This is a genomic window from Paenibacillus yanchengensis (genome assembly GCF_042684845.1).
GTDB classification, from domain to species: domain Bacteria; phylum Bacillota; class Bacilli; order Paenibacillales; family Paenibacillaceae; genus Pristimantibacillus; species Pristimantibacillus yanchengensis.
Map to the genome: position 1 here is coordinate 115,343 of NZ_JBHUMH010000063.1, position 57,671 is coordinate 173,013.

Sequence of the window (57,671 nt, forward strand, 5' to 3'; positions counted from 1 at the left end):
TGATAGATGAGGCGGTGACTATGTCGCCCATAGATAGAACGGCGACATCCGTCGTTCCGCCTCCAATATCAATAACCATATTACCGCTCGGCTGAAAAATATCCATACCAGCCCCGATTGCAGCAGCCTTTGGTTCATCTTCTAAAAACACATCTTTAGCACCACTTTTTTCCGCTGCTTCCCGAATTGACTTCTGTTCAACAGAAGTGATATTCGCAGGTGTACATATTAAAATACGCGGTCTGCTAAATAGCTTCCGACCTTCGATACGATTAATAAATGCCTTTAACATCAGCTCCGTAATCTCGAAATCAGCAATAACACCATCGCGAAGCGGACGAATCACCACAATATTGCCTGGTGTTCTACCAACCATGCGATGGGCATCTTCACCAACAGCTAATACACTTTTGCTATCGCTATCAATAGCTACTACAGATGGCTCATCTAGTACAATCCCTTTACCCTTCACATGAATCGACACATTAGCTGTTCCCAAATCAATTCCAATATCCTTACTTAGCATATGGTTTAAATCCCCCAACGAGTAATAGTTCATACTATTATTCGCCGAAAAAGGTGAAAAACCTGCATAGTTTCCGCTTTTTTTTACAGATAAGTGCAATTACTTTTTATTTGCCGTCATAACTTCTCGTTCTTCATGATCTTTATTCTCATTTGATTTCTTATATTTGATTTTGGTTGCCTCTCCTCCCCTCAAATGACGGATTGACTTGTGATATTCGAGAATGTGCTTCACCTGATCTGCCAACTCAGGATTAATTTCTGGCAGTCTTTCAGTCAAATCTTTATGCACCGTGCTTTTGGACACGCCAAATTCCTTGGCTATCGTTCGTACCGTCTGCCTAGTCTCCACGATACAACGTCCTATTTTCGTCGTTCTCTCCTTGATGTAATCATGCACGTTCCCGCCTCCCCACTCGAGATAGTTTGGTACATTATATGAGTGGGTCGAGTATATATTCGTTGTGTCCAAGCTTGACAAGTTATTTTGTGTAACAATTTTCTAAAAACATCAAAAAAAGCAGAGAAAACTTCTCTGCTTTCCTGCTTTTTTTTGATTACAACATTTTTAAGCATTTTAATTAACTTTTAATATAAGCACTCGGATTAATGTTATCTCCATTCAAACGAGCTTCGAAGTGTAGGTGAACGCCCAAGTCGCTTTCTAGCTCATTGCGTCCTGCTTTGGCAATAATCGTCCCTTGCTTCACTTCAGTTCCTTCCGCTACTTGAACATCGCTCAAGCTTTGATAAACAGTCACCAAGCCGTTACCATGATCAATTTCGATAATAGAACCATTCGTAGGGTGTGCGTTAACATAAGTTACATTGCCCGACATTGCCGCTACTACTTCAAACGTTTCACCACTTGGGTGTGCAAGATCGATACCCATATGCGGTAAATAAGTACTACCCACTTGCATTAAAGCAGCTTCTTTCTCAGATGCACTAGCTTCAACATCATAAAAAGGAGTATCTACCTGTAACGCCATCATATCTTGGACTGGCCACTGCATCATTTCACCTTCTACCATCAAATCTTCTGGTGCCGGTGCTGTGTCTTCCCCTACTACTGGTTGTTCTTCCGCCACTTCACCTTCTTGCGTCACTTCAGTTACATCGGACGGCACAGATGCTTCTTTGGATGGGTCCGTTCCCTGATAGATCCACATTAAGGTTACTATAATTGCTGCCGCTGCCATAAATAGTGCTGGGGATATCCAGCGCTTGGCAAATAGTTTCTTCCATCCACTGCTAGAGTTTACGGCAGATGTAGCTCCATCTCGATTTTTTGGAGCTTCCTCTGGTCTTTGGTTTGACTTATTCTTGTTTTGCTCATTCATTATCTATCACCTCACTAGCCATTGTTACCATTTCTAGCAGCTTTATACGTGAGGTTATACTTTTTTAATAGCTATTATTTTTTGCAAGCTTCGAAACTTGTTCGATGGATGTATCTTTATAGTAGTATGCGATTATTTCCGCTGCTGTATACCCTTCTTTCGCCATACCATTAGCGCCCCACTGGCTCATTCCAACGCCATGACCGAAGCCATACGTAGTTAATGTAATCTCTCGCTTGCTCACATCCCAGTCAAAATGAGAGGATCGTAGCTCTAGCTTCTCTCGCACTTCCTTACCACTAAACGGTATACTATTAATCGTCATCGTTTTAATTCTCTTTCCTGCTGTCCATTCTGTTACTTTTAACTTAGGCTTTTTACTAGCTTGTTTTCCAGATAATCCAAGACGTTCATAAAACTGATGCAATGATAATGTAACTTGATCTTTATAACGTGGCGACAATTGTTTATCCCATGGACTAGCTACACTTTGCAAATAAGGATAATCGCTTCCCCAATAGTCAGCGGCTTTTTCGGTATGCCCATTACTTGTAGAAAAATAACTCGCTTCAATCGGCGTTCCTTCATAAGTAACAATCTGCCCGGTCGTCTCCTCCACTGCTTGTTGCAGCTTACTACTATATTGTGCTTGTTTAGCTGCTGGCCAATACGACTGTAGTTTATCTTTCGATATATATACTTGATGACGAGTCGTATTAGAAACATCCGCTCCACGCTCCGTTAATCGCTCATCTGCTCCTTGCTCCAGCTTTCGAACAATATACGTACGTGCTGCTATCGCTTGCGCTTTGAGCGCTTCTAGCTCGAATTCTGCCGGCATCTCTCCTGCAACGACTCCTAATATGTATTCTTCCAAATTAACTTCTTCTAATTTATCCTCTTCTTGCAGATAAACGGCAACGACAGGTTCATAGTTTGGCCTATTAGCCTTAGCCGTGTCGGCAGGTACGTTTTGTTTCTTGTGCGTCTCTTGTTTCTCCACAACTATCGCTGGCTCGTCTATTAGTTCCTTTTCATTTGCTATAGTAACCGACTCCGACGATTCATTAGTTTGTAGTACTGTCGCTACATAGCTAGGTTCGTAAAATACGATAAACAATAGTAATCCTCCTACAAAGCCAAAAGAAAACCAATACCACCATGACCGACGAACATGAATGCGATAGCGATTCTTTCGATTATGAGCGTGTCTTGTTTTAGAATATTGCTGCATACTATCTCCTTTCATCTCGTTCCTACTTACTTTTATGCTATGAACGAAAATGATAGGATAGAACAGCTGTCAGAAGATTTGTAATTATTGTCGATATTTCAAACGAAAAAAGAGCAGTCAGCAATTTAGCGACTCCTCTTCTTTCTTTTACTATATTATGCCCAGGTTGGTTGTACTTTCAGCACCACTGCATCGTTATCACGCTTTGCCGCAAAATCTGCTTCAACCGCTTCTTCTTGTAGTTCGGTAAGTACTACTCCATCGGGCACTTGCTTGTTACCTGTATCCGTAATAATGACGTGATCTGCTTCAACTGTTACTCGACTTGCTACTACATCTTCTGCAATAGCTGGACTATCTGCCAGTTGTTCTGCTTCTGCACTAACGCGCTTAATATCCGCACCAAGTGCCGCCAATTTACTCGTAATATTAACATAGCCACGATCAACATGATGTAATCCGGTTACTTCCGTTTCTCCATCAGCAATCAGCCCTGCACAAATTAGTGCCGCACCAGCACGTAAGTCGGTAGCGGTAACTTTAGCTCCAGACAATGGCACACCACCAGTAACGATAGCGGAACGTCCTTCGACTTTAATTTGAGCACTCATCTTTTTAAATTCTTCCACATGCATAAACCGGTTTTCGAAGACAGTTTCTGTCACGACACTCGTACCTTCAGATGCTAGCAATAAAGCCATCATTTGTGATTGCATGTCTGTAGGAAATCCAGGGTGAGGCAATGTTTTCACATCGACCGCTTTTAGCTTTGATGAAGCCCGAACACGTAAGCCATTATCGTTTTCTTCGATCTCTACTCCCATTTCTTCCATTTTGGAAATAATGGGTGCCAAATGGTCAGCAATCGCCCCTTCTACAAACACATCTCCACCTGTAATAGCAGCAGCTATCATATAAGTACCAGCTTCGACTCGATCAGGAATGACGTTATGATTCGCTCCATGAAGTCTTTCGACTCCTTCGATTCGAATAGTGCCTGTCCCTGCACCGCGAACTTTGCCACCCATCGCATTAATGTAGTTAGCAAGATCGACAATTTCTGGTTCTCGAGCTGCATTTTCAATCGTTGTTGTTCCGTCTGCCAAAGCAGCAGCCATCATAATATTTTCAGTAGCTCCTACGCTCGCTACGTCCAAATATACTTTAGCTCCTTTTAATTTACCATCTGACTTTGCAGCTACGAACCCTTGTCCAAACGTAATTGTTGCTCCCATCGCTTCAAAACCTTTTAAATGCTGATCGATTGGTCTTGTACCAATGGCACAGCCACCAGGCAATGAGATACGAACATGACCAATTCGTGCAAGTAGAGGTCCCATTACGAGAAACGAAGCACGCATTTTGCGTACTAATTCGTAAGGTGCTTCATAATTAGAAATAATCGGAACTGCGATTTTCATTTTTTCATCTTCATAAGTAACTTGTGCACCCAAAGAAGCCAATACATTTTTGATCGTCATAACATCGTCGAGGAGGGGAACGTCATGGATAACGCTTGATCCTTCCGTCGCCAATAATGAGGCAGCTAATATAGGAAGAACTGCGTTTTTTGCACCACTAACACGTACTGTCCCCTCTAGTCGCTGACCTCCGCGGACGATAATTTTTGCCATCTTTCTATTCCCTCCGCGCAAACATTTTATTATTCCAAAGGCACTGTTCGCTTCTACATCTCAAAAATTAAAAACGACAGCGCTGCTTTTTTACCATAGATTACATAGTAAGCCCACATAACATATTAACATTCACTGGTATGAATCGACAAGCTAAAACTGTTGCTTTCGTTCATAATGTGTCTTAAGGAGGATATGTCCCAAAAGTAAATAGTGCTCCACATACTCTCGACATAGTTTTGCCTATTTTAACAAATTTCAACCCTATTCTATACTTTCATACTTCCCCAAATATTCGATTATTGTAAAAAACCCTTTAACATACTCGTATAATCCCAATATTGCAAAATAAATTGTGAAAAGAGATGTCCGATAATGACAGCTGCCACTACTTGAAACATTCTCGATTTCACTCCACGTGGACGATGAAATATTCGATCCCATTTGAAGTCTTGCAGAAGTACCCAGATGAATACGATACTAAGCAAGTTGACGGTAATCGCAAACAACCCTGCTACTGCGCTACCATGTTCCATGACTAGTTCACTCGTTCCTCTCCCGCTTAGCATTATAACTAGTGTGTGCAATTATGTATGAATCATGCATGTTTCATGTAATTACACAATTACTTTTCTACTACATAACGGTATAACAATACAGCGAAATCAGCTCTGCTCGCTTTTCCTTTCGGTCGATATTGATTGGATGCGTCGCCCTCAATCTTCTTAGCACCTTTCATCGTATGCAAGACAGGTGCGTACCAGTCTGAGATAGCAACATCGCTAAAAGGCTTAAAGTAAGGGGTAAACAACTGCAACTTCTCTGCACGTGCAATCAACGCCGCCATCTCTGCTCGCGTAATCGGCTGATCCGGTCGAAACGTACCATTCGGAAATCCATCGATCCACTCTTGCGCTACCGCCCTTGCTATCGACTGACTTGCCCAATGCTGCTGTGTGACATCTGTAAATTTTCGCTTTGCTGCCGAAGTAGCAATCGGCTTATATGCTTTGACGATCATCGATACTGCTTCTGCTCGTGTAATCGAATGATCAGGTGCAAAACGATAATTCCCCATACCTTGAATAATTTTTCGATTAGTTAACGCAACAATTTCTTTTTTCGCCCAATGATTACTAACATCACGATAACCAGCAACGAGATGTTCATAGCTCCAATTCAATCGATAAAATTGATGATCAAAAGACTGGTCTGACACAAGCTTAACATAATATACACCTGACTGCATCACCCGTGCCTCGGTATTTAACGTTCCTTGCTTATTGGAATAGGTAGTTTGCAGTTTTGTCATTTTTTTATTAAATAATTCCAGCTTTACGCTGACTGACTCTGGTATTCCAGTTATGTTAATTTGAGATGTGCTATCTTTGTCTAAACGGAAAGTAAACCAATCACTATCTCCACTACTTGCAAACACACCTAAATGTTCTACGCCCCGTTTCAACGTCGTAGCATCTTGGGAACGGTTGTTAGGTTCATTTGGATCAGAGTAGGTTCGATTGTACTCCATATTCAACTTATATTCGCCATTTGTAGCACTCGCTTCCGAAGACACTGCATTATATACACGAATATAATATCTACCCGGAGCAACATCGATAACCGGCGTATACTCGGTTTTTCCGTCCCCTTGCTTATCATAAACCGTCAGTTTTCCTGTTGAACGTTGGACAGCGATACTAGGATCTATCCGCACCGTGTCGGTACTAAGCGAAATTGTCAGTTCGCCATGATGTTTGAATTCCACAACATACCAATCTCGATCTGCTTGCTTATGAAAATTTCCTACCACTTGCTGCGTTCTCGGCGGCAACACATACGCTTGGCTCATTTTATCATTTGGCTCATACCGATCTGCTTTCATCCGAAATTGATTGGTCAATACGTAAGCTTGCTTCGTAGCAGATTTAGGATTAGCAAAGGCTATTTTAAAGTGATGCTTTCCTTCATTTACGGCAAATGTAATCGACTTTCCATTCGTTTTTACCGTTTCACTTTGGCGTACTTTACCATTTACTAGCTGCGTCACTACGACCGGATCAAAAGACTTTCCTTTCGGTAATATAGCTTCATACTTAAGCACCACCTCGCCGCTATAAGGCGCCTCGACGTAGTACCAATCTTGATCAACGGAATTACTTAACTCCGCTTGCTCTTTTGCTTGCAATGGTAGCTTACTCGCAGATTTCTCACTGTTGTTCGGTTCTCGATGATCAAGCTTCGTCTTCGCTTTCACTGCTAGATCCACCTGTAACAAACCATAACCTGATAGATTATCATGTCCTTTGCTACCGATATCACGTGCCGTTTGTTTTAGTAATGTACGAACTTCGTAAGGCTTCATCTGACGATCTTGTCCCCATACTAGCGCCGCAGCAGCAGCTACTTGCGGAGCTGCTAATGATGTACCTTCATCGTAATGATATCCCCCTCCAAGCTTCGTCGTATATACTTTCCACGGTGCAATTAAGTCTAGCTCTGGACCACTATTTGTACGTAAATCTGCTTTGTTATCAGTTGTCGCTCCCCCTACCGCCAAAACGGTCGGATATGCCGCCGGATACTTCACAGCAATTCGTCCACCTAATTGCTGACCATCATTGCCAGCTGCTGCAATTAACAAAACACCTTGTCCTTCGGCATAATTGGCGATATCTTCCATATAAGGAGAATGCTCATACAGGCCAACAGATAATACTACGATATCTGCCCCACCACGAACTGCTTGTAAAATACCTTCTCCCAAATCACGCTCCGTACCATCACCGTTTTGATCCAGTGCTTTCACTGGCATCAATTTTGCATTCCATAATATCCCTGCTATACCAATGCCATTATTGCCGGCTGCCGCTATTACACCAGCTACACCAGTACCATGACCATTATCATCTTGCGGTAATTTATTCGGTGCTAATACGTTGTAACCAGCAATCAAATTAGCGCTAAGATCAGCATGGTTCAAATCAATACCCGTATCAACAACTGCAATTTTCAGTTCCGTTTGCTCTCGCACCGTTTTCCAAGCTTCGAATGCACCGATCTGACGCAAATAAGTTTGCTTCTCTAGATGAGGATCATTGGGACGAGTAGTAGGAGCTGCTACAGCAGCGACTTTCGCTTGTTTTTCAAGCTGCTGCTCTATATCCTGCTGTAATACATGTACAGGTAAGTTCGGATGAATATATGTAATATCAGATTGCTCCGCCAACTGTGATAGCCAGTAAGTAATATCTACCCCAGGATCAGATGGTACCACTTCCTGTACAGCTGTTTCCTTCTGTTCCTTACGAATAGTAACACCAGGCAGCTCGCGCATATCTTCTGCACTATGCCATTTGATCATCCAGCTGTCCGTCTGTTCTAGCATTTCCTCAGAAACTGATTGTAGCTTATCATTTCGCTTTGTCTCCGCTACATCAGCAGCTGAAACTAGCATTGGCTTATCGTACAGCAAACTAGCAACGGCTATTACGATCACTAACAATATTATTTTATAAAACTTTATTTGTTTCTCATTTTGTTTCATTACCATAGTTTACGCTGCCTTTTCTATCAATTTGTCGTCATTTCGACAATAACTTCATGATTGCTGCATATAAAATTGCGTTTCATGTCTACTTTTGCAAAACAAAGTCTACTTAACTTAATAATTCTGCTTCCCTAGTATAGAAACCTTCTTTTCACGACAAAAATATGTCTTTTGTGCTATGTAATTATTGGATATAGGAAAAACAAAAGGCCGATTCTATACCTGAAAGGGATAGATCAGCCTATGTTATATTGTATGATTGCACATTCCATATTTCCAAGCTGACCATCAATCGATCCAATAACGACGCATTTGTTCTTTCGTCTGTTCTGTTTCGGTCGCTTCTTCCGCATGTAATGTATGATTCGGCAGTACTGCATCTGTTTTATCCCAGCAAGCCTGGCATATATCTTCCGTAGGACAATGTTCTGCATCCGGGCAATTATAGCAATAGTGTAATAATCCATATGTCGCATTTCGTTCTGTCATGATCATCTCTCCCTTGCTTTTGTCTACCTTTATCATACAAGAGATTTTAAGAGAACGAAGTGATATTTCACACGATAGTAATTTTTCATTTTGTGATTAAAATAACAGCCCCGGATATACAGCTAATAACAAAGTCAATGCAACAGTAAGCCACAAGGCAACTTGAGCAGCTACAGGAATCGCTATACTTCCATTAGCATCCGATTTTTCAATCTCTGCTATCGAATTCGTCAGCTCCGATTGTTTACTTCGTTGCCACTGCTGTTTATTTGTATATCCAATCGCTCCGCCACTACGCATAAACATTTGTTTGAAAAATGAAAAATACGTACGAAACGACAACAATACTGCCACAAGACTAACCGCAATTAACCAATACGCTTCTGCTTGCGTCATCGCCATAATGACAAATAATCTTCCCCAAAAAAGTGGTGTAATCGGTAGACCAGCAAGTGACAATAACAACAACGTTACAGCAACTAACACGGCAGGTGCTCGATAATATAATCCAGCAAACCCTCGCAAATCAGTGTGACCCGCAGTTTTTTGTATATGATAAGCTACTATCCACATTCCTATTAATGCTAAAATTAGAGCTACCATATAGTAAAGAATCACTTTCCAAAACCCATCTGTTAAGGACGCAGCCCCTACTGAAATAGCAGCTAACAAAAAGCCAACATGAATCAATGCAGCTGACGCTAGCAGCTTCCAAATGTTTCGTTGTCGCCACTGCATCCAACATCCTCCCAGCAATACAATTACCGCAAGAAAAGCTATCGACTGCATGATTGTTAACTGGCTCGCTATACTAACGTAATGCATCAGCGTCACCCCCAACGACATCCCACATCAAATGCTCGATATACACTCCGATGCTTTGATCCAATTTCCCCGTTAATATATCCGGAAATACACCAAGTAGAACAACGAAAGCGATCATTATCATCATCGGGAATGCTTCAATAAGCCGAGCATCCTTAATCGTCTGCCACTGTAACTGCCGTTCGCCAAAAATAAAAGTAATTACCGCTCTAATGAAAGCAACAGCATATAAAAACACGCCGGCTATCGTCAATCCAGCAAGTAATGGCGATGTCGCAAATATACCAGATAACGAAAGCAACTGCCCAGTAAAGATAGCAAACCCCGGCATCCCAACGATAGCGAGAACAGCGACCAACATAATGCCACAAATAAACGGAATACTTCGAGCCAATCCATGTAGTGCTGCGAGCTGCAAAGTGGACGTTCGCTCATAAATGACACCTGCAAGAAATAATAATAACGTCATTAAACTACTATAACCAATCGTCTGCATCACAGCACCATACAAGCCCAGTTCGTTAGAAGTAGCGAGCCCTAACACCACGATCCCGCTCTGCACGATTGACAAATACGCAAGTAATCGAGTAAAGTGCCGCTGCCGGAAGGCAAACCACGCACCATATAATAACTGTACTAATCCAATGATAATAATAATCCAGCGGTAACGTTCCATCTGTTGAGGAAATAACAATATAACGAATCGAATAAAACTAAATACTGCAAAATTAGAAACAATAGCTACATACATCATCGTTACTGGCTGAGCTGCTTGTTCAAATAAACGAATAAACCAGCGGTGTAACGGCATCGTCGGCATAATAAGGAGACATGCTATAATTAGCAGTATAAAGACGACATCCAACACGCTATGATCTGGGCGTTCGCTTATAATATAGCGAATAATATCGATATATTGACTGCTATATACCGTTGATACTGTACTTCCCTCTTCTATTTGATTGCCGCCAGTCATCATCACTAGCAAAATAATGGCGGACGAGATTAATAAATAAACTAAAGCATGGATAGTTATAAACTGCGTTGCCGTTTTTTCACGATTCATTTTCCCCCAAATGCCAATTAAAAAATAAAAAGCAAGGAGCAATACTCCCAAAAAGAGTAGCAAAAGCAATAAATCATCAGCCATGAATAAACCAATCGCCCCATACTGGACAATAAAGAACCAAGCAAAAAAGCTTTTGCGCCGTTTTTTTATTTGTACAGCTGCCAAACTGGATATTGCCGCCACTAATGTCACCACGACTAACATAGGTAACGATAAGCCGTCTATCGCCAAGGCGAATTGCAACATATAACTCACTGCTGCGCCCTCTCCAGACGGCAATGGAACAACTGCCCATACATACGATTCATTGTAGGCTTGAAATCCAAAATTTTGATCAAAATCTACATATAACCATAGCATCAAAATTAATGGCACAAAAGAACCGCTAATTGCTATATATCGTAACCACTTGCCTTGCTGAGCTATTAACAGCAACACCAGCGCAAACAATGGTGCAAACAAAATGATTGATAATATCGGAACATGCTGTAATTCCATCATTACAATAGCCCCTTTCCATACCAGAGCACAAGAAGTAGGGTAATTGTTATAAGTAACCAACCCAACTTTTGATAGGGCCATACCAACAAGTAATATAAAATATCTTTCGTATAGAACTGTCGCTCTACTACCACCTCTACTAGGTTCGACTCCTGTGCCGCTTGCGTTTGTCGTTTCCAGCTAAAGCCTACTACACAAGCTAGCACTGTAGCCACCAAGTTAATCCAGACGACTGGCTGTTGCCATGGAGAAACAAACCACTCTTGCCACTGATACTGAAATACTTCCAACCACGCGCCCACTTTTTGCAGTCCAAACATTTCCATCATTGTCCAAGCCGCAATAACTAGTATAGTTACTAGCGAGATGACTTGAACAGTAGCAGTTACCGGCTCCTGACGTCGTTCTAACGCTTCAGTATCCGATGTAGGAGGTGCAACGATATGTCGTACTAATCGAACTAGGGCGATAAATGTCAAACTACTAGCTACTATCGCTAACATCGCTAGCGATGGTTTCTCTTCCCACAACTGCTGTAAAATAATACTTTTCGTCCAAAATGGAGCAATTGGCGGAATAGCCATATACGATAACGCTGCTGCAACAAACGCAATTTTCGTCCAACGACTGTTATAACGGTAAGTCAAATACAATATAGTTTGTACAAAAACGAATAAACTGCTATACAGCACCGTCGCTTGTACAGCACCAGTAATCGCTCCAAGTAATAAAAAGCTGATTTGATTCATCGCTAAATATATCAAAGTATGACTAGCCCTTTTCGTACCTAAAGCTAACAATGCACTGAGCAGCATCGTCACTATAGCAAACCAGATAGCAATCGATGATAGACTAGCAGCTACTTCCATCACTGGTAACATTCGAATTACCAAAAAAATAGCTGGCAATGCCATCATCCCACCAAACACTAGTGCATAAACAGGTAGTGGTGCCGCTGCAATAGCAGGAGTTGATATATAGAATGGAAATTGGAACGTACGACTAGCGATAGCAACAATGATGAGCAACGTCGCTGTTATAGCTACTTTCATAGTTACTACGCTTCCTGATCCGTGAAATACATTTTGTATCATCGTAAAGTTCACAGAATGGTCTGGCATGTAAAACAACAGAACAACCACCGCCAACAACAAACACACATCGCCTAACTTGATCAACATAAATGTTGGTGTAGCTAAACGATGATGCGACAGCGGTCGATCGACCCAAAACGTAATAAGCAACCAAGCAGCTATACCAGCAATATCCCACAATACATAAAACATAAACAAATTATCAGCAATTGTTAAACCTAACAAAGCAAACATGAGCAGTGATAAGTAGCCAAACAAAACAGTGGCACGCTCATCGTTGCTCAAATAATCAGCAGCATATATATATACGAGTAAGCCAATGGCACTAATTACAACGAGCAAAAAAGCAATCGTGTTGGTAATTTCAAAACCGATCTGCAGAGCATAGGGCCCAACGGTTAACCACGTGAAGTGATGATTATATTCGGTCGCATTAGCATCCAATCGCTCCGTTAACACTAGAGTCGAAAGGACTAGCGTCAGAAACAATGAAGATATACCGATCAGCTTTCCCGCCAGTTGATTACCTTTGCCAAGCGCTATTAGAAATAAAAATGAAATAAATGGTAATAGAGGAATTAGCCACGCGGATTGTGAATACAGGTGTGTCATTGCCGCTGCCTCCTTAAATTATAGCGAACGATTAACATATAGGTCATACGACTCTATTGTTAATACTATAATTACAGCAGTTTGTTGCGTTTTTGACCAAATTAATTATTGGTACTTACCGACAATGGGTCATCATCTTCTATATCATTCGTTTGATTATCATCATTTTGACCTGCTTTGGATTGCTGTTCGTGCTTCGTTTCTCGTTTGCGAAATAAAGTAGCCAATATAAGTAAAATTAACGGTATAACAATCCCTTGAATAACACTATATGTCGACCAAGTATTTATCGAAAACTGGCGCATATGTTCAACGTTTCGATACATGGTCATACATAAAGGGACGATAATCATAATATACGGAATAATTACTGGACGATAAGTGGATAGCTTAAATAAATGGGATGTTAACAAACAAATAACATAGAGCACGATGGCCATCTTCATAAAGGAAGATCCAATCCAAATAACGGCAACCAATACTTCTACACGCACTAAAATTTCCTCAATGTTAATATTTTTCGCCATATCAAAAATAGCAAACCGACTTCTACTCGTTTCATATACTCCTAGTACACCTTGCAATAGTAAGACGAGAGTAAAACCAACAATCCCAACTGTTATAACAGCCCACAACAACTTCTTAGGTAACTGTTTCCGTTCATCCGTTTTTACCATCGGTAAAATCATAGTTATAAAAACGCATTCCGCAATGGGAAACCCCATTAGTAAATGCATCCCTCGAAAAACGGTAGACCACCCATTATATAAAATTGGCTCCATGTGATGGATGTTGAATTTATTTAGTAAAGCAATAACTACAATAAAAATAACAACAACTATCGCCGCAGACATTACATCGCCTAATCTAGCTAACGTTTCAATACCGAGAAACACACCATACAAAACTACTACCATAAAAGAAATACTAATAAACCATGGTGGTGTATTAGGCAGGACAGATAAGTTAAGAAAATCACTAATGTTATGTAAAACCAAAGCGGCCAACGTTATAAAATAAATTAAAAACATAACTAAAATAACTTTACCAATCCACTTGCCAGTTATTTTTTCTACATAATCAGCAAATGTAATCGTCGGAAACCGTTTAGCTAATCCCAAATAAATCAACAATACACCGTAATGGATTGGTATAATCAGTAGCATTACCAACCAAGCATCTTGTTTGGCCAAAATAGTAACCAACGTTGGAATAGTTAAAACTGCTGTCCCCAATGAAAACAAAAATAGTAACTTGGCTATTTGACCTGCTGTTATTTGTGTATTGTTAACATCCGTTTGTTTACCCATCATGATCAACCTCCCAACAACATATGAAAAAGCCGATCAAACGGCTTCATAACTACCTCGATACCTAGTAGCGGGTTAGGTACTGGCCACTTCATCAGCATGCCAATATACATCCAAGCACCAAGGAGCAACAACAGTAATGAAACACTCAATTCTTTGAATTGGCGTTTGCGGGACAAGTAAACAATATAGAAATACATCAACAATACAGATACTATGCCTGCTATTACAACACTAAACATCGCTATTCTCACTCCGTAACTGCGCCATCTCGTACACCCGTTCCTCTAATTACTGTTTTACAAATGATTTCGTATTTGATTTGCGGAAACTTTTCCTGCCACTGCTCGTGAATTTTTTTCCATACTTTTGGCTGATGGCGATAGACTTGTTCTCCCCAGCCTAACGCATCAGCTTTTAATTTTTTTTGCAAAGTAGCTATCGTTTGTTCCATTTCAGCTTTAATATGCTCACTGGTCAACTCACCAATCTGATTTAGTACACTTTCTTCTGAAATATTTAAGTTTTCACACATTATTTCTCGCACGCTACCTGTTGTCTCTACTTCAATTTGAAAAAACGGTTCATCTTCCGCCACTCTTCTTGTTTTAATAGTTGTTTTTGTATCCAGAACTTCAACCATTAAACTATTTGTGGAACTAAAACAAGGCAATTTAATAACGGTTGAAGCAACATTACTAGCTAACCAATTTAGCCCTCTAGCCTCCATTGGCGATAAGTATCCTACCAATTTCCCTTGTTTGAATACACCTACTCCTACGACATTAGGGTACGCTTGTGCTGGCATAGTTGCGATATTTTGCTCACTATTACTTTTATTTTTATTACCTACTATTTTAATCGCCGCCGCGACTGCTTCATGACTACCAATATCTGCAGAGCGAACAATATCTTGTACTGTCGTTTTTCTACTAGTACCATAAATTCGTTCATTCATGGACACCATTTCATATAGCTGATTGGCAGGTACTGTTTCTTGCTGTGTAGTCATCTCTAGCATCTGTTTCGCCGTAACACCTTTCGCAATAATAACGACGATATCACCACGAATATCAGGATTACGTTCAATAATATCAATAATTGGATAAACCCCTTTTTTAGCGATACCTTCACTAACTACGAGTATTTGTGTATGGGAGAAAAAAAGTCTTCTTGACGTTTTTGATGTCATCTTCCGAATAGCTTCGAACATCGTGTCACCAGTTTCGGTAAAAGTAGTTACCGGAGGACCATTAGAAATTACTTTTGTATTTGGGGTAGTATTTTGTGTTAATACGGTCTGAACTGTTAACTGTAGCCGCCCCTTCTCCGTAGGGTCCTCATCAACACCTAATGCCATTACTACACCTAACTTATCCAAATACTTCAAATCCCAACAACCACTCAACAGCAGCATAGAGCAAAATAGTAATAGACATTGCTGTATCCTTTTATGTTTGCCCACCGGAATGTTCCTCCTTTGGCATTTGTACATCTTCTCTTTGACTGTTTTCTTCTGCCAGCATTTGTGGACGCTTTTGCATCTTCCATAGCGGCGCTCGGACGAAAGTATCTTTCATATCACTGCTGAAAAATGGTGCGAATGGTTTTAAGTAAGGCATTCCGATCGAACGCAAATGTGCCAAATGGAGTAGAAGCAATATAATGACCATACTAATCCCATAGAAACCTAAAGTAGATGAAGCTAGCAACAAAATAAATCTAATTAACCGAGCAGCTATACCTAAGTTATAAGCCGGAGAAACAAAGCTCGCAATAGCTGTAAAAGATACGACAATTACGACCGCCGGAGATACAATCCCTGCTTCAACGATCGATTGCCCTATAACTAAACCGCCTACAATCGAAACGGTATTCCCAGCAGCTATCGGCATTCTCAATACTGCTTCTCGCAAAATTTCAAATACGAATTCCATCAAAAATGCTTCCAAATAAGCAGGAAACGGAACTCCTTCTCGCTGCGCCGCTAGTTTTAGTAACAGCTGAGTTGGTATCATTTCTTGGTGATAACCAATAATCGCTACATAGAGAGAAGGCATTAGCAATGCTATCGAAAAAGAAACAAAGCGTAATACTCGCAAGAAAGTAGCGATATCATACCGCTGATAATAATCTTCTGCTGCTTGAAAAAATGAATTCAATGATACGGGCATAATTAAAGCGAACGGTGAGCCATCGACCATAATAGCGACTCTACCTTCAAGCAAGGATGCGGCAACAGTGTCAGGACGCTCGTTATTGATTACCGTTGGGAACAACGTCCACTTCTGATCCATAATTAATTCTTCTATATAATTTGTTTCCAAAATACCATCAATGTCTATGGAATCTAGTCGCTCTCGCAACGTTCCCAATATCGTTTCATCCGCTAACCCTTTTATGTAAATTAAGCTGACTGGCGTTTGTGTCACTTCACCAATCGTCCAAGCTTCTGACCATAGTTTTGGGCTTCGAATTTTTTTGCGCAACAATGACATATTAACAAATAACGACTCTGTAAAACCTTCTCTTGGACCTCGAACAGTCATCTCTGTCGTCGGTTCTTCAATCGATCTGCCTGCCGTCACCGATACTTTAGCAAAAATCGCTTTATTCGTGCCACTCGTAAAAATAATACAACCGCATAAAAATAAATATTTGAAACATTTCGCCCAATCTTCTACTTCTTCTAATACGGAAATCGAAACTAATTTATTTTTCAAGGTGAGAATATTAATCTGCTCTACTTGAAGGGAGTCATCTGTCGCTGCGCCCCCCTTATACTGCGATTCCGTTCTTCGCTGCAGTGGCTCTAATATTTGCCGATTAATACTATCCTCTTCCACAATTCCATCTACATAAACAAGCATCACTTCTTCTTGCCCATCCGCTCCCAAATAAAACTTACGAATGGCGACATCTGGACTACCACCAAGCTCCCGCCGTATAAAAGCTTCGTTTTGCTCAATCGTATGAAACAAAGGTTTATTAGTATATTCTTGTTCTTGCTGCTGTTTATGTTGCTCCACTATCGGCATTTCATTTTTATTCTTTCGTTTGCCATGCCTGCTAGTCTCGGCTGCTTTCATACACCATTCCCCTTTCCAGCGATAAGGATAGCTCACTTATTAGGATGTCTTTGTTTAGTAGAATTATGTATGTTACAACGCAAAAAAAGCTCTCCCTTGAACGAATGCACCAAGTGCGGCATTCTGCTCAAAGAAAAGCTTTCATTTGTTTGTTCTATTAATGTTGTTTCACTTTCAAACGGTTCATCGCACGTTGAAGTGCTAGTTCTGCACGACGGAAATCAATTTCGTCACGACGAGCAACACCTAGCCGCTGTTCTGCACGCTGCTTCGCTGCTTCCGCTCGTTCGATATTAATATCTCGTTCTAGCTCTGCACTCTCTGCCAAAATAACTATTTTATTTTGACGCACTTCTATAAAACCGCCGTGAACAGCGATAATATCTAATTTTCCATCGCGTTTTATCGTAACGGGAGCTATGCGAAGTGGTGTAACAAATGGAATATGATTTGGCAAAATGCCAAGCTCACCTTCCAGCCCTGTTACAATGACCATATTCGCTTGTTCCTCGTATACTTTACGCTCAGGAGTTACGATTTCTACCAAGACGGTATTCATCTGCATTCCTCCTGCTCTACTCTATACAAGCGTTTTAGCTTTCTCAATGGCCTCTTCAATAGCGCCTACATAACGGAAAGATTCTTCTGGAAGATCATCGTGTTTACCTTCCAAAATTTCTTTGAAACTACGAACGGCTTCTTTAACTGGTACGTACTTCCCTTGAAGACCAGTAAAAGGTTCAGCAACGTGGAATGGCTGTGACAAGAAAAGTTGGATTTTACGAGCACGTGAAACCGTCAACTTATCTTCCTCACTAAGCTCGTCCATACCAAGAATCGCAATAATATCTTGTAGCTCTTTATAGCGCTGTAGAATACGTTTTACGCCTTGTGCTACGTTATAGTGTTCTTCCCCAACAACTTCTGGGCTCAAAATACGAGAAGAAGATGCTAGTGGATCAACCGCTGGGAATATACCCATCTCTGAGATTTTACGCTCAAGGTTAGTTGTTGCATCCAAGTGAGCAAATGTTGTCGCTGGAGCCGGATCTGTATAGTCATCGGCAGGAACGTAAATTGCTTGAATCGATGTAACGGAACCTTTTTTCGTCGATGTAATACGCTCTTGCAATTGACCCATCTCCGTAGCAAGTGTTGGTTGGTAACCAACGGCTGAAGGCATACGACCAAGAAGTGCGGACACCTCAGAACCTGCTTGCGTAAAACGGAAAATATTATCTATAAATAGTAGAACGTCTTTTCCTTCTTCATCACGGAAATATTCTGCCATTGTAAGACCAGTTAGTGCAACACGTTGACGAGCGCCTGGTGGTTCATTCATCTGTCCGAATACCATCGCCGTCTTGCTAAGTACGCCAGAATCTTTCATCTCATGATATAAATCGTTACCTTCACGTGTACGCTCACCAACACCGGCGAATACAGAGATACCGCCATGTTCTTGAGCAATGTTGTTGATTAGCTCTTGAATCGTAACCGTTTTACCTACCCCTGCTCCACCAAATAGTCCAATTTTACCACCTTTGGCGTATGGTGCTAGTAAATCGATAACTTTAATTCCAGTTTCCAAAATCTCGGATTGTGTAGACAACTCATCAAATGCTGGTGCGCTACGGTGAATAGGATGATTCACTTTAGACTTCACATCGCCAGCTTCGTCAATTGGTTCGCCTAATACGTTAAATACTCTTCCTAGTGTCGGTGCGCCGACAGGAATTGTAATTGCTGCGCCGGTGTCAATAACATCCATACCACGAACTAGTCCATCAGTTGTGCTCATTGCTACAGCACGAACCATATTGTCACCAAGGTGTAGCGCTACCTCGAGTGTTAGATTAATATCTACACTACCCGCTGTCGCCTTGTGCTGAATTTTGACTGCGTTCATAATTGCTGGCAGGCTGCCACGTTCGAACTCGATATCGACAACCGGACCCATGACGGATACAACGCGTCCTTTTTTCATTGTTTTCCCTCCTGGTTCCTTCTTATCTCACATTAGGATTGTGCATTAGCTCCCGCAACAATCTCTGAAATTTCTTGTGTAATCGCTGCTTGACGTGCACGGTTGTACGTCAATGTCAATTCATCAATCATTTTCTTCGCGTTTTTCGTTGCACTACCCATTGCCGTCATTCGAGCACCAAACTCACTCGCTTTTCCATCTAGCAAGGCACTATAGATAAGTGTTTCTGCATACTTAGGCAAAAGTACTTCCAACACGCCTTCAGCCGACGGCTCATACTCGTACTGAGCAACTGTTGTAGAATCCGAAAATTCATCCAGTGGCAGTAAACGCATTTCCGATGGAACTTGCGTAAGTGCATTAACAAATTTATTGTAAAATACATACAATTCATCATAATTGCCTTCGGCAAAGTTTTTCACCGCTTCAAAAGCGATTGCTTTTATATCTCCAAAAGTAGGTGAATCAGGCAGTCCTGTTATTTCTTCTACAATCGGCATATTACGTCGACGGAAATAGTCACGACCTTTACGGCCAATGACGAACAATGCATACTCATCTGCAGATGTATGACGCTCATTAATCGTCAGCATCACTTGTCGAAGAAGGTTTGAGTTATACCCGCCAGCTAGCCCGCGATCGGAAGTAATGACAAGATAGCCTGTTCGTTTAATCTCACGTTTCTCCAACATCGGATGAGTGACATCTGTCGTTCCAGCAGCAATACTGGCTACTACTTCCTTCAACTTCTCCGCATAAGGACGAGAAGCTTGCGCAGCTTCTTGCGATTTCCGCAACTTAGAAGCGGCAACCATCTCCATCGCTTTTGTAATCTGCATCGTACTTTGTTTACTTTTAATTTCACGCTTAATATCGCGCATATTTTTTGCCATATGATAACACCTGCCTTTATTGCTTCAGCTTTCGCCCAAGCCTGCTCAGTAGCCCGCGCTCTACTCACATACTGAATGGCTCTATCCAAACGCAGGCCACTACTTACTAATATCTATGTCTCTTAAACAAAGCTTCTTTTAAATTTATCAATAGCCGCTACTAGTGCTTTTTCGTTATCAGCTGTCATATCTTTTGTATCTCGAATAGACGCACCGATCTCTGGATGATTAGAATCTAGGAAACTCAAAAACTCTCTCTCGAATCGTAATACATCGCTAATTGCGACATCATCCAAGTGACCTTTTACCGCTGTAAAGATCGAAATAACTTGTTTCTCAACCGCCATTGGCTGGTTTACACCTTGCTTCAAGATTTCCATCGTACGCTCTCCACGATTCAATCGAGCTAACGTCGACTTATCAAGGTCAGAACCGAATTGTGAGAACGCTTGAAGCTCACGGAATGCTGCAAGATCAAGACGCAACGTACCGGCAACTTTTTTCATCGCTTTAATTTGTGCTGCACCACCAACACGGGATACGGAAATACCTACGTTAACAGCTGGACGTTGACCGGAGTTGAACAAGTCTGACTCCAAGAAAATCTGACCATCTGTAATAGAAATAACGTTAGTAGGAATATAGGCAGAAACGTCAGAAGACTGCGTTTCGATAAATGGCAATGCTGTCAGTGATCCGCCGCCATGCTCATCATTCAGCTTAGCTGCACGCTCTAGCAAACGGGAGTGCAAGTAAAATACGTCACCCGGATATGCCTCACGACCTGGAGGACGACGTAGCAACAAGGAAAGCTCCCGGTATGCTGCTGCCTGTTTGGTCAAGTCATCATAGATAACAAGAACGTGCTCACCTTTGTACATAAAGTATTCACCCATCGAGCAGCCTGCATATGGCGCAATGAACAACAATGGAGCTGGTTCAGAAGCACCTGCTGTAACGATAATTGTATAATCAAGTGCATCATTACGACGCAATGTTTCTACAACGTTAGCAACAGTTGATTGCTTTTGTCCTATTGCTACGTAAATACATTTAACACCTGTACCTTTTTGGTTAATGATCGCATCCAATGCAATCGCTGTTTTACCTGTTTGACGGTCACCGATAATAAGCTCACGTTGTCCACGACCAATTGGTACCATGGAGTCGATTGCTTTAATACCTGTTTGCATCGGCTCATGAACCGACTTACGAGCAATAACACCAGGAGCCGGAGACTCAACTGGGCGTGTATGCTTCGTATTAATTGGACCTCTACCATCTAGCGGTTGACCAAGTGGGTTAACTACTCGTCCAAGCAGCTCTTCCCCTACTGGCACTTCCATAATACGTCCAGTACGTTTTACTTGATCTCCTTCACGAATGTCTGTATACGGACCAAGAATAACAACACCAACGTTGCTTTCTTCCAAGTTAAGTGCCATACCTACGACACCGTTAGCGAATTCAAGCAATTCTCCTTGCATCGCATTTTCAAGCCCATGTACACGTGCAATACCGTCACCGACGTTAATAACAGTGCCGACTTCGACTACTTCAATTTCCGATTTATACTGTTCGATCTGTTGTTTAATCAGCGTGCTGATTTCATCAGGTCTGATACTCAATTCGTTCACCCCTAATCTTACTTGCGTTAAATTTTTAACGACTTTTCCAATCGTTTTAGCTTACCTGCCAAGCTACCGTCATATAGACTGTCGCCAATACGTACTTCAACTCCACCGAACAGCCCTGGTTCAACCACTTGCGTGGATACAATGCGTTTTCCCGTAAGCTTACTGAATCGCTCAGACAATGAAGCAATTTCTTCATCCGTCATCTGTTTTGCTGTACGAACTACCGCTCGTGCTTCACCAGCAACATCGCCAGCAATACGAACATAAGCGTCATACACCGCAGCAACTAAATGATGTCTTCTACGTGTAATAAGCAATTCTAGTACACTCAATAATGGGCTCGCCAATTTTTCCTGCAGAGCAGTACGCATTACAGTAATCTTCTGCGCACTATCAATGCCCGGGTAATCCAGAAAACGAATCACTTCCACATCATCATGAAACAATTGAACGATAGCAGCTAATTGCTCTTCTACTTGTGCAACCAACTGCTGCTCGTTTGCCAGTTCGAACAACGCTTTAGCGTAGCGCTTCGCTACTACAATGTCGCGGCTCATTTCGATTCGACTTCTTTCATATATTGTTTAACAAGTTGCTCTTGTGACTTTCCGTCGACTTGCTTTTCCAAAATTTTGGAAGCGATTTGTACAGACAAACCACCAACTTCGGAACGAATAGCAGCAACTGCTTTGCTTTTTTCAGCTTCAATATCTTTAATAGAATCTGTTTTAATACGTGTTGCTTCTGCTTGTGCAGATTTGATCATCTCATCAGATTGCTTAGAGCTGGTAACACGAGCTTGCTCAAGAATTCCGTAAGCTTCCTTACGAGCATTTTCCAATTCTTGTTTTTGATCTTCTACGTATTGCGCAGCTTGCTCGCGCGTTTCTCTCGCTTCATTCAGTTGACTTGCTATCAACTCACGGCGCTTTTCCATAATGCCGAACAGTTTACCGAAGGCGAACTTGTTCAAGAAATAATATAAGACTGCAAAGGCTAATAGTGTAATTACTATATCCAACCAATTTATTGACAACTTAAGCTCACTCCTTCCATCTCACATCATATCGCGTATCCTACATAACGAAGGCGAAGATGGCTACGCCCTCCTCGCCAAACCATTCGTTATATAATATTGACTAAGATCCACCAGCAAAAACGATCAAGAACGCGATAACAGTAGCTGCTAGAGGTACAACCTCAACGATACCAACACCGATAAACATTGTTGTTTGAAGTGGACCACGAGCCTCTGGCTGACGTGCAATGGACTCTACTGTTTTACTTACGATCATACCGTTACCAAAACCTGCGCCTAGTGCGCCCAAACCTACTGCAATTGCTGCTGCCAACATTTCCATTTTCTAATTTCCTCCTTGGAATACTTACGTATATTAGTAATTAATTAAATATAATACTCCTTAATTGCTAGCAATTCAAAAATTGCTCCAACCAGGTTTATTAATGCTCTTCATGTATCGTTGCTTGACCGATATAAACCATCGTCAATATCGTAAAGATAAACGCTTGAAGCGCTCCGATAAATATACTAAATCCTTGCCATGCTGCCAATACCGGAATACCGAACCATGATATTTTTAAAATAGTTGAGATAAGAACTTCTCCGGCGAATATATTGGCGAACAAACGAATCGCTAGTGCGATTGGCTTTGCCAAGTTCTCGATAATATTTAGTGGTAAGAAAAACCAGTACGGTTGAAGATAGTGTTGCAAATAATGTTTGCGATTTTCTTTTAGCCCTAAGAAATGGATAATTAAAAATACAACTAATGCTAATCCTATCGTTACGTTAATATCAGCTGTAGGAGACTTGAACCAAAGGAAATGCGCCTGATTGTCTACCGTTGCTAATTCCGAACCTTTTAATACGTAACCAAAAATTTCTACCGGTCCTGTATGTCCAGAAATAATTGCAAGTGGTAAACCCAAGATATTAGCTATGAAGATAAATAAAATCAACGTCATCCCAAGTCCCAGGTAATTCTTCACTTTATGTAGCGGCAATGCACTACCAATCAAATTGTGAACAAAATCAACGACCCATTCCATAAAGTTTTGCAGTTTGGAAGGGTTTTCCACAGATAGATTACGAGTTGCCAGCATACAGAGAACAAAAACAATTACTGAGGTAATAAGGAGCATTAAAATAGTCGATAAGTTTATATCCAACGAACCTATCTCAATAATCGGTGCATCATGCATAAATCTGTACTCACCCCTTTCCAAAGTTCGCTTATTTATTTTTCTTGACGAAAGCTTAACACAATGCTTACTGGAATCATAAGCAGTTGAACTACAAATATGCCTACAATTGCTGACCAGAGCGAAATTTGTTCAAATTTGAAAGCAAACAACGCAACAAGCAAAACGACACACATCCGTGTAGCAAAACCCATACTAAATTTCTTGCTAGTCTGAGCAACAACCAACTCGGTCAACTGAGTTACCTTCCGAGCTAAAAAACGAACATTCAGTAATCCCGCTGAACTACCAATAATAAAACCGAGCCAATGTTGCTTGTACTCCGGATATAACGCAAGTGCCATAAATGCCAGTGCCAACAAAATGATAGTGACTCTAAAAACGACATTCACGATGGAAGCGATATTAGCCATTATCTTCCCCCACGAATTTTATTATTAACAGTACAAGATTGATAATTGCTAGAATCAAACCAGCCACACACCCGACAGCAATCCAAAATCGCGGTGCAGCATAGTACCCAACCAACCACTTTGCAATCCAAAAACCAACCACAATGTAAGCAGTAACGATAACGCCTGCTCCGCTAATATATAGCGCAACAAGCCATGGCTTGTCTTGATTCAGCATTATCACCTCTTGGATTAACCTAGCAAACAAAAGTTTAAAACCCAACAATAATAATACGAAAAGCTTGAATCGTTTGTCAATTGTAATAATTCATAGCATGCTGTCATTATACAGCTTCTCGCTCTGTACTATATATCACAGCTATGACGAAAAACCGTACAGTATTACTGTATAGTTTCTCACTAGCTTTGCCTAGCAACAATTAAAGTAATTTATGAACGTTGTGTGAACGACTCTGGTTTGTCCGCGATTTTCCCAAAATGATGGAGTATCGCGTCCACTATTCTTTCGGATGCTTTGCCATCACCGTACGGATTGGCCGCTTGACTCATCCGGGCATATAGAGCCGCATCCGTTAATAAAGCTTTCGCTCTATTATAGACATGCTCCTCATCTGTTCCAATCAGCTCAAGTGTACCAGCTTCAATACCTTCCGGTCTTTCTGTCGTATCCCGCATCACTAATGTCGGTACTCCAAAGCTTGGCGCTTCTTCCTGTAACCCACCCGAATCGGTCATAATAAAATGAGCGTGCGGATAAAAATTATGAAATTCGAATACGTCCGGTGGATCAATTAAGCGAACACGCGGATGATCGCCTAATATTTCTTGTGCCGGTTCACGCACGGCTGGATTCATATGCACCGCATAGACTACGACAACATCTTCATGTTCATCAGCTATTCGACGAACTGCACGGAATATGTTGCGATGTTTTTCACCAAGTGATTCTCTCCGATGCGCTGTCATCAATATCATTCTTTTTCCTTGCGCCCATTCAATGACAGGATGCATAAATTGATCATCTACCGTGTACTGAAAAACATCAATCGCTGTATTACCTGTAATATATAAGTGTGCTTCATTTTTGTTTTCTTTGAGCAAGTTGCCCGCCGACCAGTTTGTTGGAGCAAAATGAACATCCGACAATACACCAGCAAGTTGACGGTTCATTTCTTCTGGATATGGAGATAATTTATTCCACGTCCGAAGACCTGCTTCCACATGTCCTACTTGAATTTTTTGTAAAAAAGCAGCATAGCTAGCTAGAAAGGTCGTTTGCGTATCGCCATGCACTAATACGATATCTGGCTTCGTTTGAGCCAATATCGGTTCCAGACCCTGTAGTACTCGCACCGTAGTATCTGTTAATGATTGCTGTTGTTGCATCACATCGAGATCAAAGTCAGGTGTAATCTCAAAAAAATCAAGTACTTGATCTAACATTTGCCGATGTTGAGCAGTTACACAGACGATCGGTTCAATCACATCATCTCGGCGCTGCAACTCCAATACGAGCGGAGCCATTTTAATCGCCTCCGGTCGCGTTCCAAATATCGTCATCACTTTCAGTTTAGACATACTTTTTAATCCTCCTATGTCTGATCAAAACTAATTCGTCCCATACATCCGGTCACCGGCATCGCCTAAACCAGGAATAATATAGCCGTTATCATCTAGCCTTTCATCAAGTGCCGCAATATAAATATCTACGTCAGGATGAGCTTCCTGTATCGCCGCTACTCCTTCGGGAGCTGCAATGAGGCACATCAACTTAATATGGTCACAACCACGATTTTTAAGTGATGTTATCGCAGCAATCGCTGAGCCGCCAGTAGCAAGCATAGGATCAATAACAATTAACATCCTGTTCGGTGCATCTGTTGGCAAATTGATATAATATTCCGTTGGCAAGAGCGTCTTCGGGTCACGTACCAATCCAATATGACCTACTTTTGCAGAAGGAATCAATTTCAACATGCCGTCAACCATCCCAAGACCGGCACGCAAAATAGGCACAAGGCCAAGCATACGACCTGATACAATTTTGGAGTTTGTTGTGGCCACAGGTGTTTCTACTTCAATCGTATCAAGCGGTACTTCTCTTGTTAACTCGTACGCCATCAATGTTGAAACCTCATCTACAAGTTCACGAAAATCTTTCGTATTCGTTTGTTTGTTGCGAATAAAGGTTAACTTGTGCTGAATAAGCGGATGGTCGCATATTACTAATCTGCCCATGGAGCATAATTCCTCCTAACAAAACTTATCATCAATTACACTATTTTTGATTACAATCCTATACATTATAGCACTGTATAATGCACGTTGCACCTTACAAATAATTAAAAAAAATACTTACAGACTTTCGTCTACAAGTATTTTTTAATGCACCAACCATCCAATGAATAATTGTACTAAAAACGTGGTATTTTTTTTAATAAAAATATTGTGACACTCATCACAAGCAAAACAATGTCATAATTGTACTTAGCGGCTTTTTACCAATAATTGAATCGCTTCCTCGACAACTTTGCTAGTATCTCCGCCAGCCGCTTGTTCATCTATTATACATTGTTGTAAATTTTCTGCGACAATTTGAGCAATTGCTCGATCTGAAGCATTGCGAACGGCAGATAGCTGACTGACAACTTCCTTACAAGACTTCTGCTCATCCATCAGTCGCAACACACCGCGAACCTGCCCTTCAATTCGCTTCAATCTTGCTTTAATTTCATTGGAATATTCGTAGCTCATCTCTCTAACCTGCCTTTCTTATCTATAGTACTGGCTAAACGATCTATAGTATCCCATCGAGTTTTATATATTATAACGTAAACCATTTATAGCAACAAGCACCACGCTTCAATGTTATGCTAGAAGTTATATGAATAAGTTCACATTTCCTTCCGACGCATCTCCCAAATACGCACCTACACCACCATACTCAATACCATCTAATAGCTCATCTTGTTGTAAACCTAACAAATCCATCGTCATCGTACAAGCTACTAACTTAACCCCTTGCTCTCGTGCCAATTCGATAAATTGAGGCAATGTAAGCACATTATGCTTCTTCATCACGTGTTTAATCATTTTTGGACCTGCTCCTGCAAAGTTCATCCGAGACAAACCTAACCGCTTCGCTCCACGTGGCATCATCCAACCGAACATTTTTTCCAAAAAGCCCTTTTTCACTGGTACAGCCTCTTCTTTACGAAGTGCATTTAACCCCCAGAAAGTAAAAAATATCGTTACATCGTGATCGTAAGCTGCTGCGCCGTTCGCAATAATAAAAGCAGCAATTGCTTTATCCATATCCCCACTAAACAACACAATAGTTGTTCCTTTGTTTTTTGTCACATCAGTACTCGTTTGCAATGAACTCATATTTATCTTCGCTCCTTTATTTTGTCATTACCTTTCGTTGTTTAACAACTATTTACCCATACCCCTAATAGTATGTAACTTAATATAAACTGTTTCACTAAAATTGTCAAAACAGATTTCTGTTTATTCCACCATCCTATTTACTCCAAATAAGAAAATAACAAAAAAAGCGCGCACACCAACATCGTTGATATACACGCTTTTCATTTTTTATCGATAAAACAATCGCTACTGTTAAGCATAGTGACAAGCCGCAAAATGCCCTTTGCGTACTTCTAGCAATTGTGGTTCTTCTTGTTTACACTTCTCTGTTGCAACAGGGCAACGAGTATGGAATTTGCAGCCTGACGGTGGGTTTACAGGGCTCGGCAAGTCGCCTTGCAATACAATGCGTTGACGTTCAGCCTCGACCTGTGGATCAGGAATCGGAATAGCTGACATCAATGCTTTCGTATAAGGATGAAGCGGATTACTATACAGCTCGCCACTTTCCGTAATCTCCACAATCTTACCAAGATACATAACCGCCACACGATCGCTAATATGTTTAACCATCGACAAATCGTGAGCGATAAACAAATAAGTTAATCCCATTTGCCTTTGCAACTGTTGCAGTAAATTGACGACTTGCGCTTGAATCGACACATCCAGTGCAGATATAGGCTCATCGGCTATTATAAAAGCAGGATCAACAGCAAGCGCTCGAGCAATACCGATACGTTGACGTTGTCCCCCTGAAAATTCATGAGGATAACGGGCAGCATGTTGTGATTGCAACCCTACTAGTTCCAACAGCTCAGCAATCCGTTTTTCACGTTCTGCTCGGCTGCTCACTAGATTGTGAATATCCAGTGCCTCACCGATAATGTTCGCCACAGTCATACGTGGGTTTAGCGAAGCGTAAGGATCTTGAAAAATCATTTGCGTTTGACGACGAAACGCCTTTAGTTCATTAGGTTTTAATTGATATATATTTTTACCGCCAATCGAAACGGTACCTTCAGTTGGTTCGTACAGACGCATTATCGTTCGTCCGGCTGTCGATTTGCCGCAACCCGATTCCCCCACCACACCAACCGTTTCCCCATGCTTAATCGAAAAGCTGATGGAATTAACCGCTTTTAATATTTGGTCGCCGCCCAAATTAAAAAACTTACTTAAATTGTTGACTTGTACAAATGGCTCTCCAGTGCTCATATCGATTTCTCTCCTTGCGCATAGGAATGTGTTAACCAGCATGCCGCAGCATGTTCGCTATCGCTATTAGCGCCTACTGCTACCAGTTCTGGATCGTTATCTAGACAAACACGCATCGCCTCATCACAACGAGCACAGAAACTACATCCTAGCGGTGGTTTTATTAGATCTGGCGGGCTCCCGAAAATCGGAATTAACGGCTCATCTTTCGGCTGATCCAAACGAGGCATCGAACGTAATAGCCCTCGAGTATAAGGGTGCTGTGGATTTCCGAAAATTTCCCACTTCGTGCCGGTTTCAACCACTTTACCTGCATACATAACAATAACACGGTCGCACACATCCGCTACAACACCGAGATCGTGCGTAATCAGAATAATAGACGTACCTAGTCGTACCTGCAAATCTTTTAACACACGCATAATTTGTGCTTGAATCGTAACATCGAGCGCCGTTGTCGGCTCATCAGCAATAAGCAAAGCTGGATTACAAGCAAGTGCGATGGCAATCATCGCCCGTTGTCGCATACCACCAGAAAATTGATGTGGATATTGTCCAAAGCGAGTTTCAGGATTAGGTATTCCTACTAGGTGTAATAATTCTATCGCTTTAACTTTTGCCTGCCTTGAAGATATCTTTTGATGCTTCACCAACACTTCTGTAATTTGTGTTCCTATAGTAAGTGTTGGGTTCAACGAAGTCATCGGATCTTGAAAGATCATTCCAATCTCTTGACCTCTAATAGCTTCCATTTGTTTTTCTTCTTTTGTTACTATTTCCTCACCTTTAAAACGAATCGACCCACTTATCGTAGCAGGCGGGCTTGGCAACAATTTCATAATCGACTGGGCTGTAACACTTTTACCGCAACCCGATTCCCCAACAATCGCTACTGCCTCACCTGGTTTAATCGAAAAATTAACACCGCGCACGGCTTGTACTTCTCCACCGCGAACTTTGAAATTTACGCGCAGGTCAGTTACTTCCAGCAAGTTAGTCTTATCGTTTAACTGCGCCGTCCCCGCCGCATTATTCTGCTTGTAATTCATCCACCCACCACCTTTCATTACTACTTTTTCAATTTTGGATCGAAAGCATCACGTAAACCATCACCAAATATATTGAAGCAAAGCATTGTTAAACTAATCAATACAGCCGGGAACAACATTCTCCACGGATATATTGTCATGGCTTTAAGTGCATCATTAATTAACGTTCCTAGGGAAGCTGTTGGTAGTTGAATACCCAGACCTAAAAAACTAAGAAATGCTTCAGCAAAAATGGCTTGTGGTACTGTCATTGTAATCGTAACGATAATTGGACCTAATGAATTGGGTATCAAATGTTTGAACATAATTCTAAATGGGCTTGCTCCAAGTGCACGTGCTGCTAAAACATACTCTTGATTTTTCAGTTGCATCACTTGTCCACGCACAATCCACGCCATACTTATCCATCCCGTAATAGATAGTGCTAAGACGATGGTAAACATACTTGGGTTCAAGACTACAATAAGCAAAATAACTACAAGCATATTGGGGATCGAATAGAGTATTTCGCAAATACGGTTCAAAATTTCATCCACTCTACCGCCATAATAGCCCATAATTCCACCAATAATAACGCCTAACACCAAGTCTACCAGCGCAGCATAAATCCCTACTTGCAAAGAAATACCCGCACCCATCCACGTACGTTCAAACATGTCTCTACCTAGAGAATCTGTCCCAAACCAATGTTCGCTAGATGGGGGATGATTTATTTTATCGAAATTTTGTGTTTGATAATCATGTGGTGTCAAATACTGTCCGATTATAGCAAACAAACCGATTAACAACAAAATAATAATACTAATCATAGCTAGTTTGTTTGCTTTCAGCCGCAGCCATGCATCACGTCCAGCCGAGATACTTTCTCGCATGACTGGTTTAATAGCCTTTTCTTCTGCATGTAACTTCTCAAAATCAGCTACGGTAAAAGATGCGGTATTAGCTAAATTACTGCTTGCAGTAGCACCAACAAGTCCTTCTTGTACTATTTCCTTTGATTTATTATTGTTGCCTTCTGCCATTAGCCTTTACCTCCTCTACCCGCAAGTTTCATCCGTGGATCTACTAGTCCATATGCTAAATCAGTTGCTAACCGAGCAAGCATTAAAATAACGGCATAAAATAACGTTAATCCCATTATTAATGTATAGTCTCGGTTTGTTATACTGCTGACAAAATCTTGTCCCAAACCGCCAATTCCAAAAATTTGCTCTATAATCACTGACCCTGTAATGATATTAGCTGCCATCGGTCCAACATAAGTAACTACTGGTAAAATTGCGTTTCGAAGCGCATGTTTCACCAAAATGACACGACCTTTTAATCCTTTTGCTTTCGCCGTTTTAATGTAGTCAGCCGATAACACTTCAAGCATACTTGAACGGGTTAAACGAGCGATAAAAGCTGCCGGTAAAAAAGATAGCGCTAATACGGGCAACACAAAATCCAGTGGTTCATTAAGTCCTGTTACATTAAATATTCGCCACTGTACTCCAAATAATTGTTGTAGTCCAGTTGCTACTACAAAGTTAGGGATAGACACACCCAGTACTGCAATAAACATCGTAAAACTATCCAAAAACTTGCGATGATTAAGTGCAGCGATGAAGCCAAGAATTAATCCTGCTGCAATTGCCAACATGATGGAGAATATTCCAAGTTGCATGGAGTAAAAAAATCCACGCTCTATGACATCTGTTACAGATGTATATTGGTGCTTCATCGACATACCCAAATCTAATTGGGCAATGTTACCCATATAATTCAAATATTGTTGCCATAAAGGTAGATCAAATCCATATTGTGCATTCAATTGCTCTAGTATAGCTGGCGGAATATTTTTTTCAGATTGAAAAGGACTACCTGGTGTTGCCCGCATCAGAAAAAAAGTAGCCGAAGCAAGTACGAACAAAGAAAGCAGCATATACATCAATTTTTTTCCAAAATAACGAAACATATTGGGCTGCTCCTTTCTAATGGTTATATAGTTATGGCTAGGGCTTGTACATGTACAAGCCCTAGCCATTTACCCATTAGGGTGCTTCATAATAACCATGTACGTACTGAATATCGCCTTTGAAATCTATATAAATGTTTTTAAATCCTGGCTTCAGCATATAAACTGCTGAATCATAAAAAAGTGGTATAACTGGACGGTCTTCCATTAATAACTTTTCAGCTTCTGCCATTTTTTTCATTCGAACTGCTTGATCAGATGTGTTATTTACTTCTGCAACAAGAGCGTCATATGCAGGATTAGAGTAACCAATATCATTATTGCCACCTGTTGTAGTGTATAGGTCAATAAACGTTATTGGATCGTTATAATCCGCTCCCCAGGCACTACGTGCTACTTCATAATTAAGAGCTCTACGGTTATCTAAAAATACGTTCCACTCTTGGTTACCGATGCTGGCATTGATGCCTAAATTTACTCGCCACATTTCGACAATAGCTTCAGCAACTTTTTGATTTATTTCATTCGTGTTGTATAGTAAGCTGAATTCTGGCATTTCACTCAGTCCAGATTCTTGCAAACCTTCAGCCAGTAATTGTTTAGCAGCTTCATAATCTTCAGTAAAGTAGTTATCTGGATATTCTGTTCTGAAATCATCTTTTTCGCCAGATATACCCGGAGGTACCATACCATACGCAGGCACTTGTTGTCCACGGGTAACTTTTTCTGTAAGATCAGAGCGAGATATAGCCATCGACATCGCTTGACGTACTTTCACATTGTCAAACGGTTTTTTAGTCGTGTTAAAGATGTAGTAGTTCAACCCGGCTGTTGATTTAATCTTGAACTCATCAGGATGATCTGCTTTTAATGATTCTAGTTGATCCGTCGGTAACACTCCTGTTGGTTTACCTGCATAGTCAATAATATCTGTTTTATACATATTTACTTCCGAACCAGCATCATTGACCATAGTGAAGTGTACACTATCTAGCTTAATATTGTCTATATCGTAGTAATTTTCATTTTTTGCTATAGTAATCGATGTTCCTTTTTTCCAGTCAGACATTTTAAAAGCACCATTAGAAATCAATGTATCTGCTTTAGATGCGAACGCTGGATTGTCTGTAACAGAAGAGTGAACTGGATAATATGTTACAAATGATACTACACTTAAGAAATAAGGCGTAGCTGTATTTATTTCCACCTCTAGTGTGTGCTCATCTGTTGCTTTTACTGCCACATCGTCTACTGAGCCCTTACCAGAGTTGTAATCTTCTGCTCCTTTAATGTAGTAGAGCATGTAAGCATAAGGAGACGCTTTTGGCTTCAAATCAGGATTTAGTACTCGTTTCCAAGCAAATTCAAAATCTTGAGCTGTTACTTTATCTCCATTACTCCATTTTACATCATCACGCAACTGGAATGTATACTTTGTTCCATCTTCGGAAATAACCCAAGATTTGGCAACAGCCGGTACTACTTCAGCTTGCTCATTAACACGTGTTAATCCTTCAAAAATACCGTTGAGTACAGTACCAGAAATTTGATCTTGAGCTTGTGCAGGGTCCAATGTAGGTGGCTCTGTTGACAAGTTCAATCGGAATTGCTGCTTGCCCGTTGCACCTTGTCCTTCTGTTGCTGTGTTATTACCTTGCTCACCTTTGCTTGGCTGATTACTGCCCGGTTTGCTCACACAACCCGCTGCTAGCAGTGCTATAATAAGCAAAACCGATAGTGCGAGTGTTGTTTTTCTGTTTCGCATAATTAACCCTCCATTTTTCTATTCACTGAAAAGTGATTAATTTAGTATACCATTACACCTAAAATAAACAAATATCCACCCCTTTTCACCGATAGGTCGAAAAGGGGTGGATGTCACATAATGTTCACATTTATAGTGGCAAATATCACTGTAAGTTTATTGGTGGTTGCTCATTTTTATCTGCAATTGTTACGGAAAATTCATGTTCTGCACCGTCTCTCCATACGGTTATTACTACTTCTTCACCAACAGGAAGTGTGATGATTTTGTTGACGGCTTCTTTAGAATCAGCGATTTCTTCCCCATCCACTTTTAAAATAACATCGTACTGACGGATACCTGCTTTGAACGCTGGAGTACCTGGTAATACAGAGGTTACGATGGCTCCTTTCTTCGAAGGCAAGTTTAATTCGTTCACGAAAGTTTCATTAATATTTCCGACCGTTACACCGATATAGGCAGATGGAATAGTTTTCCCTTCTTCTAAATAGTTAATTAATGGAACAAATACTGTAGTCGGAATCGCAAATCCAATTCCTTGTGCATTAGCACTTTTTGCCGTATTGATACCAATAACTTCACCTTTCAAATTAATTAACGGTCCACCGGAGTTACCAGAATTGATAGATGCATCGGTTTGTAATAAGTTACGATATTGTCTTTGTCCACGCTCGTCACTAATTGGCACTTCCCGCTCTTTAGCACTTATAACTCCGACTGTAACCGTATGTTCAAAACCAAGTGGATTTCCGATAGCTACCACCCATTCACCAACCGTGATCGTACTAGAGTCGCCAATTGGTAGCACTTTGAACTTTTCTTTATCATCGATTTTTATAACAGCTAAATCATGCTCCGGGCTTGCACCTAATACTTTAGCTACAAATGGTTCATCATATCCTTGGACCGTTACTTCAATCCGATCAGCACCAGCAACAACATGCTCATTCGTTAATATATAGCCACCGTCTTTATAGAAGAACCCTGATCCAGCACCAAGTGGATGTAATTGCTTTTGTTCACTATCTGGTACTTGTGGTTGCTCTGGCATCTGTCCAAAAAAGTAAGAAAAAATATCATCTGTATTTGGTGATTGATTATAGTTGCCTCTTTCTGCGAACGTATTGATCAATACGACCGATTCGTTAGACTGTTCTACAATAGAAGAGAAGTCTAAGTTGGAAGTCAATGCTCCATTGGTAGGTCCCGCTGCTACTGTGGAAGCATTAGCCACTTGCTGCGACCCACTAGACAATAAGTCACCGTTAACTGGTAAGCCAGCTCCTAAACCATTTATTGAAAAAATAATGAGAGCAGCTACTAAACCACCAGCGATACTTGCCATCATCATCTTACCTACTCCAGCTCTAGAACCGTCATGTCTTCTGTTCATTGTAAAGCCCTCCTTTATTTCTTTATTGCTTTTGAAGTTATTTTTATTATGTAATCATAAAATTAAAACAACCTTAAACGATAATTAATAAGAAATAAAAAAAAGCGCCTATTCAACAATTACTCTTGAATAGACGCTCGCTATATGAACAATTAGTATTTCATATCTGCATACAATGGGTATTTGTCCGTCAAATCACGAACCATTTTGCGAGCTTGCTCCAAAACAGCTTCATCTTTAGGGCTAGTTAATACAGCAACAATAACTTCTGCAATAACGCGCATATCGTCTTCTTTCATACCACGAGTCGTTGCTGCTGGTGTTCCAAGACGAATACCACTAGTTACAAATGGGCTCGTTGGATCGAATGGAATAGCATTTTTGTTAACAGTAATACCTACTTCGTCCAATACATGCTCTGCATCACGACCAGTAATATTAAAGCTTCTAGTATCTAGCAACATCAAGTGATTGTCTGTACCACCAGATACGATTGTTACATCACGCTTCACCAATTCTTCTGCTAACACCTTTGCGTTAACCATCACTTGGTTCATAAATGTTTTGAACGATGGTTGTAATGCTTCACCAAGTGCTACTGCTTTAGCTGCGATCACGTGCATTAGCGGGCCACCTTGCGAACCAGGGAATACTGCCTTGTCAATAGCTTGCGCCCAAGACTTACGGCACAAAATCATTCCACCACGTGGTCCACGTAGTGTCTTATGCGTCGTAGTTGTGACAAAGTGAGCATGCGGTACTGGGTTTGAATGCAAACCAGCTGCTACTAGACCTGCGATGTGCGCCATATCTACCATAAACAAAGCACCTACATCGTTAGCGATTTCTCCGATTTTGGCGAAATCAATTTCTCTTGGGTAAGCACTCGCACCCGCTACAATTAGACGAGGACGATGTTTGAAAGCTAGTTTACGAATTTCTTCATAATCAATAGTAGATTCGCCTTCTTGTACGCCATAAGCTACGAAATTATAAAGCAATCCAGATGCGTTAACTGGGCTACCATGCGTCAAGTGACCACCATGTGCCAAGTTCATCCCAAGTACTGTATCGCCAGGCTTCAATGCCGCCAAGTATACAGCCATATTCGCTTGTGCACCAGAGTGAGGTTGAACGTTAGCATGTTCCGCTCCGAACAATTCTTTGGCACGATCCCGAGCCAAGTTTTCCACGATATCTACATGCTCACAACCACCATAGAAACGTTTGCCTGGGTAACCTTCTGCATATTTGTTCGTTAGTACAGAACCCATTGCTTCGATAACAGCTTCACTAACGATATTTTCAGATGCGATTAATTCAATGTTGTCACGTTGACGAGTAAGTTCCAATCCCATTGCCTGCAATACAGCAGGATCTTGTTTGCGTAAATTTTCCATAAAAGAATGCCTCCTAATAATAATTTCTAATTTATAAACATCAATATCGATGTAAGTAAACGCTACATTTGCGGTAGCTCATACACTGCACGAGCTCCACCTATTAACTTTGCCCTTGTATAAGCAGCTGTTACATGAGCGGAACCAATCTTATTGATCGTTGGACGAAAAGGTACTGCCACTTGCTTCAAATGCATGCCTATTAACGTATCACCAATATCAACTGCCGCATGAGCAGCAATTCGATCGACAAGTACCGGTTGCTTCATATGAGTGTAGGCATACGCCGCCATTGATCCGCCTGCATGAGGAACTGGAACGGCTTGTACTTGCTCCAATTGCAAGACTTCCGCCACTTCCTGCTCGATCACGAGTGCCCGATTCAAATGTTCACAGCATTGAAAAACAGGGTGAAAACGAATGGCTTGCTGCGCTTGATTGATGCCAGTAAAGATTTGCTCTGCCACCAACATCGTGCCGCTAGTTCCAATACGCTCCCCAATAATTTCACTAGTACTTACTCCAAAAACAACTAACTTACCCGCTCCGATCTGACCAGCGGCAACTACTTCCTGAACGATTTGCTCCACTTGTTTCGCCAAATATTGATCTGCTAATATATCAGTTGGCATCTGTTTCATAACGTCAGCCCCTTCATTTAACATGAGCGTTGTTCGATACTCATTACTTTGTCAATTCGTCCTTGATGGCGTTCTCCTTCAGAAAAAGGTGTCTCTAACCATACACGAACAATTTCTTGTGCAACACCTGGACCAATGACACGCTCGCCCATTGCAAGTACATTCGTATCATTATGATCTCTCGTTGCCTGTGCCGAAAACAAATCATGAACAAGCGCGCAACGAATGCCCTTCACTTTGTTAGCAGCAATCGACATACCAATGCCAGTGCCACAAACTAAAATACCACGATCCGCTTTCCCTTCAACAACAGCAGTACATACCGGAAGTGCATAATCCGGATAATCAACAGACTGCTCACAACTACTACCAACATCTTCTACCGTATAACCAAGTGATTCGATAAATGGAATTAACTCTTGCTTTAGGCGAAAGCCGCCATGATCTGCTCCAATGATTACTTTCATCATTAACACCATCCTTTGTTGCTTATTATACCTAAAACAGGCTATATTAACGAAAAAAAGAGCTAGACGTGCTAATAAGCACGCTGCTCTTTGCCCAGGCGACCGGCCGTATATCCCAATGCTCCATTGTGGTTACCCACTATCGTCGCCAGTTACATCAGGTTCAACGCTTTAATTTGATTTTATCATAGCTGATTACTATATAAATTGCAATGCTCTTTACAAAAAAATTGTATGTCCTAGATGATCTGCAATTGGTCAATTAAATAGCCACTTTTAGCTTGTCCTATCCACGATTCGCTTTCTTTTTTGCGTCCTATGCAAGCTTGTCCGCCAGTTTAATAAGTACTTCTTCTAGCTCAAGCGCACAAGCATCATATACTACTTGCGAGCCTCCAAATGGATCAGCAATATCAAAACTAGGAATTTTACTTTCTAAGTGTAATAATCGTTGTCGTTGTTCCCCCGTTAATTGTCCACCTAACGCTTGCTGCATCTGCATTTCACTATAGAGATGCTCCAATTCAGTAATATCCTTCATCCAATCTTCTTCCTGATACACAAATTCCTTTAATGTAAAAGTACGATCTACTGCTTCCGGATACCATTGTAATAACGATTGCTTATGCCCCGTCGTCATTGTCAAAATTAGCGTTGCCCAAGCAACGGCATCTTTCGTCAACCTCTTGGATGATCCGTCATACGTAATTTCACGTTTTTTGAGTGCTGTAAGTGCCCCTTCTGATGTTGGCATGCCATCCATCGTAGATACTCCAGCAGATCGAACGGATAGTGACAATCCACGTTGCTGCGCTATGTTAGTGAACATTGCTTCCGCCATCGGCGAACGACAAGTGTTACCAGTGCATACAAATAGTATGTTTGTCATATGACCGCTCTCCTTCCTACTTCTAGTTCTCTATTACTGCTACAATACTGTTATGATACCATTGTTTCATTAAAGTTCAATTATATAATAAGTAAAATACCAAGCCCGATCAATATAGCCCCACCACAAATTTCACCATATTCTCCTAAACGTGCGCTCACTTTACGCCCCAACAGTAAACCGAGCATTGCCATCAAACCACCAATACTACCTAGCAAGAAAACCGTTGCCCATATCTTGAGCGGAAGAACACCCAATGTCACTCCAACAGAAAAAGCATCTACACTAACACTGAATGCTATAACGACCATGCCCCACATACTACGGTGATTAAATATTGGCTCTGTATTAGCTCGAAATGCACTATATATCATCTGTACCCCAAGCAGTAAAAATAAACAACCTGCCGCCAGTACCGCAATATCTCCCAGCAATTCGTTCATCCATCGTCCCATTAAAATACCAGCAAGCGGCATAATCAAATGAAATAATGCGACTAATAATCCAAGCCGTAAAACATGTAGCAAACGTATTCCACGTACCCCAATACCTATACCTACCGAAAAGGCATCCATACCGATTGCTAACGAAATAATTAGCAATGTGAGCACGCCGCCTGATCCTGCACCAATATCCACCATATCCGACCATGTAAAACGTAATTGCTCCAATCGGCTCCACCCTTTCATCTGCTAATACTTCACTTTATGCAGATGAAAGGACAATCATGACAAGCAGCTTACTAGGTTCTTCTTACGATAAATCAATCAAATGAGCAGCAGCCGCTTTAAACAGACGATTGCGCAGCGCTTCATGCAAACCACCTTCTGGAGGATACTCTGCCCAAATTCGATCTATTCCTTGCGCATCACACTGACGCAAAACATCATACAATTGCTGTGCCCCTTGCTCCGGATTGTTGCGAGCTCCTATATCAAAACAACGATCTGCTTTATAAAATGGTAACATTTCACTATAGGCAAGCACCGCCGTTTTTTCCCCGTGTTTGCGCGCTTGTACTACCGACTTATTAATAAAAGCGACTACTTCTTCACTTGTTGCGCCAGTTACTAACTGCAATTGACCATTTGGAGCATAATGAGCATACTTCACGCCAGGTGACTTCGGTGCATCCTTATCCGATTGTTTACTAAACCGAATCTTCGCCTGCGGTAGCGCTGCTTGTAATTGCTCGCTTGTAATACCTCCGGGACGCAAAATATAGAGCATATCATCGACTACTTCCACCACCGTCGACTCGACACCAACATTAGCTGCTCCACCATCTACAATACCGTTAATCCGTCCATGCAAATCTTCCCATACGTGCTTAGCTTGCGTTGGACTAGGCTTACCTGAACGATTAGCACTCGGAGCTGCAACAGGTACATTGCACTCCGCTAGTAACGCAAGCGCCACGGGATGTTCCGGTATCCTCACCCCAACTGTAGTCAAACCTGCCGTCACTAGCGGAGATAGGGCATCTGCTTTAACCGGTAAAATAAGCGTAAGTGGCCCTGGCCAAAACTGATCGATTAATTGCTGCTCCCACTCATTTACACCCATTACAAAAGAGCCAAGTTGCTCCTGACTTGCAATATGAACAATTAACGGATTATCCGCGGGTCGCCCCTTCGCCGCAAATATTTGAGCAACCGCATCACTATTACGAGCATCTGCACCAAGCCCATAAACCGTCTCCGTAGGAAACGCCACCGTCGCACCATCACAAATCATTTCTGATGCATCCGACACATACTCCCGCAACTCATCCACGACAAAAGCTTGCTGCGTTTGCAACGACAATGTAGGTATTTTCCACAATATAGTTTCTTCCATCAACAACTAAACCGACTTTCTAACATAAATTTATAACGATAGTATAGCACATCCACTTTTTGCGATGTTACATTTAATTCTACTTCAACCTTGTACGCTCTTCCCGCTACTTTTCTGCCGTATCCCTTTTGCTCAGTAACTTCTTGGCGTATACCCTTCGCTCAGTGACTTTTTGACGTATACCCTTCACTCAGTGACTTCTTACCGTATACCATTCGCTCAGGGAGTATATAATTATGGATAATAATACAAAAAAGCCCGTTCCCTACAACAAGTAAGGATGAAGGCTATCGTATCTAACTTGTTATTTAAACTGTTTTTTCATAAAATTGCTTACTGAGTGATGGGGATACGACTATATACAAAGAGATGGCTGCACAACACAACACAACACACCGCACTATACTGCAAATTCCTTTGCCTCTGCCTATTTCCTCTACTTGCTTCTTAAATCTTACTATTTACTATTTACAAACGCTATTATGCAAATAATCCTTTTACCCATTGTCCAACGGATTGGAATAAGTCAGCGATAAAGAACTTTACTTCTGGCTGTTCGTCAGATGGTTGTTCTGCTACTGCTACAGTTGTTGCTTCTTCTGCTGTTGTGGTGGATAGTGCTTCTGCTGAACTTGTTTCCGATGAGACTGCATCTACGAAGCATAGTGGCGGGAATAGCACGCACCACCAGTTTTGTCCTTCGGCTTCACCTAGTGAGATTCTTAGTGCTTCATACATACCAGCAGGATATATTTTATTGCCATACATTTTGGCAGGGAATTCTACTTCATCTAGTTCTACTTGAAAATCATAAGTGTAGCCGCGTGACGTTAATGTTTGTGCTACTACTTGTTCTATTTCTGGTAAGTGTATTTTAATTAATTGACGTGCATCATCTATAGTAGTCATGTTGTCTACCCATGTATTCATAGTAGCGACTACTTCGTCTCGTATTACTCGTTTTATTAATTGGTCTTCCGGTTGATCGGAGTTAGCTAGAATACGTAAGCGGATCGCTTGTTCAGGTATACTTTGACCTGCACCGGCAATAGCCTCATCATTTAATTGTGATTCCCAACTCATAATAATTAGTATAATTGCAAAAACGATATAACCAAAAGATGAACGATATTTAAAATTGCGGGACATAACAACAAGCTCCTCTCGTGCACCCGTCAGTGCTTTCGCTTGCGTTCCGGAACGTCTCTATCCGTTAGTATATCCACGAATCTATCACTCTAAACATCGCCATCTATAAATCTTTTATTTTTTAGTAGGAGCTAATTAGTAGACACTATTGACATTCGAGAGATAGTCGAATGCTTGTGACGCAATCTTATCGGAAAATTATTTTTCGTAGCGAATAGCGATAACGTGGCGCTGAATGCCTGCGTAGTCGTCAATGATGCGAATCGAGTCCCAACACTGCAATTGACGTAGCATTTCTACTACTAGCGGCGGTTGATAAATGCCGAGTTCAAAAGCAACGATACGCGGCACTTCGCTAAGCCGCGCTAATGTTTCTATCATCTGACGGTATGGGTCAAGCCCGTCAGTACCGCCTTGCAGCGCTAATAGCGGCTCGTGGTCACGCACCTCGCGCTGCAACTCAGCAATATCGGCCGCTGGAATATACGGCGGATTGGAGACGAGCACGTCGACGGCGAAGCCGGCGTGCTCGAGTCTGCTCGCCCCGCTGCTGGTTGTATGCAGCAGTGGGGCGAGCAAGTCGCCCATAGCGAATGCGACATGGCGGCTAACGCCATGCCGCTCCGCATTCGCGCGGGCGACATCTAGTGCGTCCGGTGATATATCGGACGCACAGATGCGATAGCCGGGACGTTCCGCTGCAAGCGTCACGGCTATCGCCCCGCTACCAGTGCCGACATCGAGAATCGTCGGCACTACGGGCACTTGCCCAGCAGCTTCTGCTGGCTGGGCAGCGGAAACAAACAGCGCATCGTCATGCGCTGCTCCTAGAGTTGGCGGCCATAGCTCATCGACCGCCTTCAACAACGCTTCCACGAGTAGCTCCGTCTCGGGACGAGGAATCAAAACCGCTGGAGTTACGACAAACTCGCGACTATAAAACCACTGGCTCCCCGTTATATATTGGAGAGGTTCACCGCTTGCTTTGCGTGTTAATAATGCTACCCATCGCTCCAAATGTATAGCGGGAAACTGCTCCGCACCATGTAACAACAAATAAGAGCGATCCACTTCCATCATATGCATAAATAATTGCTCTGCTTGATGGCGTGCTTCTTCCGCTCCCGCCTTTTGCAAAAGCTGTGCGCCAAGCAAAATACTTTCTCTTATAGACTTCCCTATAAACTGCTCCATCTCTACCTGTACTTGCGCCATTCTACGACACACCTCACTTGCTATATCATCTACAATACTAAGAAATACTACACATTTCTTATAAATTTCTCTATCTATGTAACATCTACTTCAAAAAGGAATAGACCGGCTGCACCCAACAAATGGTGCGCAACGCCGGTCTTTGATTTAACTTATTCGTTGTTTATACGTTAGTTATGCGTTATTCCAGCGTTACTTATACTCCGATGGACTCGCGTTCCATTATTTCCGCTTGTTCCGCAATAGTTAAAGTATCGATAATTTCATCGATATCTCCATCCATTATCGCATCCAATTTATGCATCGTTAAATTGATGCGATGATCGGTTACACGGCTTTGTGGGAAGTTATACGTTCGAATACGTTCGCTACGGTCACCTGTACCCACTTTGCTTTTCCGTTCACCTGCATATTTCGCTTCTTCTTCTTGACGACGAACATCATAAATTCGTGCACGAAGTACCGCTAGTGCCCGAACTTTATTGTCGTTTTGCGACTTGCCATCTTGGCAAGTTGCCATAATCCCAGTTGGTACATGCAATACGCGTACTGCTGACTTCGTCGTATTAACCGATTGCCCGCCCGCTCCACTCGAACAAAACGTATCTACTCGAATATCTTTGTCGAGTATTTCTACTTCTACATCTTGTACCTCTGGCATGACAGCTACTGTCGAAGTGGAAGTATGAATCCGTCCACCGGATTCCGTTACTGGAATACGCTGTACCCGATGCGCACCACTTTCATATTTCATCTTGCTATACGCACCTTTACCATTAATCATAAAAATAACTTCTTTAAATCCACCCAAATCATTTTCGCTATAATCCATCAATTCTACACGCCAGCCTTTAGTATCTGCATACTTCGTGTACATACGATACAATTCGTAAGCAAACAAAGCAGCTTCATCTCCGCCAGCTGCACCGCGTATTTCGATAATAACGTTTTTATCATCGTTCGGATCTTTTGGCAACAACAATACTCGAATCTTTTCTTCTAATTGTGTTGTAAGTTCCGTGAGTTCGTCAATTTCCATTTTGACCATCTCATGCATTTCTGCATCCAGTTTTTCTTCAAGCATCATCCGAGCATCTTCCAATTGCCCCATGGCTTGCTTATAAGCTATATACGCATCATAAGCCTCTTGTAGATCAGACTGTTCTTTTGATAATTCACGCAGACGCTTGGGATCAGATGATACATCTGGATCACATAGTAATTCACTTAACTTCTCATAACGATCTGCCAATGCTTGTAAACGGTCTAACACGATCATTCACCTCAGTTATTCCTTCAGAATCTTACTATATTATATCATACCACCGCTTTTGTCCGACAACTGTCTCACAAAATATTTTTAATAACTTTCACAATTACTATTAGTATATACAATATATCTAAACATAATAATATATGTTCGATTTGTAGACAATAACACCACAGTTAAAAATTAGAAAACTAGCCCGGAAAACGCATCGTTGCCAAACAGGCTTACCGGGCGTTGTTTCCAGGCTCCATAAACTTCCATGTCTATCATATCCAAAATCGCTTATACGTTGAAACGGAAATGGATAACATCGCCATCCTGCACGACATACTCTTTTCCTTCTAATCTAAGTTGTCCCCGTTCACGAACAATTGCCATCGATCCTGCCGCTGCCAAGTCATCATAAGAAACGATTTCTGCACGAATAAATCCGCGTTCGAAATCGGTATGAATAACACCAGCAGCTTGCGGTGCTTTTGTACCTTTTACAATCGTCCATGCGCGTACTTCTTGCACACCAGCTGTAAAATAAGTATACAATCCAAGCAATTTATAGGCTGCTCGAATTAAACGGTTTAGCCCTGATTCCTGCATTCCTAATTCTTCCAAAAACATTTGCTTATCTTCACCATCAAGTTCTGCAATTTCTGACTCTACTTTTGCACTAATCGGCACAACTTCCGCACCTTCTTCGGCAGCGAATTGGCGAACCATCTGTACATATTCGTTATCCTCTGAATTAGCTGCTTCTTCCTCACTCACGTTAGCAGCATACAGTACCGGCTTCATCGTCAACAAATGTAAATCACGAACAAGTAGCTGTTCATCATCTGTTAATTCCAAACTACGAGCTGGCTTGTCCGCGTACAATACATCTTTAATACGCTCTAACACTTCCACTTCTTGGGCTACTTTTTTGTCTCCGCCCTTCATATTTTTACGAGAGCGATCTATCTTCTTTTCTACCGAGTCAATATCAGCCAAAATCAATTCCAAATTGATCGTTTCGATGTCGCTAATCGGATTCACTTTTCCAGCAACATGTGTAATGTTTTCATCTTGAAAACAACGTACAACGTGAACGATAGCATCTACTTCACGAATATGAGCCAAAAATTTGTTGCCTAGCCCTTCACCTTTACTTGCTCCAGCAACCAGACCTGCTATATCTACAAACTCAAAAGCAGTTGGCACAATACTTTTTGGAACAACTAATTCCACCAACTTATTTAAGCGCTCATCCGGCACTTCCACTACACCAACGTTTGGATCAATGGTACAAAACGGATAATTGGCGGATTCTGCACCCGCTTGTGTAATCGCATTAAATAAAGTAGATTTACCAACGTTTGGCAATCCAACAATACCACAGGATAGTGGCATACTTATCATCTCCCAGCGTCATTTCTTCCGATATTATAACTGAACATCGCTAACAAAGGAAGTCACCACAAATATCCTTGCCCAAAACTTGTTCTTTTCGGGAACAAAGTAATGGACAAGGATTTCTTTAACTACAAACGATATATAAAGTTATCGCTCATTTATTATTTAAACCACAATTATAGATAGCTTTCCAATTTTTGCTTCAAATATGCTTTACTTTTTGATCCTGCCATTATATCGACTGGCTGACCATTTTTAAATATTATAATGGTAGGAAGAGCTGTGATTTCAAATTGTTCCGCTAGACCCTCTTCCTCATCTACATCCACTTTTCCAAATACTACATCGTCTCCCATTTCTGTATCCAATTCTTCGGTGACATCAAGTTGTAACAGACATGGATTACACCATGTTGCCCAAAAATCTACTAGGGCAACACCAGTACCTATCGTGGAATAAAAGTTACTTTCCGTTAATACTGCTACTGACATTTCAATCATCCTCCATAGCATTTTATTCTTTTTTGACTGCTTTGGCATTGTTTAGTCACATTTGCTTCATTTGTGACCATACAATCCATTGAAATCTACGAAACAGCTATTCGAAATGATCGGTCCCCCTTGCTGTATGCTGTGCTAGCAGAATAAAATGTAATATGGTGTATTTAGTTACTTAAACTTTTTCTAACTTTTTCACCTGTCACATCTCCTATATTCAATCTTGCTATAGATACATCATTAGTTTTCCTTTTGTAGCAGCTTTACTTCGTCCACTGCCTAGATGTTCGGCTACTTGTCCGTCTTTAAATATAATAACATTAGGAACGTAACTAGCATTGAATCGTGCAGCTAGATCTTCTTCCACTTCAACATCAACAGTTCCAAATACTACGTCATCTCCCATTTCTGTATCCAATTCTTCTGCAATTGTAAGTTGTTCTTCACATGGAACACATTCTGGTGCTAAAAACAATACAAGGGCAACACCTTCTGCTATAGTTTCATCGAAATTATCATTTGTTAATTCGACTAGGGACATATCCATCATCCTCTCCGTTAAAATAAAATTATAGATAGCTATCCAATTTTTGCTTCAAAACAGCTTTGCTTAGAATTCCTGACATTGTATCGACTGGCTGACCGTTTTTAAATATTATAATGGTAGGAATAGCATTGACGCCTAATTCAATCACAAAATCTAATTCCTCATCAATGTTCACTTTTCCAAATACTACATCGTCTCCCATTTCTGTATCTAATTCTTCTGTAACATCAAGTTGTATTAAACATGGACCACACCATGGTGCCCAAAAATCTACTAGGGCAACACCAGTGCCTATCGTCGAATAAAAGTTACTTTCCGTTAATACTACTACTGACATTTTAATCATCCTCCATAGCATTTTTTCTTTTTTGACTGCTTTGGCATTGTTTAGTCACATTTGCTTCATTTGTGACCATACAATCCATTGAAATCTACGAAACAGCTATTCGAAATGATCGGTCCCCCTTGCTGTATGCTCTTATAGCATAAAGTACAGTTTAAAATGTTATACGATATATTTATCTATTTAAACTTTTTCTAACATTTTTAACTGTCACTCTTACTATATTCAATATAGCTAGAGCTAGTTCTAAACTAACTGTTCAATTACTATTAAATGGGTTATCACCATTTAGTAAACTAATAGAATTGTTAATAACAAGCAAATAAAAACAAAAATCCCTATCCAAACCTGATTCTCATAGAGAACGAGGTAGTGAATAGGGACTGCTTTATATTACAAAAAATGAACGATATTACTATTAGTCTTATCGCTTAATAAATTATAGTTGACCAGAAATTTTAGTTTTCAATGCATCTTTGCTTTGAAGACCTACCATTTTGTCCACTGGCTTACCATCTTTGAACATAATAAGTGTAGGAATACTCATGACGCCAAATTGTGATGCCAATTCTGGTTGCTCATCTACATTGATTTTTGCAACAACTGCTTTGCCATCCATTTCTGTAGCAAGTTCTTCTACTATTGGAAGTTGCATTTTACATGGACCACACCATGGCGCCCAAAAATCAACTAGAGAAACCCCGTTTTCTATCGTTTGGTTAAAATTATCTTTCGTTAGTACTACTGCTGCCATCTTAATCATCCTCTCAACTATTATAAATATTTATGATGAAGGGATTACCCTTTCATTACTGCCAGTTCTTTCGATTATGGCTGCTTAGACGTAGTTTCGTCACATGCCGTGATCTGCTGTAACACATCATGAATCGTTATTTGCTGAAAATGGGCTTCTAATTGCTGTTCTGCTTTGCAAAAAATACCATGCATAACATGATTCATATTCGAACCGACCACACAATCCATTTCTGGATTTCCGGAACACCAATTCGGAATTAATGAACCTTGCGCCAATATTCGGTATATGTCTGCTAGCGTGACGGACGTAACATCTGCCGTCAGCCGATAACCGCCACCTGAACCTTCTCTCGTATCAACTAACCCGCTCCGGCGTAATCCACTCATAATTTTGCGAATTCGAACGGAATGGGTGCCTACATTAGAAGCAATCAAGTCACTAGTCGCCATCTTCTCTGGCAAATATGCTAAAAAAACTAGACTGTGTACAGCAATCGTAAATTCACTATTCACGATAAGCGAGCCTCCTTGCTTTATACTGTAATAATATACGTTACAGTTATAAATGTCAAGTTATCGTCTCATTAGTGTTGCCTTTTCCGCCATTGTAACATACATGGAATGTTTTTCTTTGAAAAGTAATCAAAATAACATTCATAATTTTGTCATATTCACTCGGTTATATCGTATAAATAGAAATAAAAATATTCCAATATGAACAAAAGGAGAGAATAACAGTGGGATGGTTCGGCGGAAAATGGGTAACGATACGTACAGCAAGTGGTTCAAAGCTAGACGAGGCGGAACGATTATATGCTTTGTTAAAAAGCAATGGTATTAAAGCAAAAGTTGTAGAGGATGGCGTATTAAGAAAAGTAAATGTAAAAGCGAAAGATGAGCAAGCAGCAAGAACGTTAGCGCAAACGTTAGAGAAAGAACGTTAAACGACATACTGGCGTATGCTGGGCTGTTTACAAACAGCCCATTTTCATTGTTTTTACATTTTTGTAACAGTATCCTTAAAATAATGATGATATAATAATGCAAAATGAGTTTCATTACTATAGCCAACTTCTACAGCTACCTGCTCCGCTGACAACTGTGATACTGCTATTAATTTGCGCGCTTGCTCTAGTCTGTATTCCATAATAAATTTCCAGATTGGTTCACCTTTAATTGATTGAAACAGCTCATGAGTATATAAAGTACTTAGCTTCATTTCTTCCGCAATAAGTTGAATATTCAGTTCTGCTTTGTTAAAATCTCGCTGAATAATATGTAACATTTGTTGTACTTGTCGCTCATCATATTGTGCAATTCTATTTTTGATTGTTTGACCACTAACTATCAAAAACAACGTTAATTGCTCTATAACCATTTCTACATTAGTAACTTGATCTGGGTGAAACCAATATAATGGATGCAGCTCAGGTTGCTGTCTATCAACATGAAGTAACTTACCAACATCTAATACAGCCGTATATACTTGATAGGCAATAGCTGTCGGGATGGCTAACACATCTGGTGACTCTACCACTAACCACCGTATTTTGCTTACTAACTGTTCCGTCTCCTGTTCTATTTTTGTTTCGTTATTGGTTTTTTTAATGACATCTAGCCATTGCACCGTCAGCTTTTGCCACTCTACCGCTGGTTTAGCGTCTTTTATGTAATGGTCGTTAGCAAAAAATATTTGCTGATCTTCATATAACGCTCGCCACTTAGTTGCTTTACACGCTTGCACGTACATTTTGGAAAGTGATTGTAATCCATGATGCACCGAGCTTATACCAATGACGGTATTCATTCGCAAATATTGCTGTATATTTTGAAATAAAGCGCTGCCAATCATCCGCAATTCTGATAAATTAGCTAATTTCCCTTTACTGTAGTGATGCGCATCTTCGTCCAACTGTAATATAGTAACAACACGATTTTCTGCACTATAGAAAGCAACCGCATTCCACTCTTTTAATGTTTCCTCAATAATGTTAACAGCAGCGTATTTTAATAAATTACGATCTCGCAATAACATAATTTCTTCGCCACCAACTCCCGCTCGATCCCATTGTAGCTCCATGACAATGATGGCAAAGTATGGACCTGATAATGTCATGCCGATTTGTTCAAACACAAAACGAAAGTCGTCAGCATGCTCCATTTTTCGAGAAACCATTTCATTTAAAATATATGTTCGTAACGAGGATACACCTGCCATTGTAAATTTGGGTTGGAACAAATTTCTCTTATTTCCTCCAAAATTTTTAGCCTCACTATTTTTATCGTTCAAAAACTCATTTACTTCTTTCAATAATTGCTCCGTTTGTATGGGCTTTGTCAAATATCCACATGCACCCAGCTTCAGTGTTTTGTGTGCTAAATGCTGCTTCTGTTCATCTGCTAACAACAAAATTGGTATATGTGGACTTTCTGAATGGATAATAGATATTAATTTTAATGCATTCGTACCATCCACGTTAATATCTAACAATAGCATATCTGTATTCGCAAGTTGTAAATAGTCTAGAGCTTCTGTACAACTATGAGCAGTAAAAACTTGATTGACGGGCAACTCTGACTCTATTAATATCGATCTAATTTTTTCACATGTAGCAATGTCTTCGTCAATTACTAATATTGAACTCACCGATATCCCTCCCGTAATATAACCACTAACTGCAACTACACTCGTATTATGCTATCAATTAACACTATCTCCATCCATATTACAGCGTTTTTGTAAGTATTGTAATATCTATTCTAACTGTGAGCTTAATATTTTGTAATATTATACTAAAAAAATATAGAATACATTAAAAAACTGCCTAAAGTCGAATTTTTTCAACTGATTAGGCAGTACTTTTTCATTTCATATTATATTATATTTGCTAATTATAGCGTATAATCCTAATTTTTCGTTAAGCACGTAGCGCCGCTTGACGCTTATAATGATCTTCGATGACAAGACATGCCATTGCTTCTACGACAGGAACGATGCGTGGGCAAATACATGGATCATGGCGACCTATCGTCACGATTTCTGTTTCTTCCCCTGCCTGGTTCATCGTTTGTTGCGGTACAGAAATGGAGGAAGTTGGTTTCACTGCGATCCGAAATACAATTTCTGCACCTGTACTAATACCACCAACAATACCGCCAGCATGGTTCGTTTTGAATCCATTTTTGTCCATTTGGTCATTATGTTCACTACCTTGCATTTCTGCTGCGGCAAACCCTGATCCAATCTCAATACCTTTGACAGCGCCGATAGACAGCATAGCTTTTGCCAATTCCGCATCAAGTTTATCGAATGTTGGCTCCCCGATTCCTGGAACAACTCCACGAATACGGCATTCTACAATACCACCACAGCTATCTCCAGCTGCTGCTAATGCTTCCACTTTTTGAATCATTTTTTCTGCGGCAATCGGATCGGCTGCACGTACTGCATTTTTTTCAATTATCGTTTCATCAAACGTTTCGCCTGTAATACCACCAATTGCTTTCGTAAAAGCAACGACAGATACTCCGCGTCCTTCCAACGACTTACGAGCTACAGCACCAGCTGCTACTCGAGAAGCTGTCTCTCGACCTGATGCTCGTCCACTACCACGATGATCACGATGACCATATTTTTGTAAGTAGGTAAAGTCAGCATGCCCAGGACGGAACGAATTTTTAATATCACTATATGCTTCTGGACGCATATCTTTGTTGTACAATATAATACTCATTGGAGCACCTGTCGTTTTTCCTTCAAATATACCAGAGACAATATTAATTTTATCGTATTCTTTGCGCGGTGTTGTCACGGAAGATTGACCCGGTTTTCTCCGATCCATTTGTACTTGAATATAACTTTCATCAATTTCTATCCCTGGCGTAACCCCATCGATAATTACACCTACCGCCACACCGTGCGACTCTCCAAATGTCGTTACTTTAAAACGTTCACCAAATGTACTTCCTGCCATTACTTATCACTCCATATCTAAAAATATATTATATATCATTCACCTAACTGTTATGCAGCGCTTAAGGTTACTTCTCTTACATCTAGTTTAACGTTATAATTGTAATAAATGAAATAGTATTTTTACACTTATGACATAGAGAGGATCTATACCATGACAATTCATAGTGAATGGTACCGCATTTTTCTCCATGCTGCTCAGCTAGGTAATTTAACGAAAGCAGCTCAAGCATTGCACATGACCCAACCGTCTGTTAGTTATGCCATCAAACAACTAGAGCAACATTTGGATATCACTTTATTTGACCGACTATCCAAAGGGGTACGACTTACTCCCGAAGGAGAAGTTTTATTTGGCCATGTCGCGCTAGCTTTTTCGCAGTTAGCACGTGGTGAGCAGCATATGGTAGAACGAAAACGATATACAGATGGTCATATTAGAATCGGAGCAAATGGAGCTATTACGAAAGATATCTTGTTACCTAAGCTAGATCAATTTCATCAGCAATACCCACAGATCAAAATAAAATTAGTGCAGCAACGTACTTCACAAATTGTCACTCAGCTCAAACAAAATGGGCTAGATATTGGGTTTGTTCACTTACCACTAGATGATGCAGAACTAGATATCCGTCCGCTCGCCACTCAACCTTATTGCATAATCGCTGGAAATAAATACAAACAACTAGCAGAGCAACCACTCTCTACAGAAAAACTATTGCAAATTCCACTGCTATTGTTAACTGCTGGCAGTTCCACTCGCCTTTTCGTTGAGCAATGGTTTACGAATCAAGGTTTTCACATTACGGCTGATTTTGAACTTAACAGTATGGAAATGTTAGTTGCTTTTGCAGAACGCAACTACGGTATAGCTTTCGTCCCTACTTCATTAGTAAGTATAGAGTTAGCGCAAGAACGGTTAGTACTATTACAAACGCAAACAGCGATCGATCACCGACCACTTGGCATCGCTACACCTAAACATCATTCCTTATCGATCGTTGCCCAAAAATTTTTAACCTTATTTACAGACAGCGATTCCTCAACGTAATAATAATACCCCACAACGTTCTCAAAAACACGAACGGTGCGGGGTATCGATTAACTATTTCCTATTTGCTAACGTCTACTGTCAACTTAATTATCTTGAAATGGTGCATAACGATCCAAAAAGGCTGTATAAGCATTAGCAGGTACCGTCAACAAATCTCCGGTTTGTTCCATATGCTGGCGAAGCGCCTGCAACAATTGCTCGATAGTTGCTTCATTAGCATGATCAAATGCTTGGTTCTCTTTTTCTTGTGGATCATTCACGATATCGTACAACTCTAAAAACAATTCGTCTTTAAATATGTCGACAATTAGTTTGTTTGATTGAGTAACTACACAACGTTGGAAATTACTACGTGCCCCATTACCGTCAAATTGAACAAATAAATGCTTGCTCGATAGTTTTCCGCCTTCAAACAATGGACGTAACGATTTACCGCTAAAATTAACATCTTGCGCTACATTCACATAATCACAAATCGTCGGTATAACATCAATCGCACTAACAAGTGTTTCATAAGACTGACCAACTTGTTGCTGTGGTAACTTAATGAATAAAGGCGTCCGTATAGATTCTTCGTACATACACATTTTTTGCCACAATTGATGAGAACCTAGCATTTCTCCATGATCACTTGTAAATACTAGCAACGTATCATCATATATCCCTTGTGTTTTTAATTCCGCTATTATTTTGCCAACACAATCATCTAACAAGCGTACAAGCCCCGCATATACTCCCCATATTTTACGCCATTCTCCCAAAGAGTAACGAGTGCCAATCGCACCTGTTAAATTATAAAGCTGCAACGGTGACTGATTTTTCGACCATTTTGCAACGTTGTCAGGCAATTGCATTTCTTCCGCCAAAAACATCGAATAATACGGTTCAGGAATATCTAGCGGAGGATGCGGTGCTAAAAACATCGCACTTAAGAAAAATGGTTTATTTGTATCTCTTTCCTGCAAAGCATGCAACGAATCTTTTAATATAAATCCATCGAAAAATGTATCGATACCATCTTCATATAAACCAGTTGTCGGAATGGAGTAACCTTTGGCACGTGTTGTCGTTCCACCAGACATTTCAGGTACTAGTCCACGAAACGCTTCTCCACCAGGCATCCGCTTCCCTTGCTCTTTCACATAAGCCGGAAATCTTCCTTCAAGTGGTAGCCATGTCGTTTTCGCATCTGGCTCTGTATCGAATTTTTCCTCTGTTAGTAAATGTTGCTTCCCTGTATGCCAGCTATCCCACTCTTTCTCCAACAATTGATACAAGTTAGGAGTTCCCGATTTTACAAAGCCATAATCTTTATCTTCCTTTGCCCACGGGTTAATGACGCATCCCGTTTCATTTGGATATTTTCCGGTAAAAAAAGCACCGCGTGCAGGTACACAAAGTGGTGAGGCACAATAGGATCGATCTAGTCTATTACTTTGCAGTGATAGTTCATAAATGTTCGGCGTAAATTGTGGCGAAATAAAATCTGCCCGTAATTGATCAGCCATAATAACAACGACATGAGGCTTTTTATTTTCTGCTAACTGTTCGGATGACAAACTTCCTCAACTCCTCGTTTTTACTGTGTCACATACTACTACCATTCAGAAACCGCTTACTTCTTTGTTTTTCTCACTTCTTATTAAAATAGTATCTATTATTCATCTACAGTGTCAATTAATTATCAACAAAAGTGGGAAATAGACAACCTGAATCAATTTCGGACGATTCTTTTTAAACTAATATATAAATGAACCATCTACAACTCACTTCATCCATTATTACTTTTATTCAAAAATATTTGTATTGGAAGATATTCATAATGGAAGATTTTAAAGCACCAGCATGAAGTGTAGAGTTTATGTGAGTGCTTAACAAATCGTTGTTAACGCCACCCTATCTACATTTTCTGCGTAAAATGTATGAAATGAATGATTGAAATCAAATTTTAATGATGCTTAAAGTCGCTTTTGGATGACTACTTTGCAAATAGAAGATTTTAAATTCAAGCGTTCGAGAGTACATTTTTACTGTAAGCGCTTAACAGTAATTTGTTAGCATCAAATCATTACATTTATAATTTAGGGAGGTAAACACGATGTACGAAAACGCTTTACGCATTAACTATAATATTATATAAGGATATATGAATACGATTATTATCGTCCTTGGCGGTACACTTGTAAACCTATTTTTAACGTCACTTGGTGCTTATGGACTTTCTCGTAAAGGTGTTATGCTTGTTCGTCCAATAACACTAGTGTAGCATGTCGTCAAAACTGTACATTAATATTCAAGCGTTTCTGTGCATATTTAGACTAGCATTTATAATGAAACCACAAGGGTGCAGGTGATTTTCCGAATATACTAAAGGAAAGATGCTACAAAAGAATAGTAGTGGAAACATCCAGGGAACATGGAGCTGACCGCCATTCTAACGAAGATTTTTATCGCTAAATGATGAATATCGGGGTGAAATAATTTCTAAGGAAGATTTTATGTCTTATGAGTGGAAAAGGAGCTCCAAATACTAGTATGATGCATGATTAACGTTAAAAATCTTCCTTAGATTTTTAAAAGGGCGTTTTTTGAGCAAATAAGGTGATTAATCTTCGCAATGTCGATACCGACTATTAAGTCCTGTGGTGTAATGCGTTCGATACGTTGATTAATTTGGAGATTTCCTGTAAGATTCATAGTAAGACCTCCTGTTTTGTGGGCTATTAAGGGCTATGACCCGTTGCAACCCCACTTTAACAGAGGTCCCTTTTATTTTCAAAGGCTAAATTTAAGCCCCTACAAGAATGTTAGAATTTAGAATTCAACATAGCCTGTCTAGTACATCCATCTTGCTATAATATTTCCACTATTATTCATACTAGAACAGTTCATTTGCGAATGTATAACAAATCAACCCCAAATTACAGTGATGAACCTTATTTAGTTGTAGCTATTTGTTGCTATCTTTCATCCCATGAAGCGACCGATATTGCCCGGGTGATATGCCCACGTACTTTTTGAACACACGGTAAAATGAATTCATATCGATATAGCCAGACTTAGTTGCTATATCGTATATAGACAACGAAAAGTGTTGTTCCATCGTTTTTTTAGCGTGTTCTATTCTACATATATGAATATACTCTAATAACGGTTTACCAGTGTGCTCCCGAAGAAGTTGTGATAAGTACGATGGTTTATAATTAAAAATACGCCCTACATAATCTACAATTAAATCAAGATTCAAATAATGTTGCTCTACATATCGTAAAACGTTTTGCATCAACAATTCTTTTTCAACTTTTCTACAAGTTGTTTTTCTATCTTTATCTGCATCTAAAAATATATTTTGTACGACAAGTTCACAGTAATGCATGTTAACCTCTTTTTTTATAGCAGCTATCGCACATCTGTAAGCCTTCGCAATGCCGTTAAAATTATCACATACCGCAGTTGCCGTTACGACAGTAGTATGGTGTACCAAATTAAAATACTGCTTCACTTGGTAGCTAAGTTGTGTAAACGACCTGTATTTGTCGTCCCTATATTGAGTATGTTGCTGTCCACCATAGAAACTTTATTGCTTGGATGTTCGGATACATAAGAAACATCAAGCAATCGTAACAAACAAACTTGAAACTATGTTTTATCGTCAATAGACAGTAATGTCATGGCTAACTTTTTATTTTCTATCGTATTTTCCAGTTCACCTTGCAGTAATTTGATTATAAATCCATATAAGAAATAATCGCTTGCCGGCGCCGATTTGCGGAATAAGTTAGTGTGACGTAACCAAGTGTAAAAATAGTTCTGCATGCTGGTCGTATTACAAAAAATCCGCTCATCTCTTTCATCGACATCACCGATGATGAACAGAGATTGAGCGGATTTCTCACTGCGATACCTAGTTACTATTTGGATACAATTTCACGAATACCATCTACTAGCACTTGCATTTCTTCATCCGTACCGATGGTTACACGCAAGTAATTGTCAATGCGCGGTTGTTTGAAATAACGGACAAGCACGCCTTTTTCACGTAATTGCAAAAAGATTTGCTCGGCAGGCACACGCTCATGTGTAATAAACAAGAAATTCGCTTGGGAGTCAGTCATTGTAAAACCAAGTGCGATTAATTGCTCTTTCGTCCACTCTCTCGTCATAACAACTTTCTGAACGGTCGTTTCTAAATATGAGCGATCTTCATAAGCTGCGATCGCTCCTGCTAACGCCAATCGATCTAACGTGTAAGAGTTAAAAGAGTTTTTCACACGATCTAACCCTTCAATTAACTGCTCACTACCATAAGCAGTACCAACCCGTAGCCCAGCTAATGCACGTGACTTCGATAACGTTTGGATGACAAGTAAGTTATCATACTCATTAATTAGAGAAACTGCACTTTCCCCACCAAAATCGATATATGCTTCATCAATCACAACCACTTGATCACGATTTTGCTCCAATATCGTACGAATAGCTGATAATGGCAATAGCTCTGCTGTCGGAGCATTGGGATTAGGTAGAATGATGCCACTTTGATTACCTGCAAAAAGGTCAATCGGCAACTTAAATTGCTCATCAAGTGTAATAAGCTTTGGTGTTAATCCGCATAGCTTAGCATAAACCTTATAAAAACTATACGTTATATCCGGAAACATCACTGGTTTCGCTGGATCAAAAAAGGCCATAAAGGCTAACGCTAATATTTCGTCCGATCCATTGCCAACAAATGTTTGTTTCGGAGACACACCATAAAAATCCGCTGCCGCTTGTACCAAATCGGCACACGTCGGATCTGGATACAAACGCAAATCGCTGTTCACATGAGCTTGCATTGCTGCCATCGCTTTGGGCGAAGGTGGATACGGATTTTCATTCGTATTTAATTTGACATATTTTTTATCTTTCGGCTGTTCCCCAGGTACATATGGTTCTAAAGATTGAGCTAGCGGGCTCCAAAACTTGCTCATCTGCAATTAACTTCCCTTCTATCTATAATAAAAACCTATACTACTTATACTATTAAGCTTTTTTCGGATCAAAAGAACTCTTCAATGATACTGTTC

59 protein-coding genes and 1 riboswitch (2 of these 60 running past the window's edge) are annotated in these 57,671 nt (G+C 40.6%); of the genes, 2 read left to right on the forward strand and 57 right to left on the reverse strand.

What is annotated here, in order from left to right; all coding sequences use genetic code 11:
* The 50 genes from mreB to ACFSTH_RS19700 form a co-directional block, all read right to left on the reverse strand.
* Nucleotides 1–526: the 5' portion of a rod shape-determining protein MreB gene (gene mreB, locus ACFSTH_RS19455; RefSeq protein ID WP_377773771.1), read on the reverse strand. It extends 464 nt beyond the left edge of the window; only the first 526 of its 990 coding nucleotides appear in the window; the start codon lies at nucleotides 524–526; its stop codon lies beyond the left edge, outside the window.
* Between the two features lie 99 nt (nucleotides 527–625).
* Complete coding sequence (spoIIID, locus tag ACFSTH_RS19460; protein ID WP_377773773.1) at nucleotides 626–925, reverse strand: sporulation transcriptional regulator SpoIIID; 300 nt, start codon at nucleotides 923–925, stop codon at nucleotides 626–628.
* Between the two features lie 181 nt (nucleotides 926–1,106).
* Nucleotides 1,107–1,868 (reverse strand): peptidoglycan DD-metalloendopeptidase family protein, encoded by a 762-nt coding sequence (locus ACFSTH_RS19465; protein ID WP_377773775.1) that lies wholly within the window; start codon nucleotides 1,866–1,868, stop codon nucleotides 1,107–1,109.
* A gap of 64 nt (nucleotides 1,869–1,932) precedes the next feature.
* Nucleotides 1,933–3,117, reverse strand: coding sequence for a stage II sporulation protein D (gene spoIID / locus ACFSTH_RS19470; protein ID WP_377773777.1), 1,185 nt, complete (start codon nucleotides 3,115–3,117; stop codon nucleotides 1,933–1,935).
* Nucleotides 3,118–3,257: 140 nt separating this feature from the next.
* Nucleotides 3,258–4,736, reverse strand: a complete 1,479-nt coding sequence (murA, locus tag ACFSTH_RS19475; RefSeq protein ID WP_377773779.1) for a UDP-N-acetylglucosamine 1-carboxyvinyltransferase — start codon at nucleotides 4,734–4,736, stop codon at nucleotides 3,258–3,260.
* Between the two features lie 299 nt (nucleotides 4,737–5,035).
* Complete coding sequence (locus ACFSTH_RS19480; RefSeq protein WP_377773781.1) at nucleotides 5,036–5,272, reverse strand: DUF1146 domain-containing protein; 237 nt, start codon at nucleotides 5,270–5,272, stop codon at nucleotides 5,036–5,038.
* Between the two features lie 89 nt (nucleotides 5,273–5,361).
* On the reverse strand, nucleotides 5,362–8,289 hold the full coding sequence (locus tag ACFSTH_RS19485; RefSeq protein WP_377773783.1) for a S8 family serine peptidase: 2,928 nt from the start codon (nucleotides 8,287–8,289) through the stop codon (nucleotides 5,362–5,364).
* 285 nt (nucleotides 8,290–8,574) lie between these two features.
* Nucleotides 8,575–8,775 (reverse strand): hypothetical protein, encoded by a 201-nt coding sequence (locus ACFSTH_RS19490; RefSeq protein ID WP_377773785.1) that lies wholly within the window; start codon nucleotides 8,773–8,775, stop codon nucleotides 8,575–8,577.
* A gap of 96 nt (nucleotides 8,776–8,871) precedes the next feature.
* A complete protein-coding gene (locus ACFSTH_RS19495) occupies nucleotides 8,872–9,621 on the reverse strand; it encodes a proton-conducting transporter transmembrane domain-containing protein (RefSeq protein WP_377773787.1) in 750 nt (249 codons plus the stop codon).
* On the reverse strand, nucleotides 9,587–11,170 hold the full coding sequence (locus ACFSTH_RS19500; protein ID WP_377773789.1) for a complex I subunit 4 family protein: 1,584 nt from the start codon (nucleotides 11,168–11,170) through the stop codon (nucleotides 9,587–9,589). The genes ACFSTH_RS19495 and ACFSTH_RS19500 overlap by 35 nt, the downstream gene beginning before the upstream one ends.
* Complete coding sequence (locus ACFSTH_RS19505) at nucleotides 11,170–12,876, reverse strand: proton-conducting transporter transmembrane domain-containing protein (protein WP_377773791.1); 1,707 nt, start codon at nucleotides 12,874–12,876, stop codon at nucleotides 11,170–11,172. Before ACFSTH_RS19505 ends, ACFSTH_RS19500 begins: the two co-directional genes overlap by 1 nt.
* Before the next feature lie 101 nt (nucleotides 12,877–12,977).
* The gene (locus tag ACFSTH_RS19510) at nucleotides 12,978–14,189 is read right to left on the reverse strand and encodes a GerAB/ArcD/ProY family transporter (RefSeq protein WP_377773793.1); all 1,212 of its coding nucleotides are present in this window, start codon (nucleotides 14,187–14,189) and stop codon (nucleotides 12,978–12,980) included.
* A 2-nt stretch (nucleotides 14,190–14,191) separates the two neighbouring features.
* Complete coding sequence (locus ACFSTH_RS19515) at nucleotides 14,192–14,428, reverse strand: hypothetical protein (protein WP_377773795.1); 237 nt, start codon at nucleotides 14,426–14,428, stop codon at nucleotides 14,192–14,194.
* Nucleotides 14,429–14,436: 8 nt separating this feature from the next.
* Nucleotides 14,437–15,651: a Ger(x)C family spore germination protein gene (locus ACFSTH_RS19520; RefSeq protein ID WP_377773797.1), complete on the reverse strand. Its 1,215-nt coding sequence runs from the start codon at nucleotides 15,649–15,651 to the stop codon at nucleotides 14,437–14,439.
* Nucleotides 15,638–17,275 (reverse strand): spore germination protein, encoded by a 1,638-nt coding sequence (locus ACFSTH_RS19525; RefSeq protein WP_377773799.1) that lies wholly within the window; start codon nucleotides 17,273–17,275, stop codon nucleotides 15,638–15,640. The genes ACFSTH_RS19520 and ACFSTH_RS19525 overlap by 14 nt, the downstream gene beginning before the upstream one ends.
* 157 nt (nucleotides 17,276–17,432) lie before the next feature.
* Nucleotides 17,433–17,834, reverse strand: a complete 402-nt coding sequence (locus ACFSTH_RS19530; RefSeq protein WP_377773801.1) for a F0F1 ATP synthase subunit epsilon — start codon at nucleotides 17,832–17,834, stop codon at nucleotides 17,433–17,435.
* 21 nt (nucleotides 17,835–17,855) lie between these two features.
* Nucleotides 17,856–19,262 carry a F0F1 ATP synthase subunit beta gene (gene atpD, locus ACFSTH_RS19535; protein ID WP_377773803.1) on the reverse strand — a complete coding sequence of 469 codons (1,407 nt, stop codon included), beginning with the start codon at nucleotides 19,260–19,262 and terminating at the stop codon, nucleotides 17,856–17,858.
* 32 nt (nucleotides 19,263–19,294) lie between these two features.
* Complete coding sequence (atpG, locus tag ACFSTH_RS19540; protein ID WP_377773805.1) at nucleotides 19,295–20,155, reverse strand: ATP synthase F1 subunit gamma; 861 nt, start codon at nucleotides 20,153–20,155, stop codon at nucleotides 19,295–19,297.
* Nucleotides 20,156–20,277: 122 nt separating this feature from the next.
* A complete protein-coding gene (gene atpA, locus ACFSTH_RS19545) occupies nucleotides 20,278–21,783 on the reverse strand; it encodes a F0F1 ATP synthase subunit alpha (protein WP_377773807.1) in 1,506 nt (501 codons plus the stop codon).
* A 26-nt stretch (nucleotides 21,784–21,809) separates the two neighbouring features.
* Complete coding sequence (locus tag ACFSTH_RS19550; protein WP_377773809.1) at nucleotides 21,810–22,349, reverse strand: F0F1 ATP synthase subunit delta; 540 nt, start codon at nucleotides 22,347–22,349, stop codon at nucleotides 21,810–21,812.
* The gene (gene atpF / locus ACFSTH_RS19555) at nucleotides 22,346–22,828 is read right to left on the reverse strand and encodes a F0F1 ATP synthase subunit B (RefSeq protein WP_377773811.1); all 483 of its coding nucleotides are present in this window, start codon (nucleotides 22,826–22,828) and stop codon (nucleotides 22,346–22,348) included. The genes ACFSTH_RS19550 and atpF overlap by 4 nt, the downstream gene beginning before the upstream one ends.
* Nucleotides 22,829–22,931: 103 nt before the next feature.
* The gene (gene atpE, locus ACFSTH_RS19560) at nucleotides 22,932–23,153 is read right to left on the reverse strand and encodes a F0F1 ATP synthase subunit C (RefSeq protein WP_377773813.1); all 222 of its coding nucleotides are present in this window, start codon (nucleotides 23,151–23,153) and stop codon (nucleotides 22,932–22,934) included.
* A 100-nt stretch (nucleotides 23,154–23,253) separates the two neighbouring features.
* Complete coding sequence (atpB, locus tag ACFSTH_RS19565) at nucleotides 23,254–24,015, reverse strand: F0F1 ATP synthase subunit A (RefSeq protein WP_377773815.1); 762 nt, start codon at nucleotides 24,013–24,015, stop codon at nucleotides 23,254–23,256.
* Between the two features lie 35 nt (nucleotides 24,016–24,050).
* Nucleotides 24,051–24,428, reverse strand: a complete 378-nt coding sequence (locus ACFSTH_RS19570) for an ATP synthase subunit I (protein WP_377773817.1) — start codon at nucleotides 24,426–24,428, stop codon at nucleotides 24,051–24,053.
* The gene (locus tag ACFSTH_RS19575) at nucleotides 24,421–24,645 is read right to left on the reverse strand and encodes an ATPase F0F1 (RefSeq protein WP_377773819.1); all 225 of its coding nucleotides are present in this window, start codon (nucleotides 24,643–24,645) and stop codon (nucleotides 24,421–24,423) included. Before ACFSTH_RS19575 ends, ACFSTH_RS19570 begins: the two co-directional genes overlap by 8 nt.
* Before the next feature lie 212 nt (nucleotides 24,646–24,857).
* On the reverse strand, nucleotides 24,858–26,006 hold the full coding sequence (wecB, locus tag ACFSTH_RS19580) for a non-hydrolyzing UDP-N-acetylglucosamine 2-epimerase (RefSeq protein WP_377773821.1): 1,149 nt from the start codon (nucleotides 26,004–26,006) through the stop codon (nucleotides 24,858–24,860).
* A gap of 30 nt (nucleotides 26,007–26,036) precedes the next feature.
* Entirely contained in the window at nucleotides 26,037–26,666 is a 630-nt protein-coding gene (gene upp / locus ACFSTH_RS19585) for a uracil phosphoribosyltransferase (protein WP_377773823.1), read from the reverse strand.
* A gap of 249 nt (nucleotides 26,667–26,915) precedes the next feature.
* Nucleotides 26,916–27,182 carry a metal-sensitive transcriptional regulator gene (locus ACFSTH_RS19590; protein WP_377773825.1) on the reverse strand — a complete coding sequence of 89 codons (267 nt, stop codon included), beginning with the start codon at nucleotides 27,180–27,182 and terminating at the stop codon, nucleotides 26,916–26,918.
* Between the two features lie 126 nt (nucleotides 27,183–27,308).
* Entirely contained in the window at nucleotides 27,309–27,815 is a 507-nt protein-coding gene (locus tag ACFSTH_RS19595; protein WP_377773827.1) for a DsrE/DsrF/DrsH-like family protein, read from the reverse strand.
* Between the two features lie 234 nt (nucleotides 27,816–28,049).
* Nucleotides 28,050–29,012 (reverse strand): ABC transporter ATP-binding protein, encoded by a 963-nt coding sequence (locus ACFSTH_RS19600; protein ID WP_377773829.1) that lies wholly within the window; start codon nucleotides 29,010–29,012, stop codon nucleotides 28,050–28,052.
* Nucleotides 29,009–30,061 carry an ABC transporter ATP-binding protein gene (locus tag ACFSTH_RS19605; RefSeq protein WP_377773831.1) on the reverse strand — a complete coding sequence of 351 codons (1,053 nt, stop codon included), beginning with the start codon at nucleotides 30,059–30,061 and terminating at the stop codon, nucleotides 29,009–29,011. Before ACFSTH_RS19605 ends, ACFSTH_RS19600 begins: the two co-directional genes overlap by 4 nt.
* Before the next feature lie 20 nt (nucleotides 30,062–30,081).
* The gene (locus tag ACFSTH_RS19610; protein WP_377773833.1) at nucleotides 30,082–31,083 is read right to left on the reverse strand and encodes an ABC transporter permease; all 1,002 of its coding nucleotides are present in this window, start codon (nucleotides 31,081–31,083) and stop codon (nucleotides 30,082–30,084) included.
* Entirely contained in the window at nucleotides 31,083–32,018 is a 936-nt protein-coding gene (locus ACFSTH_RS19615; protein WP_377773835.1) for an ABC transporter permease, read from the reverse strand. The genes ACFSTH_RS19610 and ACFSTH_RS19615 overlap by 1 nt, the downstream gene beginning before the upstream one ends.
* 76 nt (nucleotides 32,019–32,094) lie before the next feature.
* A complete protein-coding gene (locus ACFSTH_RS19620) occupies nucleotides 32,095–33,783 on the reverse strand; it encodes a peptide ABC transporter substrate-binding protein (RefSeq protein WP_377773837.1) in 1,689 nt (562 codons plus the stop codon).
* Between the two features lie 145 nt (nucleotides 33,784–33,928).
* On the reverse strand, nucleotides 33,929–35,176 hold the full coding sequence (locus ACFSTH_RS19625) for a S1C family serine protease (protein WP_377773839.1): 1,248 nt from the start codon (nucleotides 35,174–35,176) through the stop codon (nucleotides 33,929–33,931).
* Between the two features lie 152 nt (nucleotides 35,177–35,328).
* Entirely contained in the window at nucleotides 35,329–36,576 is a 1,248-nt protein-coding gene (locus ACFSTH_RS19630) for a serine hydroxymethyltransferase (RefSeq protein ID WP_377773841.1), read from the reverse strand.
* 62 nt (nucleotides 36,577–36,638) lie between these two features.
* The gene (locus tag ACFSTH_RS19635; RefSeq protein ID WP_377773843.1) at nucleotides 36,639–37,217 is read right to left on the reverse strand and encodes a TIGR01440 family protein; all 579 of its coding nucleotides are present in this window, start codon (nucleotides 37,215–37,217) and stop codon (nucleotides 36,639–36,641) included.
* A gap of 17 nt (nucleotides 37,218–37,234) precedes the next feature.
* Nucleotides 37,235–37,684, reverse strand: a complete 450-nt coding sequence (gene rpiB / locus ACFSTH_RS19640; protein WP_377773939.1) for a ribose 5-phosphate isomerase B — start codon at nucleotides 37,682–37,684, stop codon at nucleotides 37,235–37,237.
* Between the two features lie 85 nt (nucleotides 37,685–37,769).
* Nucleotides 37,770–37,850: riboswitch (ZMP/ZTP riboswitch) on the reverse strand.
* A gap of 150 nt (nucleotides 37,851–38,000) precedes the next feature.
* Nucleotides 38,001–38,573, reverse strand: coding sequence for a low molecular weight protein arginine phosphatase (locus ACFSTH_RS19645; RefSeq protein WP_377773845.1), 573 nt, complete (start codon nucleotides 38,571–38,573; stop codon nucleotides 38,001–38,003).
* A gap of 80 nt (nucleotides 38,574–38,653) precedes the next feature.
* On the reverse strand, nucleotides 38,654–39,262 hold the full coding sequence (locus ACFSTH_RS19650; protein WP_377773847.1) for a manganese efflux pump MntP: 609 nt from the start codon (nucleotides 39,260–39,262) through the stop codon (nucleotides 38,654–38,656).
* Nucleotides 39,263–39,326: 64 nt separating this feature from the next.
* Nucleotides 39,327–40,397 carry an L-threonylcarbamoyladenylate synthase gene (locus ACFSTH_RS19655; RefSeq protein WP_377793763.1) on the reverse strand — a complete coding sequence of 357 codons (1,071 nt, stop codon included), beginning with the start codon at nucleotides 40,395–40,397 and terminating at the stop codon, nucleotides 39,327–39,329.
* Nucleotides 40,398–40,892: 495 nt separating this feature from the next.
* Complete coding sequence (gene spoIIR / locus ACFSTH_RS19660) at nucleotides 40,893–41,561, reverse strand: stage II sporulation protein R (RefSeq protein WP_377773849.1); 669 nt, start codon at nucleotides 41,559–41,561, stop codon at nucleotides 40,893–40,895.
* 198 nt (nucleotides 41,562–41,759) lie between these two features.
* On the reverse strand, nucleotides 41,760–42,776 hold the full coding sequence (gene prmC, locus ACFSTH_RS19665; protein ID WP_377773851.1) for a peptide chain release factor N(5)-glutamine methyltransferase: 1,017 nt from the start codon (nucleotides 42,774–42,776) through the stop codon (nucleotides 41,760–41,762).
* 196 nt (nucleotides 42,777–42,972) lie between these two features.
* A complete protein-coding gene (prfA, locus tag ACFSTH_RS19670) occupies nucleotides 42,973–44,049 on the reverse strand; it encodes a peptide chain release factor 1 (protein ID WP_377773853.1) in 1,077 nt (358 codons plus the stop codon).
* A 279-nt stretch (nucleotides 44,050–44,328) separates the two neighbouring features.
* Nucleotides 44,329–45,429: a redox-regulated ATPase YchF gene (gene ychF / locus ACFSTH_RS19675; protein ID WP_377773855.1), complete on the reverse strand. Its 1,101-nt coding sequence runs from the start codon at nucleotides 45,427–45,429 to the stop codon at nucleotides 44,329–44,331.
* A gap of 179 nt (nucleotides 45,430–45,608) precedes the next feature.
* Nucleotides 45,609–45,923: a thioredoxin family protein gene (locus ACFSTH_RS19680; RefSeq protein ID WP_377773857.1), complete on the reverse strand. Its 315-nt coding sequence runs from the start codon at nucleotides 45,921–45,923 to the stop codon at nucleotides 45,609–45,611.
* A gap of 232 nt (nucleotides 45,924–46,155) precedes the next feature.
* Nucleotides 46,156–46,470, reverse strand: coding sequence for a thioredoxin family protein (locus ACFSTH_RS19685; RefSeq protein ID WP_377773859.1), 315 nt, complete (start codon nucleotides 46,468–46,470; stop codon nucleotides 46,156–46,158).
* A 28-nt stretch (nucleotides 46,471–46,498) separates the two neighbouring features.
* Nucleotides 46,499–46,813: a thioredoxin family protein gene (locus ACFSTH_RS19690; protein ID WP_377773861.1), complete on the reverse strand. Its 315-nt coding sequence runs from the start codon at nucleotides 46,811–46,813 to the stop codon at nucleotides 46,499–46,501.
* A 445-nt stretch (nucleotides 46,814–47,258) separates the two neighbouring features.
* Nucleotides 47,259–47,573 (reverse strand): thioredoxin, encoded by a 315-nt coding sequence (trxA, locus tag ACFSTH_RS19695; protein ID WP_377773863.1) that lies wholly within the window; start codon nucleotides 47,571–47,573, stop codon nucleotides 47,259–47,261.
* A gap of 74 nt (nucleotides 47,574–47,647) precedes the next feature.
* Entirely contained in the window at nucleotides 47,648–48,088 is a 441-nt protein-coding gene (locus ACFSTH_RS19700) for an RrF2 family transcriptional regulator (protein WP_377773865.1), read from the reverse strand.
* 224 nt (nucleotides 48,089–48,312) lie between these two features.
* Between ACFSTH_RS19700 and ACFSTH_RS19705 the strand changes: the two genes are divergently transcribed.
* Nucleotides 48,313–48,519 (forward strand): hypothetical protein, encoded by a 207-nt coding sequence (locus ACFSTH_RS19705; protein WP_377773867.1) that lies wholly within the window; start codon nucleotides 48,313–48,315, stop codon nucleotides 48,517–48,519.
* Nucleotides 48,520–48,572: 53 nt separating this feature from the next.
* On the opposite strand, the gene ACFSTH_RS19710 is transcribed toward ACFSTH_RS19705, so the two are convergent.
* Nucleotides 48,573–50,222, reverse strand: coding sequence for a response regulator (locus ACFSTH_RS19710; RefSeq protein ID WP_377773869.1), 1,650 nt, complete (start codon nucleotides 50,220–50,222; stop codon nucleotides 48,573–48,575).
* 271 nt (nucleotides 50,223–50,493) lie between these two features.
* Nucleotides 50,494–51,549 (reverse strand): chorismate synthase, encoded by a 1,056-nt coding sequence (gene aroC / locus ACFSTH_RS19715; RefSeq protein WP_377773871.1) that lies wholly within the window; start codon nucleotides 51,547–51,549, stop codon nucleotides 50,494–50,496.
* Nucleotides 51,550–51,702: 153 nt separating this feature from the next.
* On the opposite strand from aroC, the gene ACFSTH_RS19720 reads away from it, so the two are divergent.
* Nucleotides 51,703–52,599, forward strand: coding sequence for a LysR family transcriptional regulator (locus ACFSTH_RS19720; RefSeq protein ID WP_377773873.1), 897 nt, complete (start codon nucleotides 51,703–51,705; stop codon nucleotides 52,597–52,599).
* Between the two features lie 86 nt (nucleotides 52,600–52,685).
* On the opposite strand, the gene ACFSTH_RS19725 is transcribed toward ACFSTH_RS19720, so the two are convergent.
* From ACFSTH_RS19725 to ACFSTH_RS19745, 5 genes are all read right to left on the reverse strand, one after another.
* Nucleotides 52,686–54,161: a sulfatase family protein gene (locus ACFSTH_RS19725; RefSeq protein ID WP_377773875.1), complete on the reverse strand. Its 1,476-nt coding sequence runs from the start codon at nucleotides 54,159–54,161 to the stop codon at nucleotides 52,686–52,688.
* A 1,006-nt stretch (nucleotides 54,162–55,167) separates the two neighbouring features.
* Nucleotides 55,168–55,299: a hypothetical protein gene (locus ACFSTH_RS19730; protein ID WP_377773877.1), complete on the reverse strand. Its 132-nt coding sequence runs from the start codon at nucleotides 55,297–55,299 to the stop codon at nucleotides 55,168–55,170.
* Nucleotides 55,300–55,552: 253 nt separating this feature from the next.
* Nucleotides 55,553–56,086, reverse strand: coding sequence for a helix-turn-helix domain-containing protein (locus ACFSTH_RS19735; RefSeq protein ID WP_377773879.1), 534 nt, complete (start codon nucleotides 56,084–56,086; stop codon nucleotides 55,553–55,555).
* Between the two features lie 427 nt (nucleotides 56,087–56,513).
* Complete coding sequence (gene hisC / locus ACFSTH_RS19740; protein WP_377773881.1) at nucleotides 56,514–57,575, reverse strand: histidinol-phosphate transaminase; 1,062 nt, start codon at nucleotides 57,573–57,575, stop codon at nucleotides 56,514–56,516.
* A 52-nt stretch (nucleotides 57,576–57,627) separates the two neighbouring features.
* Nucleotides 57,628–57,671: the final stretch of a glutamine--tRNA ligase/YqeY domain fusion protein gene (locus ACFSTH_RS19745; RefSeq protein ID WP_377773883.1), read on the reverse strand. It continues 1,639 nt past the right edge of the window; only the last 44 of its 1,683 coding nucleotides appear in the window; its start codon lies beyond the right edge, outside the window — the gene reads right to left on this strand; the stop codon is at nucleotides 57,628–57,630.

What these genes read in the sequence shown, in the direction of transcription:
- ACFSTH_RS19465 (WP_377773775.1), bottom strand. Translation starts at nt 1,868, where the DNA reads ATGAATGAGCAAAACAAGAATAAGTCAAACCAAAGACCAGAGGAAGCT.
- spoIID (WP_377773777.1), bottom strand. Translation starts at nt 3,117, where the DNA reads ATGAAAGGAGATAGTATGCAGCAATATTCTAAAACAAGACACGCTCAT.
- murA (WP_377773779.1), bottom strand. Translation starts at nt 4,736, where the DNA reads ATGGCAAAAATTATCGTCCGCGGAGGTCAGCGACTAGAGGGGACAGTA.
- ACFSTH_RS19480 (WP_377773781.1), bottom strand. Translation starts at nt 5,272, where the DNA reads ATGGAACATGGTAGCGCAGTAGCAGGGTTGTTTGCGATTACCGTCAAC.
- ACFSTH_RS19485 (WP_377773783.1), bottom strand. Translation starts at nt 8,289, where the DNA reads ATGGTAATGAAACAAAATGAGAAACAAATAAAGTTTTATAAAATAATA.
- ACFSTH_RS19490 (WP_377773785.1), bottom strand. Translation starts at nt 8,775, where the DNA reads ATGACAGAACGAAATGCGACATATGGATTATTACACTATTGCTATAAT.
- ACFSTH_RS19495 (WP_377773787.1), bottom strand. Translation starts at nt 9,621, where the DNA reads ATGTCGTTGGGGGTGACGCTGATGCATTACGTTAGTATAGCGAGCCAG.
- ACFSTH_RS19500 (WP_377773789.1), bottom strand. Translation starts at nt 11,170, where the DNA reads ATGATGGAATTACAGCATGTTCCGATATTATCAATCATTTTGTTTGCA.
- ACFSTH_RS19505 (WP_377773791.1), bottom strand. Translation starts at nt 12,876, where the DNA reads ATGACACACCTGTATTCACAATCCGCGTGGCTAATTCCTCTATTACCA.
- ACFSTH_RS19510 (WP_377773793.1), bottom strand. Translation starts at nt 14,189, where the DNA reads ATGATGGGTAAACAAACGGATGTTAACAATACACAAATAACAGCAGGT.
- ACFSTH_RS19515 (WP_377773795.1), bottom strand. Translation starts at nt 14,428, where the DNA reads ATGTTTAGTGTTGTAATAGCAGGCATAGTATCTGTATTGTTGATGTAT.
- ACFSTH_RS19525 (WP_377773799.1), bottom strand. Translation starts at nt 17,275, where the DNA reads ATGAAAGCAGCCGAGACTAGCAGGCATGGCAAACGAAAGAATAAAAAT.
- ACFSTH_RS19530 (WP_377773801.1), bottom strand. Translation starts at nt 17,834, where the DNA reads ATGAATACCGTCTTGGTAGAAATCGTAACTCCTGAGCGTAAAGTATAC.
- atpD (WP_377773803.1), bottom strand. Translation starts at nt 19,262, where the DNA reads ATGAAAAAAGGACGCGTTGTATCCGTCATGGGTCCGGTTGTCGATATC.
- atpG (WP_377773805.1), bottom strand. Translation starts at nt 20,155, where the DNA reads ATGGCAAAAAATATGCGCGATATTAAGCGTGAAATTAAAAGTAAACAA.
- ACFSTH_RS19550 (WP_377773809.1), bottom strand. Translation starts at nt 22,349, where the DNA reads ATGAGCCGCGACATTGTAGTAGCGAAGCGCTACGCTAAAGCGTTGTTC.
- atpE (WP_377773813.1), bottom strand. Translation starts at nt 23,153, where the DNA reads ATGGAAATGTTGGCAGCAGCAATTGCAGTAGGTTTGGGCGCACTAGGC.
- atpB (WP_377773815.1), bottom strand. Translation starts at nt 24,015, where the DNA reads ATGCATGATGCACCGATTATTGAGATAGGTTCGTTGGATATAAACTTA.
- ACFSTH_RS19570 (WP_377773817.1), bottom strand. Translation starts at nt 24,428, where the DNA reads ATGGCTAATATCGCTTCCATCGTGAATGTCGTTTTTAGAGTCACTATC.
- ACFSTH_RS19575 (WP_377773819.1), bottom strand. Translation starts at nt 24,645, where the DNA reads ATGCTGAATCAAGACAAGCCATGGCTTGTTGCGCTATATATTAGCGGA.
- wecB (WP_377773821.1), bottom strand. Translation starts at nt 26,006, where the DNA reads ATGTCTAAACTGAAAGTGATGACGATATTTGGAACGCGACCGGAGGCG.
- upp (WP_377773823.1), bottom strand. Translation starts at nt 26,666, where the DNA reads ATGGGCAGATTAGTAATATGCGACCATCCGCTTATTCAGCACAAGTTA.
- ACFSTH_RS19590 (WP_377773825.1), bottom strand. Translation starts at nt 27,182, where the DNA reads ATGAGCTACGAATATTCCAATGAAATTAAAGCAAGATTGAAGCGAATT.
- ACFSTH_RS19595 (WP_377773827.1), bottom strand. Translation starts at nt 27,815, where the DNA reads ATGAGTTCATTGCAAACGAGTACTGATGTGACAAAAAACAAAGGAACA.
- ACFSTH_RS19600 (WP_377773829.1), bottom strand. Translation starts at nt 29,012, where the DNA reads ATGAGCACTGGAGAGCCATTTGTACAAGTCAACAATTTAAGTAAGTTT.
- ACFSTH_RS19605 (WP_377773831.1), bottom strand. Translation starts at nt 30,061, where the DNA reads ATGAATTACAAGCAGAATAATGCGGCGGGGACGGCGCAGTTAAACGAT.
- ACFSTH_RS19610 (WP_377773833.1), bottom strand. Translation starts at nt 31,083, where the DNA reads ATGGCAGAAGGCAACAATAATAAATCAAAGGAAATAGTACAAGAAGGA.
- ACFSTH_RS19615 (WP_377773835.1), bottom strand. Translation starts at nt 32,018, where the DNA reads ATGTTTCGTTATTTTGGAAAAAAATTGATGTATATGCTGCTTTCTTTG.
- ACFSTH_RS19620 (WP_377773837.1), bottom strand. Translation starts at nt 33,783, where the DNA reads ATGCGAAACAGAAAAACAACACTCGCACTATCGGTTTTGCTTATTATA.
- ACFSTH_RS19625 (WP_377773839.1), bottom strand. Translation starts at nt 35,176, where the DNA reads ATGAACAGAAGACATGACGGTTCTAGAGCTGGAGTAGGTAAGATGATG.
- ACFSTH_RS19630 (WP_377773841.1), bottom strand. Translation starts at nt 36,576, where the DNA reads ATGGAAAATTTACGCAAACAAGATCCTGCTGTATTGCAGGCAATGGGA.
- ACFSTH_RS19635 (WP_377773843.1), bottom strand. Translation starts at nt 37,217, where the DNA reads ATGAAACAGATGCCAACTGATATATTAGCAGATCAATATTTGGCGAAA.
- rpiB (WP_377773939.1), bottom strand. Translation starts at nt 37,684, where the DNA reads ATGAAAGTAATCATTGGAGCAGATCATGGCGGCTTTCGCCTAAAGCAA.
- ACFSTH_RS19645 (WP_377773845.1), bottom strand. Translation starts at nt 38,573, where the DNA reads ATGACAAACATACTATTTGTATGCACTGGTAACACTTGTCGTTCGCCG.
- ACFSTH_RS19650 (WP_377773847.1), bottom strand. Translation starts at nt 39,262, where the DNA reads ATGAAAGGGTGGAGCCGATTGGAGCAATTACGTTTTACATGGTCGGAT.
- spoIIR (WP_377773849.1), bottom strand. Translation starts at nt 41,561, where the DNA reads ATGTCCCGCAATTTTAAATATCGTTCATCTTTTGGTTATATCGTTTTT.
- prmC (WP_377773851.1), bottom strand. Translation starts at nt 42,776, where the DNA reads ATGGCGCAAGTACAGGTAGAGATGGAGCAGTTTATAGGGAAGTCTATA.
- ychF (WP_377773855.1), bottom strand. Translation starts at nt 45,429, where the DNA reads ATGCCACTATCCTGTGGTATTGTTGGATTGCCAAACGTTGGTAAATCT.
- ACFSTH_RS19680 (WP_377773857.1), bottom strand. Translation starts at nt 45,923, where the DNA reads ATGTCAGTAGCAGTATTAACGGAAAGTAACTTTTATTCCACGATAGGT.
- ACFSTH_RS19685 (WP_377773859.1), bottom strand. Translation starts at nt 46,470, where the DNA reads ATGTCCCTAGTCGAATTAACAAATGATAATTTCGATGAAACTATAGCA.
- ACFSTH_RS19690 (WP_377773861.1), bottom strand. Translation starts at nt 46,813, where the DNA reads ATGTCAGTAGTAGTATTAACGGAAAGTAACTTTTATTCGACGATAGGC.
- trxA (WP_377773863.1), bottom strand. Translation starts at nt 47,573, where the DNA reads ATGGCAGCAGTAGTACTAACGAAAGATAATTTTAACCAAACGATAGAA.
- aroC (WP_377773871.1), bottom strand. Translation starts at nt 51,549, where the DNA reads ATGGCAGGAAGTACATTTGGTGAACGTTTTAAAGTAACGACATTTGGA.
- ACFSTH_RS19720 (WP_377773873.1), top strand. Translation starts at nt 51,703, where the DNA reads ATGACAATTCATAGTGAATGGTACCGCATTTTTCTCCATGCTGCTCAG.
- ACFSTH_RS19730 (WP_377773877.1), bottom strand. Translation starts at nt 55,299, where the DNA reads ATGAATCTTACAGGAAATCTCCAAATTAATCAACGTATCGAACGCATT.
- hisC (WP_377773881.1), bottom strand. Translation starts at nt 57,575, where the DNA reads ATGAGCAAGTTTTGGAGCCCGCTAGCTCAATCTTTAGAACCATATGTA.